The organism is Citrobacter sp. Igbk 16, assembly GCF_028069755.1.
In the GTDB taxonomy this organism is placed as follows: Bacteria; Pseudomonadota; Gammaproteobacteria; order Enterobacterales; family Enterobacteriaceae; genus Citrobacter.
In genome coordinates, this window is record NZ_JANEWJ010000032.1 from 1 (window position 1) to 51,436 (window position 51,436).

A 51,436-nucleotide genomic window follows, 5' to 3' on the forward strand; every position below is an offset into this window, starting at 1 on the left:
GAACAATAAGCAATACGTTTTTTATAATAATAAGTATTAGCGTGCTTATTTAATTCAGTATGAATAATCACATCTCAATCTTGGTACGCCATCTAAACAGCGTATTGTCGGTTGCATCGATGTATCGGGTCTGTTCATTTACCGTACTTCAATCTTATTCCCCGCCACTTGCATAGTTCGTCACCTTTTGTCGTTCACCTATTTTATCAATTTGAGTTGTTATCAAAGCGTTACATTTTGTTTGTGTTATCTTTAATACTAACCCTGAGGAGAGTCAGGGGATCCAACCCTGTCATTTAAGGAGGAGCTATGTCGTCTACCCTACGAGAAGCCAGTAAGGACACATTGCAGGTTAAAGATAAAACCTACCGCTACTACAGTTTGCCCCTGGCTGCCAAATCACTGGGTGATATCACCCGTTTACCTAAATCACTAAAAGTATTGCTGGAAAACCTGCTGCGTTGGCAGGACGGTGACTCTGTTACCGAAGAAGATATTCATGCTCTGGCGCAATGGCTGAAAACGGCTCATGCCGATCGCGAAATTGCCTACCGACCCGCTCGCGTTCTCATGCAGGACTTCACCGGCGTTCCGGCGGTGGTTGACCTGGCTGCCATGCGCGAAGCGGTTAAACGTCTTGGCGGGGATACCGCAAAAGTGAACCCGCTGTCACCTGTTGATCTGGTTATTGATCACTCCGTTACGGTCGATCGTTTTGGTGACGATGATGCTTTTGAAGAAAACGTTCGCCTGGAAATGGAGCGCAACCATGAGCGCTATGTATTTCTGAAATGGGGGCAGCAGGCGTTTAGCCGATTCAGTGTTGTTCCACCGGGAACAGGAATTTGCCACCAGGTAAACCTCGAATACCTGGGCAAAGCGGTATGGAGTGAGTTGCAAAACGGCGAGTGGGTAGCATACCCCGACACGCTGGTCGGCACCGATTCCCATACCACAATGATTAATGGTCTCGGCGTGCTGGGCTGGGGTGTAGGAGGGATTGAAGCTGAGGCCGCCATGCTGGGGCAACCGGTTTCAATGCTGATTCCGGATGTCGTGGGCTTCAAACTCGTTGGTAAACTTCGTGAAGGGATCACCGCGACCGATCTGGTACTGACCGTCACTCAGATGCTGCGTAAACACGGTGTGGTTGGTAAGTTTGTTGAGTTCTATGGCGATGGGCTGGACAGCCTGCCGCTCGCTGACCGGGCGACCATTGCAAACATGTCGCCGGAATACGGCGCAACCTGTGGCTTTTTCCCAATTGACGGGGTAACTCTTGAGTACATGCGTCTGAGCGGGCGCAGTGAAGAGCAGGTTGAATTAGTCGGCGCTTATGCTAAAGCACAGGGGATGTGGCGTAACCCAGGTGATGAGCCTGTGTTTACCAGTTCACTGGAGCTGGACATGGGCACTGTGGAAGCCAGCCTGGCCGGACCGAAGCGTCCGCAGGATCGTGTTGCATTGGGTGATGTACCGAAAGCATTCGCCGCGAGTAATGAACTGGAAGTGAATAGCTCGCAAAAAGATCGCCAGCCGGTCGACTATGCAATGAGCGGTCATCAATATCAGCTACCGGATGGTGCTGTAGTGATTGCAGCGATCACGTCATGTACCAACACGTCCAATCCCAGCGTTCTGATGGCGGCTGGATTGCTGGCGAAAAAAGCGGTCACGCTTGGTCTGAAGCGCCAGCCGTGGGTGAAAGCGTCGCTGGCACCTGGGTCAAAAGTCGTTTCTGATTACCTGGCGCAGGCAAAACTGACCCCGTACCTTGATGAGTTGGGTTTTAACCTTGTTGGTTATGGCTGTACTACCTGTATAGGCAACTCTGGCCCGTTACCTGACCCGATTGAAACGGCGATTAAAAAAGGTGATCTGACGGTAGGGGCGGTGCTTTCCGGCAACCGTAACTTTGAAGGGCGTATCCATCCGCTGGTGAAGACAAACTGGCTGGCTTCTCCACCGCTGGTGGTGGCTTATGCGCTGGCCGGGAATATGAATATTGATCTGACGAAAGATCCGCTTGGCCATGACAGAAAAGGCGATCCTGTCTATCTGAAAGATATCTGGCCGGGTGCGCAGGAAATCGCCCGTGCTGTGGAACAGGTTTCTACTGAGATGTTCCATAAAGAGTATGCCGAGGTGTTCGAAGGCACGCCGGAATGGAAGTCGATTAATGTTGATCGTGCAGATACCTATGGCTGGCAGTCGGATTCAACCTATATCCGGTTATCACCGTTTTTTGATGGTATGCAGGCGAAGCCGGACCCTGTGCAGGATATCCATGGTGCACGTATCCTGGCGATGCTGGGCGACTCCGTCACCACCGATCATATTTCTCCTGCGGGGAGCATCAAGCCAGACAGCCCAGCCGGGCGTTATCTGCAAAACCACGGTGTTGAGCGTAAAGATTTTAACTCCTACGGTTCTCGCCGCGGAAACCACGAAGTAATGATGCGTGGTACGTTTGCCAATATCCGTATCCGTAACGAAATGGTACCGGGTGTAGAAGGGGGAATGACGCGTCATTTGCCAGGTGCAGAAGTGATGGCTATCTATGACGCCGCCATGCAATACCAGCAAGAGAAGACCCCGCTGGCCATTGTTGCCGGTAAGGAGTATGGGTCGGGTTCCAGTCGGGACTGGGCTGCGAAAGGCCCGCGTTTGTTGGGTATTCGCGTCGTGATCGCCGAGTCCTTTGAGCGTATTCACCGTTCAAATCTCATTGGTATGGGGATTCTGCCTCTGGAATTTCCACAGGGAGTTACACGTAAAACCCTGGGGTTAACCGGGGAGGAGGTCATTGATATTACGGACTTACAAAATATTAAACCTGGAGCGATCATTCCGGTGAATATGGTTCGTGCGGATGGTAGCAAAGAGGTGATTTCATGTCGCTGCCGTATTGATACCGCGACAGAGCTGACCTATTACCAAAACGATGGCATTTTGCACTATGTTATTCGTAATATGTTGAATTAAATTATAAAAAAGCCTGCGAAAGCAGGCTTTTTGTATCGTCAGCAAGCGAGAATGTCACTCGCTTAGCAGATGTCCCATTTTAGCGGCTTTGGTATCCAGATAGTGTTCATTCTTCGGGTTACGGCCAACAATTAGTGGCACACGCTCCACAATATTGATCCCAGCTTCTGTCAGAATTTCCACTTTCTTCGGGTTATTGGTTAGCAGACGGACTTCATCCACACCCAATAATTTGAACATATCGGCACACAAGGTGAAGTCTCGCTCGTCCGCCGCAAAGCCTAACTGATGGTTGGCTTCGACGGTGTCATAGCCCTGATCCTGCAACGCATAGGCACGGATCTTATTCAGCAGGCCGATGTTACGTCCTTCCTGACGATGGTAGAGCAGAATACCGCGTCCTTCTTCAGCGATATGCGTAAGTGCCGCTTCCAGCTGGAAGCCACAATCACAACGCAGACTGAACAGCGCATCGCCGGTCAGACATTCGGAATGAACACGTGCCAGGACAGGCGTCTGGCCTGAAATATCGCCAAAAACCAGTGCGACATGATCGTGTCCGGTTGCCAGTTCTTCAAATCCCACCATCAGGAAATCACCCCAGGGGGTTGGCAGTTTGGCTTCTGCCACACGTTTAAGCTGCATGTAATTCTCCAGATTATGCTGGCACTGTGCGTGCCGTCGCCTGTTGGCTTCTGTATTGCACTATTTTGCCATAAGGCAAGGGTGTTCACCTAATTGCAGCAACGCATTCATTTTCGAATGGCACAAAATTGTCAATTTTCCCGGTGTGTGGATTTTTCAGTTATGATTGTGGGACTTATCGACGAAAGGAGACGCAATGCTGTCTATTGCCAAGCGAACCACTGTAGGCGCAGGGTTGTTACTGATTATGCCGGTTTCTGTATGGATATCCGGCTGGAGCTGGCAGCCTGGGCAGAATGTCTGGTGGTTAAAATCCTTATACTGGGTAACTGAAACGGTGACGCAGCCCTGGGGGATTATCACCCATGTTGTTCTCTGTGCGTGGTTTTTGTGGTGCCTGCGATTTCGTCTGAAGGCAGCGGTTATGCTATTTGCGATCCTGGCGGCGGCTATCTTAATTGGCCAGGGTGTGAAATCCTGGGTTAAAGAGAGGGTGCAGGAGCCCCGACCATTTGTTCTGTGGCTGGAAAAAACGCACCATGTTCCGGTAGATGAGTTCTACACTTTAAAACGTAAAGACCGCGGGTACTTAGTTAAAGATCAGTTGTCCGGGCAGCAGGATATTCCACCTTTTTTACGTAAGCACTGGCAAAAAGAGACTGGTTTTGCTTTTCCTTCAGGGCATACGATGTTTGCTGCCAGTTGGGCGTTACTGGGTGTCGGGTTGTTATGGCCACGCAGGCGCACGCTGACGATTGTGTTCTTACTCGTCTGGGCAACCGGTGTAATGGGCAGTCGTTTGCTTCTTGGCATGCACTGGCCGCGGGATCTGGTTGTTGCGACGCTGATTTCGTGGCTGCTGGTTACGCTGGCAACATGGCTTGCACAGCGAGTATGTGGACCTCTAACACCTCCCGTCCAGGAGACGAAGGAAATAGCGCAGCGTGAGCAATAACGCAGACCGTGATTGATTTTTCAAATTTAGCCCTCAAATCATACAGCGTAAGGCGCTTTTCCGTTTCGCACTCGTCGTGAAAATGGTAATTTAAAGGGCTTAACGCGGTAAGTTGTACACGATTTATTCGCTCAAACCACATAACGGGAAGTAATGTGAAATATTTACTCATTTTCTTACTGGTGTTGGCGATTTTTGTTATTTCGGTGACATTGGGTGCGCAAAACGATCAACAGGTTACGTTTAATTACCTGCTAGCTCAGGGTGAGTATCGTATCTCCACGCTGCTTGCTGTATTGTTTGCTGCAGGTTTTGCGATTGGTTGGTTAATTTGCGGCCTCTTCTGGCTGAAGGTTCGTGTGTCTCTCGCACGTGCCGAACGTAAAATTAAACGCCTGGAAAACCAGCTTGCGCCTGCGACCGACGTTGCGGTAACTGCCGACTCGTCGGTTGTGAAGGAATAATTATTTATGTTGGAGTTGTTGTTTCTGCTTTTACCTGTAGCCGCTGCCTATGGGTGGTATATGGGTCGCAGAAGTGCGCAACAAACAAAGCAGGATGAAGCTAACCGTCTTTCGCGCGACTATGTCGCCGGGGTTAACTTCCTCTTGAGCAACCAACAAGATAAAGCGGTGGATCTGTTCCTCGATATGTTGAAAGAGGATACCGGCACCGTTGAGGCTCATCTCACCCTCGGAAACCTGTTCCGCTCACGCGGTGAAGTTGACCGTGCTATCCGTATCCACCAAACCCTCATGGAAAGTGCTTCGCTGACATATGAGCAGCGTTTGTTGGCTGTACAGCAGTTGGGACGTGACTACATGGCTGCCGGATTGTATGACCGTGCGGAAGACATGTTCAATCAGTTGACTGATGAAACGGATTTCCGTGTGGGGGCATTGCAACAACTGTTGCAAATCTATCAGGCAACCAGTGAATGGCAAAAAGCTATTGATGTTGCAGAACGTCTGGTGAAACTCGGCAAAGATAATCAGCGCATTGAAATTGCGCATTTTTACTGTGAACTGGCCTTGCAGCAAATGGGCAGCGACGATGTGGATCGCGCCATGGCATTGCTGAAAAAGGGAGCCGCTGCAGACAAAAACAGTGCTCGTGTCTCGATTATGATGGGGCGCGTTTATATGCTGAAGGGAGATTACGCGAAGGCCGTTGAATGCCTGCAACGCGTGATCTCCCAGGATAAAGAGTTGGTCAGTGAAACGCTGGAAATGCTGCAGAGCTGCTATCAACAACTGGGTAAAAACGATGAGTGGGCGGAGTTTTTACGCCGTGCGGTCGAAGAAAACACCGGTGCTGCCGCGGAGTTGATGCTGGCTGATATTCTTGAGGCGCGTGAGGGGACTGATACTGCGCAGGTTTATATCACCCGTCAGTTGCAACGCCACCCGACGATGCGCGTGTTCCATAAACTGATGGATTACCATCTTAATGAAGCGGAAGAAGGGCGCGCAAAAGAGAGTCTGATGGTTTTGCGCGATATGGTTGGCGAGCAAGTGCGTAGCAAGCCACGCTATCGTTGCCAAAAGTGCGGGTTTACTGCTTATTCGCTGTACTGGCATTGCCCATCGTGCCGCTCCTGGTCAACCATCAAGCCAATTCGTGGTCTGGATGGGCTCTAATTTTTAAAAAAAACTCATTTTAGTTACAACATACTACTTTGTTTTTCTTCATCCAACACTCAGGCTCCTGCGCCACATCGCTTCGCAGAAATGTAAACGCGCCTGTTAATTTCCTATTACCACAGGTAGAATGCACGCCGTTTACCCATTTTGCGCCGTTCGTGCGCCCATCATCAAGAAGGTCTGGTCATGACGTTTACTGCTTCATCTTCTTCCCGTACTGCTACTGATTCTCCCGTCGTTGTCGCGTTGGATTATTCAAATCGTGATAAGGCATTAGCTTTTGTCGACAGAATTGATCCTCGTGATTGCCGTTTGAAAGTGGGCAAAGAGATGTTCACACTTTTTGGACCTCAGTTGGTACGGGATCTGCAACAGCGCGGCTTCGACGTCTTTCTGGATTTGAAGTTTCATGATATTCCCAACACCACGGCGCATGCCGTCGCGGCGGCAGCTGACCTTGGTGTCTGGATGGTAAACGTTCATGCTTCCGGTGGGGCTCGAATGATGACCGCTGCCCGTGAAGCATTGCTGCCTTTTGGTAAAGATGCGCCACTGTTAATTGCGGTGACGGTCCTGACCAGTATGGAAGCCGGCGACCTTGTCGATCTTGGAGTGACGTTGTCACCTGCGGAGTATGCTGAAAAGTTGGCGCGTTTGACGCAAAATTGTGGGTTGGACGGGGTAGTATGCTCAGCGCATGAAGCGGTGAGGTTCAAGCAGGCGTTTGGTCAGGCATTTAAGCTGGTGACGCCTGGCATTCGTCCGGAAGGCAGTGAGGCGGGTGACCAGCGCCGTATTATGACGCCACAGCAGGCGCTGGCCGCTGGTGTGGATTACATGGTGATTGGTCGTCCAGTCACGCAGTCGGAAGATCCGGCGCAAACGCTGAAGATGATCAACGCCTCTCTGAATCGAGGTGCATAAATGAGCGACTCAAACTCTCGACTGGTTTATTCAACTGAGTCCGGGCGAATTGATGAGCCCAGAGTGGTAGCAGAGCGTCCGAAGGGCGATGGCATTGTTCGCATTCAGCGTCAGACCAGCGGTCGTAAAGGTAAGGGCGTTTGCCTGATTACCGGTATTGATCAAGATGACGCTGCACTGGTCAAATTAGCCGCAGAACTGAAGAAAAAATGTGGCTGTGGTGGTGCAGTGAAGGACGGCGTAATTGAAATTCAGGGTGATAAACGCGACCTGATAAAATCGCTGCTGGAAGCCAAAGGAATGAAAGTTAAACTGGCAGGCGGCTAATAAAAAAAGCCACGGATACACACCGTGGCTTTTCTAATAATACAAACCTGAAAAAGTAAACGTATTATTATATCGAGCCGTTCAACCGTAAATTATTTACCCACCTGGTGGCCGATAATACCACCTACTGCAGCACCACCCAGCGTACCCAGCGTGCTGCCGTCAGTCAGGACTGCACCGCCTATCGCACCTGCACCTGCACCGATTGCAGTGTTACGGTCACGTTTGGACCAGTTAGAGCAGGCACTCAAAGACATTGCTAGTGTAATCGCCAGAATGGCAGCGGTCATTTTTTTGCTCGTTACTAACATAATACTTTCTCCTGAATTATTGAATCACGGAATCCAGTTCACTTTAATGATAGCGCCAAAATAGGACGACTAAAGATATTTCCGCGAAACCGTTTAGCGCAGGGCATTACAATCAAATCTTGAGGTGATTGTTCGCTCCTGTTATATCGCTAACATTAATTCTACGACTTTATCCTGTTAACGACAGGTAAAAAGTCTTAATTGGACCGTCGGATAAGTCTCAGAGAGAAGATGATCTGCCCGCAGACAAATCATCTGTTGAAGTATTATGCGTGGGCATCAATGATATTGACGGTTAAACCCGAGTGTTCAAGTTGCATTTGCACACTGGCGCTGAGTCTGGAGTCTGTGACTACGCGACTGAATCTGTCCAACGGACCCAGTGTGTAGGGATGAATGGCCTCAAATTTAGAGCTATCGGTGAGTACAATCACCTCTGCGCCTTTTTCCAGAACCGCATTAACCACATCAGAGCGCATCATATCACGCCCGGTGAAGCCGGTGTCGGCCTGCCAGCCATCAATACCGATAAAGGCTTTACTGAAATGTACCTGCTGAATAAATTGGCGAGTCAACGGTCCGACCATGCTCTCGCTTTTTTTCTGATAGATCCCACCGAGGAGAATGACTTCACACGGTGTTTCTTTGAGCAGGTGCGCGATGTAGCTACTGACCGTGATGATGGTGACATCTTTTTGTTCCGCCAGCGTTCTGGCCAGCAGCGCATTGCTGCTGCCATTTTCAATAAAGACGGATTCACCTGGATTGACCAGCGACGCCGCAAATTCAGCCAGTTCACGTTTAAGGGTGAAATTGGTCATCATGCGCGTTTCGACATCATCACTGTTCAGTGACACCGCAAAACCGTGCGCACGGCGCAAGTAACTCTGTTTTTCCAGTGTGTTCAGATCCTGTCGAATCGTCACTTCGGATACACCAGTGATTTTAGCCAGGTCGGCCACGCTCATCTGACCTTTATCAATCACCATCTGCAAAATAGATTGTTGTCGGGAATTCATAGTATTAATTTTTATAGCGATATCGTATCGGAAATTAAACGGTAGCTGCGTTATCTGAAATCTGATGGCTACAGCGACATAACGTGAGTGAGGTCATCAGATCTCCCACGGGGCCTTCGGTTTGTTTGACACAGACGCAGCATCTTCTTTGGCCGTATCTAACAGTTCAGCCTTGAGAATTTCGAGGTTATGGATAGCTGAGTGGTAATCGCCTGCAACGAGAATATCCAGCACGGTATCAATGCGCTCGGCCAGACGTTGTGCGTCGATATCAGACATGGTCATCATCCTAATGTCAAAAAGGTTTGAATTTCATGATGCAGAAATTCATGCCAAAAGAGAAGGGAAAAATAGTATTAACATGAATGATTGGAGAATATTATATATTCTGTGATTACATACAGATATGATCATCACACTGTGTCCACTTTTGGCTATTTTTCACGTTTATCCCTTCCACTTTTCTTGTTGCGTTACCGCATTTTTTTATTCAGATGACGTTTATACCAACGCTCAAACGCAGCGGCTGGCATTGGCTTGGCGAACAAAAAACCCTGACGTTCATTGACGCCATTTTTGGTTAAAAAGGCATCCTCTTTCGTACTTTCAACGCCTTCAGCTATCACCTGCAGGTTAAGCGCTTGCGCCACCGCGACAATGGCGCGCACCAGCGACTGTGAAATGGGTTGCTTATGAATATCCCTGACGAACGCCTGGTCCAGCTTAATGGCATCAAGTGGGAAGCGGGCAAGTTGAGACAACGATGAATAACCCGTCCCGAAATCATCTAAATGGATCTGTGCCCCAAGCTGGCTAAATTGCTGAATAACGGACAGTGCCAGTTGCTCGTTTTCAATTAAACTGCTCTCGGTCAATTCGACATCGATAGGGCAATATTCAAAATTGAGGTCGTGAAGCACCTGTTTCAGGTCGGTAAACAGCGTCTGATCGGCAAGCTGGCGAGCAGAAACGTTCACGGCCACTCGCAGATTAATCCCTTTATCGCGCCACTTTGCGACCTGACGAACAACGTCGAGAATAACCCAGCGCCCCAGCGGCACAATCAAGCCTGATTCTTCAGCGTAGGAGATAAACTCCAGCGGAGGAATGAGGCCGCGTTCAGGGGACTGCCAGCGCACCAGCGCCTCCAGACTACGTACTTCACCACGCCATGTTATTTTCGGCTGGTAATGAATCAACAATTGATCGTTTTCCAGCGCCTTACGTAAGTTGGTATCCAGCCAAAGATACTCAAATACTCGCTGGTTCATTTCCGGAGAGAAAACGCAGAATTGTCCACGTCCGCCTTCCTTGGCGGTATACATGGCGGTATCGGCATTGCGAATAACGCTCTCGCAGTCGTGTCCATGCTGTGGTGCAAGGGATATTCCAATCGAACAACCGGTATAAACCTCAATCAGGCCAATTCGGAAGGGCTGGCGCAAACGGGTCAAAATACGTGATGCCGTGGCTTCCAGCGCCACTTGAGATGTTTCAGTCGCGAGGACAATAAACTCATCGCCACCAAAGCGGGCCAGTAACTGGTTATCATCAAGACAGCTGAGAATCGCCAGTGATACGCTTTGCAACAGTTGATCGCCGAACATATGTCCGTAGGCATCGTTTACTTTTTTGAAATTATCCAGATCGAGGTACACAATACCAACCTGAGTATCTCCTGCATTCTCAATGGCTTCAGTAATCAGCTCATGAATCGCATTCCGATTAGGTAATCCGGTAATGGAGTCGGTATTTGCCAGAACTCTCAGGCGCTCCTGAGCACGCCGTTCTTCGGTGATATCGGTACCTGAGCAGATCAGAAATATTTCGTTTTTACCGCTACCGTTGTGCACAAATTTATTGCGAAACAGAAACAGTCGCTGACCTTTACAGGTCTTCACCCAACGTTCGACTTCATATGAGTTGCCTTCGCGAAAGAAAACATCGATGTTGCGTCTGGAGGCCGCGGCTTCGCGTCGACTCATAAACAGCGTGAAGACACTTTGACCAATCACTTCGCGTTCTTTGAGTCCGGTATATTCTTCACACAGGCGATTGAAACGCTGAATGTTGCCCATGCGGTCAAGGATGACAATAACGGAGTTGGCTTCAGAGACCACCTGTTCGGCAAAAGAAAGGCCTTGTGCCAAATCACGGGCGACCGAGGGGGTATCATCCCAGGCGGATGCACTTCCGGCCCATTCGCGTTTATTGATTTTCCGCCCAACCAGGTGAACAGGGATATCGTCGTCTTCAATCGACAGTGTCATTAACAGGCTTGACGTGATGACCGTCATCTCCCGAATGCGGTCGGCTTGCTCAGGTGATAATTCGATGTTCTGGTTCGTTTCTGCCGCTTCATCAATAGAGAAATGCAGGATGTTGCAATCCTCTGACAAACGCCAGTAAGGGTTATGGGTGCCCACATAGCTATACAACGTAGCCAGCTCCCGAACGTCTTTCATGATGTGTACTATCCCGTTTAAAGCGCATAGAGCCTCAAAAGTAAGGGTAGCCATAATTCAAAGGGTGATGATGGCTGAACGTATTGTTTTATTTATATATTTATGTGTAATCCAGATTCAGGAAAAAGCAAAGCTGGCGAACGGAAAATAGTAAAAAATAAATATGACCGGATGAAAGAAGTGTAGTGCGTGGCAGGCAATTGGGCGGGGAAAAAGAAAACGACCTTTCACAAAAGAGAAAGGTCGTTGAGTTAATGCGTATTATACGGCAGGGCGCGCGATGACGCTGCGGGTTTCCATCCGCACTTCGGCGATGGTGACATCAATGACATCGGTAACTTTGTAAACCACTTCACCTTTGATCTGGACCGTTCCACTTTCCTGGCTACACACCAGTTCATCACGAACCGCGTGCAGGAAGGGGGCCGGAATAAAGGCTACCGCGCCGTTATCAATTAAACGTACACGCATACCACCACGACTGATATCAATAATCTCGGCCGCAAAGCGGGTGTCGGTACCGGCTTTGTCATTCAGAAAACGTGCATACAGCCAGTCACCCACATCACGTTCAGCCATGCGGTTCAGGCGGCGACGTTCAGCCATCTGCAGAGTCGTATCATCCTGCGGGCGGGAAATGGTCTCACCTTTGATGACGGCCTTCAGCAGGCGATGGTTAATCATGTCGCCATACTTACGGATAGGCGAGGTCCAGGTGGCATAAGCTTCCAGGCCCAGACCAAAATGCGGACCTGGCTCGGTGCTGATCTCAGCGTAAGACTGGAATCGGCGGATGCGGCTGTCGAGGAAACCGGAAGGCTGCGCATCCAGTTCACGACGCAGTTTACAGAAGCCTTCCAGCGTCAGGACCTCTTCAGCATCAACGTGCATACCATGGGTTTTCAGGAGGGCAGCCAGTGCTTCTGCGTTCGCCGGATCGAATCCCATATGCACGTTATAAATACCGAAACCCAGCTTGTCGCGCAGTACGCGGGCTGCACAAATGTTCGCCGCAATCATGGACTCTTCCACAATGCGGTTCGCGATGCGGCGCGGCTCAGCGACGATGTCCAGTACTTCACCTTTTTCACCGAGAACGAAACGGTAATCCGGGCGATCTTTAAATACCAGAGCATGATTATGGCGCCACTCACCACGGCTCAGACAAATGCGGTGCAGCAGGCGGATCTGCTGTGCAATTGCGTCATTCTCTGGTTGCCAGTCACCCGTGCCTTCAAGCCAGTCAGAGACGTTGTCGTAGGCCAGCTTCGCTTTCGATTCAATCGTTGCTGCGAAGAAAGTGATATTGTCTTCGATCGTGCCGTCAGCAGTGATGCTCATGCGGCAGGCCAGAACCGGGCGAATTTCGTTAGCGCGCAGAGAACACAGATCGTCCGAAAGCTCGCGCGGCAACATTGGGATGTTGAACCCCGGCAGGTAGTTGGTAAATGCACGAATTTTTGCAATGTTATCCAGCTTACTGCCTTCAGCAATCCAGGTGGTAGGATCGGCAATCGCGACGGTTAGCTGTAATTTGCCATCCGTTTGTTCTTCGGCGTAAAGCGCGTCATCCATGTCCTGCGTACTGGCGCTGTCGATGGTGACGAAGTTAAGTGCGGTTAAGTCCTCACGCACCAGGCCCTCATCCAGCATCTCAGTGGCGACACCATCGGGTGCTTCTTTTTCCAGATTATGGCGAGCCAGTGTAACCCACCACGGAACGAAGTGATCGTCAGCGAAGGTAATAAATTGGGTTAACTCGGCGTAGAAGGTGCGGTCGCCTTTTAGCGGGTGGCGGCGCATTTCTGCTACAGCCCAGTCACCTTCTTTAAATTCATGTTCAACGCCACGCGCGGCGCGGCAGGGAATCGCATCTTTCAGCAGCGGATGATCCGGCACAATGGACAGGCGGTCATTCTTACCCTGAACTTTGCCCACGAAGCGCGTCAGGAACGGCTCGATCAGTTCTTCCGGTTCGGCAGATTCGCGATCTTTTTCCGTATGGATAACCGCCACAATGCGGTCGCCATGCATCACTTTTTTCATCTGCGGCGGTGGAATGAAATAGCTTTTTTGTGCATCGACTTCCAGGAAGCCAAAGCCTTTTTCCGTGGCTTTTACCACCCCTTCAGCACGTGGCGTCTGGGAATGTAGTTGCTGTTTAAGCTGCGCTAGCAGCGGGTTGTCCTGAAGCATAATTGTCTATTTTCGTGGCTGAAAGAGCGGCTGACAGTTTTACGCGAATCTGTCAGTCGCAGCAAGCGCTCTTTCAGCAAGTGGATCGGTTAATACGTCTCGCCCAACGCGATCTTCAAACGATTTAGCCATCCGCACAATCCGCTCCAGGCCAGCACGTTAATTGCCTGTTCTGAGGATATACCCTGATCGAGCAATGGGGTAAGCAGTGCGGCGCTAAAGCGATCGGGCGCCCGGGTTAACCATTGTACCGCCTGCAGGGTGACGCGCTCAACCGGATGTCGTTGCTCCCAGCGCTGTATTTGACGCTCATCCTGGCGAAGTACGGTGATAATCTCAGTGAGCTCAGTGGCTGAGAGGGCGTACTCATTGAAGCAGGATACGCTACCGTTGATCCGCGATGTGAGCAGCGTTGCCAGAGAAAATGTCCGTGATTGCACATCGCTGTGTAATGTGCTGGTAAAAAGCGCTTTAAATAACGCCAGTTCGTCAGGTGAGTGTTGCAGTAATGGCCTCAGCGTTTGCAATACAGTGGGAGTATGGCTGACATGTGTTTCTGCGCTGGGAAGATGTTTTTCAATCGGCAGGTCGGCGGTGTGCCACTGGGCGTCTTCTGCACTAAAGGGGGATGCCTCGGCAAATTGTTGAATATCGAGGCCAGGAATGCGGCGCACAGGATGGCCAAACCAGGCCTGAAACAACGCAACGACACGGGCCTGAAAGCCGACAAAGCCAACGATTTGATTCATCAGAACACTGTCGCTGGTCGTGAGTCCAACCGCCACCAGATGCTGGCGATCCCGTGAGCCGATGACGGCCGGAGAGCTGGCGAGCTGGCGAGCATATTGGGTGATTTGCGCCAGCCGATGGTTGCTTTCCCTGGATGAATTAGGGCCAGGAAGGGGAGTCAGACGTGCAGCATAATGATTACATAAACGCTGCACGCCACAAACCTGAGCGACGGTTAAGGCGGTACTCATACGTTCATAGGCGCTGAACGTGTGCATTGAGTCCAGAGCAACATGTACAGGGAAGAGAAGGTGAGCAAGTTTACGGGCAGGTTCTAACCAGGACTGAAAGGGTAAAAGCGCAACGGCAGGTATCGTCAGATCCAGCAAAAATCGGTCCTCGACGTGTGCGGCTTCTGGCACCAACGGTAGAACATCTTGCGGATATGTACTGGATTGTGTCTCATGATACCAGTGGCTTTTGCCTTCAATTCGGCGTTGTTCCATGGGCGTTCCTTGGTCTAAAAAGTGGCGACCCGGATACGTCGTCATAGCTGTACGCCGGATCGTTTGCGCTGCGATATCCTGACGTAAGCGAATGAGGTGATGAAAGATTGTTAAGTGATAATAAATATCAGAAAAGCATATATAGCGACGGGCGAGGGGGAAGGGAGAGGAAAATAATGGGCGACGGAGCGTCGCCCATAGAGGAAGTCTGAAAGATTATTTCAGTTCCAGTTCGTTCATTGCGGCGATGCTGAAGCCGCCGTCAACGTGAACGACTTCACCGGAGATACCGGCGGACAGGTCTGAGCACAGGAATGCCGCAGAGTTGCCCACATCTTCAATGGTAACGGTACGACGAATCGGCGTAACCGCTTCGCAATGCGCCAGCATTTTACGGAAATCTTTGATACCGGAAGCAGCCAGAGTACGGATTGGACCCGCTGAGATTGCGTTCACACGTACGCCTTCAGGACCCATCGCGTTAGCCATATAACGAACGTTAGCTTCCAGAGAGGCTTTTGCCAGACCCATTACGTTGTAGTTCGGGATTGCGCGCTCTGCACCCAGGTAGGACAGCGTCAGCAGTGCAGAACCAGGGTTCAGCATGGAACGGCATGCTTTTGCCATTGCAACAAAGCTGTATGCGCTGATGTCATGAGCAATTTTAAAGCCTTCGCGGGTGACCGCATTCACGTAGTCGCCATCCAACTGGTCAGCAGGTGCGAAACCGATGGAGTGTACGAAACCGTCGAATTTCGGCCAGACTTTGCCCAGTTCAGCGAACATGGTGTCGATGCTGGCGTCTTCAGCCACATCACACTGCAGTACGATGTTGGAACCCAGCTGAGCGGCAAATTCTTCCACGCGGCCTTTCAGTTTGTCGTTCTGGTAGGTGAACGCCAGTTCAGCGCCTTCGCGGTGCATCGCCTGAGCGATACCATAGGCGATGGACAATTTACTGGCAAGACCGGTTACCAGAATGCGCTTACCGGAAAGAAAACCCATAGCTTTAATCCTTATAGTCATTACTTATTTTTTTAGCAATCAATGAGTTATGATTGCAATTTCAAGGTCACTCGAAATTGGTGTGAAATTATATCCCACTCTTTGCCCCTTGTGTCACGATCTTTCTCTGCTATTCACCCGTCGGGGAGCAGCAGTAAACGGCATTTCAAAGGGCAGGGAATTGTTGTCAGCACCCGGTGGCCTGTCACTATTCATTGCACGTGAGGAGTATATCACTCCCCCCTGGTTCTGCCTCATCCAACCAGAGAAGAGCAGGGGGATAAGGTGAAAATACAAGGCGTCAGAGGGTTAAAATGGTATGATCTGGCCTCTAGTCGATGTTTTAACGTATATCAATGTAAGAAGATTCTTAAAACAAAAAATATGACCATATTCATTTAGTTATGATATATTGTTTTTATCGATCAATATCGATTCATTGATCGATATTATTGATTGATTCTGATTAGAAGTGCATTATCAGGACGTTATGATCAATTGGAGTGGTCTTATGCACTATCATTTCATCGCGGAACCGATGAGAGACACAACAGATAAGTTGCTGGGTGTTGAGATGCTCGCCCGCTTCGCTTCTGAGACGGTTCATCCGTTGCATGCAGATTCCATTATTTCGGCATGGAGTAGCGAACAAAAACGTAATTTCATGCTTGAGCAAATTCGGTTAATTGCAGAAAAGCGTGATTGGTTCGAGAACAATAATCTGCTCTGTACGCTAAGCCTTGTTGATGAAATGGCGCTATTAGCAATCGGTGATCCTGTCATTAAGTCGGCCTTACATTCCATGCCTTTTATTGCGCTGGAACTCTCAGAACGCTTTCTGTCGAATACAGTTTGCCTGAACAATCTGCTCATTAATTCGCTGAGTGATGGCCCAAACGCCTTGTGGCTGGGCGATCTCGGCTCTGGCAGTATCGGCGCGAGTCCGCTGGTGTGCGGCCGTTTTGACGTTGTGAAAATGGATCGCGACTTCTTCCTGTCACAGGTAGAAAAAACAATATTCCCGGTGTTGATTAAAAATATCAGGGGGTATTGCGACCGCGTTGTGGTTGAGGGGGTAGATACGACCCATCTTATCGAGGCGGTCTGCACCGCCGGCGTTTGGGCTATGCAGGGAGAGATTTTCCCGTCAGTCACCTTCTCTGAGGTTGACGCGCTACTCTTGCCCCGGTTTTGTCACTGATGACTGAACGGATAGCCCTCCCGTCCTGGTGGGCTATTATTTCATTAACGGTCTTTCCGCCAGGCATCAGCGGTAAGCGCCTCGCCAAAATGTCCTGCAATAAGACGACGAGTCAGTTCATGTAGCGGTGAGGCCAGCACATCCGCCGTACTGCCGCGCTCGACAACTTCGCCCTGATGCATGACTAACACCTGGTCGCTGATGTGTTTCATCATCCCAATGTGTTGGGTCACATAGATATAGGAAATCCCCTGTTTTTCCTGTAACTCGAGCATCAGGTTGATGAGCTGCGATCGCATCGACATATCCAGAGAGGCTAGTGCTTCGTCGGCGATAATCACTTTTGGGCGCAAAATCAGCGCACGGGCAAGGCCCAGGCGTTGTTTTTGCCCTGGCGCGAGCATATGCGGATAGTAGCTAACATGATCGGGTAGCAGACCCACCATACGCATGGTTTCCACAATCTGTTTGCGGCGCTGTTCAGGCTCCAGATCGGTATTCAGGCGTAACGGAAAATCGAGGATCTGCGAAATACGTTGGCGCGGATTAAGCGACGTGGACGGATCCTGGAAAATCATGCGAATACGCTGACTACGAAATGAATAATCGCCATATTTTAGCGGATGATCGTCAATCAGCAGCTCGCCGCTGCTCGGTTCAACCATCCCAGCCAGCATTTTTGCCAGCGTGGACTTGCCTGAGCCGTTCTCGCCAATAATGGCGAGCGTTTGACGTTCACGCAGCGTAAAGCTCAGCGGTTTAACAGCTTCGACGGTCTGGCGGCGAAATAATCCCGTCCGGTAGCGAAAGGTTTTGCTCAGATTGCGAACTTCGAGCAGGGTTTCTACCATCTCACTCTCTCTCCATGTTCAGGGGGAAATGACAGGCGTAGAGATGATTCTTTGCTCCGGTCAGTCTTGGGGTTTCAATGCATTCGCGCTGCGCATAAGGGCAACGTGGCCCCAGACGACAGCCGATAGGCAACTGTTCTAACAACGGAATTGCTCCTGGCATGGTATTCAGGCGGCTTTTATGCGGCATTGCGCTACCAAAATCAGGAATAGCGCGAATCAACGCTTGCGTATAAGGGTGATGGGGTATCGTCACCAAATCTTTACTGGGTGCGGTTTCCACCGTTTGTCCGCAGTACATTACGTTGATTTTGTCTGCCCATTGGCTGAGCATTTGCAGGTCATGGCTGATCAACAAAATGGTGGTATTGCTGTTTTGATTCAGTCGGGTCAGCAGACGAAAAATTTGCGCCTGTGTGGTGGGTTCCATCGCGTTGGTGGGTTCATCTGCAATCAGCAGACGAGGTTGGTTTGCCAGTGCGATGGCGATCATTACCTTCTGGCACTCGCCGTCGGTCAGCTCATAAGGGAAACTGCGCATTGCATCTTTATGGTCTTTTATCCCGACGCGGTGCAGCAGTTCAATCGCGCGACGTTTGCGCCAGCCAATACGTTGCCACCAGCGCCCCTTGTATGTCCAGGCGGGAATGTTTTGCATCAGTTGGCGTCCAATACGTTCGGACGGATCCAGACAAGACTGTGGCTCCTGAAAGATCATGGACACATTATGGCCGACGAGCTTACGTCGCTCGCGGGCGGAAAGACGCAGCAGGTCGATATCATCAAAACGCATGCGGTCCGCGGTCACGCGCCAGTTATCTTTGGCGACACCACAGATGGCCTTAGCGATCAAGCTTTTACCTGAACCCGATTCACCGACCAGTCCACGGATCTCACCTTCGTTTAGCGTCATGCTGACGCGGTCAACCGCTTTCACCCAGTCTTCACCGGTCCTGAACTCGATAGTCAGGTTGCGGATATCCAGTAATGGCATTATTCCACCCCCGCAATAATCGCGCGACGCACGCCGTCACCTAGCAGGTTTACCAGCAGCACACTTATCATAATTGCCGCTCCGGGCAGCATGACTGTCCATGGTGCAACATAGATCAACTCCAGCGCATCGCCGAGCATGGCTCCCCATTCTGGGGATGGGAGTTGTGCGCCGAGATCTAGGAAGCCTAGGGCGGCGATATCCAGAATCGCCATTGACAGTGCTCGGGTGATTTCAGTGATAAGGCCGGCAGTAATATTCGGCAGAATCGCAAACCACAGAATATTGAGCGTGCTCGCGCCATCCAGACGAGCGGCAATGACATACTCTTTTTCCAGCTCGTCATGCACCATGCTGTAGACGGAGCGCACCATACGCGGCAGTAAAGCCAGCCAGACGGCGAACATCGCATGCGTCAGATGTGGCCCGGCAAAAGCCACCACAATAATGGCCAGCAGTAGCGATGGGATTGACAGCAGGGTATCCAGAATATGGTTCAGCACCGCTGAGCGTAGTCCGTGCGTTGCCCCGGCAACCACGCCCAGCAACAGACCGCAGAGTGTGGCGGCGAGGGTAACGACAAACGCACCACCTACAGTAGGGGCCGCGCCACTGAGCAGACGGCTTAATACGTCGCGACCCAGATCGTCGGTTCCGAGGAAGAATGACACTTCGCCATAGCGTGACCAGGACGGTGGCAACAGTTGGTAGCCGAGAAATTGCTGATCGATGCCGTAAGGGGCAAACCAGCCACCAAACACGCACAGAATGACCAGTCCCGCACAACCGTATAGACCCACCATCGCAGAAGCATCGCCATAAAAATTACGCCATGCGGTGCGTAGCGTACCGGGCGGGCGCTTTTCGCTATATACGCTATCGTAGGGCATACCATTCCTTATGTTTCAGAGGGTTAGCCATAGCACCCAAAATATCAGAGATAACGTTAACGATAATAACCAGGGAGCCAATCACCATCACACCCGCCGAAATAGCGGCGTAGTCTTGCTGGCGAATCGCGTTAATCAACCAACGCCCCAGCCCTGGCCAGCTAAAGACCATCTCGGTGATCATCGCCAGCGTCAGCATGGTGGAAAACTGTAATCCAAGACGAGGAATGACCGGCGGAAGGGCGTTGTGCAATACGTGGCGACGCAGAATGGTGAAGCGTGACAAACCGCGCGTGGCTGCCGCTTTAACATAGTTCTGATCGAAGACCTCAATGGTGCTGATCCGCATCAGGCGGATGACCTCCGTCGTGGGCGCGACGGAAAGCGTCAATACCGGAAGCACCATATGACGGATTGCGCTGACCAACATTTCGTCGCGCCAGGGGGAGTCAGAGATCCACGCATCAATAATGGCGAAACCGGTCACCGGTTTTACTTCGTAAAGCAAATCGAAACGTCCCGAAACGGGTAACCAGCCGAGAGTCAGTGAGAAGAGGAGCGTCAGCAGCAGCGCCAGCCAAAAAACGGGAATGGAAAACCCCATCAGAGCCAATGCGCTGATGCAGCGATCCTGCCATTTATTACGTGTGATGCCGGCCAGCATGCCGATAGGGATCCCGACCATCAGCGCAAACCCAAAGGCAAGAATACACAGCTCCATCGTGGCTGGGAAAACCTCTTTCAGCTGTTCTGAGATTAACTGACCGTTAATACTGGAAACGCCAAAATCCCAGTGAATCAGACCGTTGAACCAGAATATCCAGGCGTTCCATAGCGATGCACCTTGTAACGGCGCATGGGGGGTGAAGTAGCTCAGACTGAACCCAATGAATGTCAGGAAGAACAGGGTGACCAGCAGCAATAAGAAGCGGCGTAGGGTGAAGATAATCATGGTTTTTTCACCTCATCAGTCTTTTCCCTGGAAACCCCGGCAAAGGAAGCATTCCCGAACGGACTTAGCACCAGACCTTTGATGTCATAGCGGTAAGCCTGTAGGCGCAATGATGAGGCCAACGGCAGGATCGGCAACTCTTGCGCCAGGATATTTTGTGCTTCGTCATAGGCGTCAATACGTGAGGAGAGCTGCTGCGAAGACAATGCCTTGCGCAGTATGCTGTCGAACTGCGGATTACACCAGTGCGCGAAGTTGGTCTGTGAGTTGATGGCGGCACAACTGAGCAGCGGTCGGAAAAAGCTGTCAGGATCGTTACTGTCTGTCGCCCAACCGGACAACGTCAGATCATGGTTCATATCCATTAATCGCGCCTCCTGAAAACGACCTTCAACCGGGATGATCTTCACTTTCACACCCACCTGCGCCATATCAGCCTGGATCAGTTCCGCTGTTTTCAGCGGACTCGGGTTCCAGGCCTGAGAGCTGGTCGGGACCCACAGTTGCAACGTCAGGTTCTCCAGTCCCAGCGCTTTTAACTGCTCACGGGATTTAGCCGGGTTGTATTCAGTAATCTTAGCTTCGTTGTCATAAGCCCACGAGGCGCGGGGCAAAATAGATGCTGCAGTTTCTGCCGTACCGTAGTAGATAGACTGCATCAGACGCTGGTTGTTAATGGCCAGCGCCAGAGCATGTCGTACTGCAGGGTTATCCAGCGGCGGCTTATTGGTGTTGAATGCCAGATAGGCAATGTTCATTCCAGGGCGCAGCGTCAGGCGCAGACGTGGGTCATCACGTAAAATGGTGAGCTGACTGGCCGCGGGCCAGGCCAGAACGTCGCACTCCCCGGTCAGGAGTTTTGATAACCGTCCGGTTCCGCCTGAACCGAGATCCACAACAACCTGTGGCATCAGAGGCGTGCCGCGCCAGAATTTTTCGTGGCGTTGTAGCCGAATATATTGTCCCGCGCGGTTTTCTGAAAGCAGGAACGGTCCGGTGCCGACGGGCTGCCTGTCGAGTAATTCCTGGCGATCCTGTTTGGCCAGTTGTGTGGCATATTCAGCCGACATTACGGAGGCATAGTGTGTCGCCAGATGCCACAGGAAGGAGGCATCTGGCTGAGTCAGACGAAATTCGACCGTGTTGTTATCCAGCTTGCGCACGCTTTGCACGTTGTCAGCGAATTGCAGGCTATCGAAGTAGGGAAAGCTGCTGCCATTGACGTTGTGCCACGGATGGTGGCGGTCAAAGATGCGCTCGAAGGTAAACACCACATCATCTGCATTTAGCTTACGGGTAGGCGTAAACCAGGCCGTCTTTTGAAACGAGACGTCGCGGCGCAAGTGGAAACGGTAGGTTGCGCCGTTGTCCAGCACTTCCCAGCTCTCAGCCAGTTCTGGCACCAGTCGGTAGGTGTACGGGTCCACATCAAGCAGCCGGTCATAGAGTTGGGCGGCCAGGGTGTCGACAATCAGGCCGCTGCTCGCTTTCTGTGGGTTGAATGTATTGACTTGCCCGCTGACGCAATAGACAAAGCCGCTGTCACGAATATCAGCGTGCGTGGTCTGCAGAGGCGCGGCAACAGCCTGACCACTCAGAAGTCCAGCCATCACGATCAGAGTTGATAAAACCAGGCGCATAATTTTAAGGGACTATGAATAAAGAAGCTATCTTACTAATATTTAATGACATTCGCCATTACCGTTTGAGTTTGGGCGCAACCATACCGTTAGTTGCAAATCCAACGTTGTGGTCTGCTCAATATTCATACCAGCGATCCACTTTGAATATAACTCATAAACTATCTTAGCATTTTCATGCCCCATCTGACCCGTAATAAACGAAGCGCGAGCCTCGTGAGAGTATAGCTATGCCAAATTTATGTGCTGTGGTGGCGCAAGAGCCGAAACTTAAGGAAGGGATAGCGTTAAAGGGAACCTGGAAGAGGTACAGAAATCATATGAATGCTGAACTATAATCATTCAGGTAGTGGTTTATGTTAAATACAGAACAATAAAGCAAAAATATCTATTTATTTCATCATATTACTTACCCATCTTTCTTCTGGCGTCTTTATTTTCTACACCCGGCGTATGTTAATGGTTTCTATTGGTTATTACAGGTGAGTTGACTATCCGGTTATCAATGACCTTCTCGCGGCCATCTAACCATTAATGGAATGATTACTATGAAGAAATTACTTGGTTTTGCTGTTTCACTGATCCTTTTATCGGGCCCCGTTTTTGCGACTCCGGCTCCAGAGTGTGTGAAGGTGGACAAAGCACAAATCGAAGCGCTATTCGACAAGTGGAATGAATCACTGAAAACGGGTAATGCGAAGACGGTCTCCGAAAATTATCTTAGTGATGCCGTATTACTTCCCACGGTATCGAATAAAGCCCGGTTAACAGATGCTGAACGTGAGGATTATTTTGAACATTTCCTGGCGAAGAAACCGACCGGGAAAATTGACAGTCGAACTATTCGCCTTGGCTGTAATAAGGCGATTGATGCTGGTACTTATACCTTCACCTTCGCAGATAAATCGACCGTTTCGGCCCGTTATACGTTTACTTACGCGTGGGATGGGAAGGCGTGGAAAATTTCCACCCACCATTCTTCAGCAATGCCTGAGGGGTAACAGAACAGATACACAGGGGCGGGGATTCACCGCTCCCTGGTGTATTGCGGGCTTGCTTAGCCTGGGCTAACCGATAATGGCAATCCCAAGACGTTCCATGATTAAAGAGGCCTGGTAGCTATCTATCTTAACGCCTTGTAAATCGACGCCCCGAACATCTAAATCACCCAATTCAGAATTGGTCAGATCGCAATGCGTGAAGTTCGCAGCTCGCCAGTCGAACGACGTAAACTCACCACCAGAGAGATCGGAGCCGCTAAATGTTGCGCCGAGTATCTGCGTGCCAATCCAGCGGTTTTCCCATAGCTCACACTTTTCTAACACGACTTTTGAAAAATTGGCGTAGCTCAGGTTAGTGTTGGTGATATATGCGCTGCAGAACCAGGTGCGCGTGGTTATCATATTCATAAAACTTGCGCCGCGAAAATCCGCACCTTGAGCGCGGCATCCACGGATTTCAACACCCAATGCGCTGACATTCCTGAAGTCTGCCATTGATAAATCACAGCTTTTAAAGATGGCATCCTTCAGGATGGCCCGGCTGAAATGACACCCTTTTTGGCTCTCACGGTCGTAAAACTGACAACCGATAAATTCAGTGCCACTAAGGTCGGTGCCAGAAAAGTCGCAGTTAAAAAACGTGCTGTTTTCAATTTTCGCCCCGGTAAAGCGGCTCCTGTCAATTTTTTCGCCTACTAACGCTAGAGTCATAATGCTAATCCTGTTTTTTTATACAGTATTTGCATCATGGTAAACTGATTACCGTCCTCGCGTCAAACGGCCAACTTATTCGCCGATAGCGTTAGCCTGACGGGCGTACAGGTAGGCGGTTGCTCTGGACACGCCCAGATGCTGCGCCACCGTATCCATGGATTTTCGTACGTTCAGTAAACCTTCTTTACGCAATTGTTGAATCAGTACCTTTCTGTCTTCTGTCTTCAGCGCTCGCGCCGTTGTTGCACGTTTAGCCGCAAAGTCATCAATACGCTGGCGAATCACTTCATTACTGCCAGGATCGAGGTGTTCGCTGACAGGTGAGCACTCGGTTTCAGTAAACCGTGCCAGTGCACTCTGCATCCCGCGAAATAGCGTCATATCAACATTCAGGCAAAGCGCCGCGACGTATTTGCCTTGTTCGTCCTTGATGCCGATAGAGGTACTTTTTACCGGGCGACCATCCGCAAACTGATTGCTGTAGTTGGCAACGATGTTGGGAAAATCAGCTGATTCGATCCGCGCCAGCCCAAGCTCTGTTGCGGGCTGACCCGGTTTGCGACCGGACAGATTATTGTGTATGGACAAGATCGCATGCTCAGGGTTCTTGAGGTCATGAACCACAACCTCGCAAAACGGAGAGAAGGTGTCGCTCAGTCCTTTGGCGATAATATCAATTTGATTGAGTAGCGAGTTATCGTCGGTTTTTGGCATGCCAGTCTCCTGCAGTGATGCCTGTTGCCATTATGGCGGCCAGTTTACAGCGTCCTGGGGCTTCTTTTCCAGACTGGAACAGGCGCATAGCGATAAGGTATCCGCACCGCAGATACCTTAATGAGATTACCCGGCAAGGAAATCACTGTAGCGGCTGATATCAACATTGCCACCACTGATGATAATGCCGATTTTCTTTCCTCTAAGGTCCGCTTTTCGCGCTCTTGCGGCGGCAAAACCAAGGCAGCCCGTTGGCTCCACGACCATTTTCATTCGCTCCGCGATAAATTTCATTGCGGCAATTAATTCATCATCTGAAACCGTCAGAATATCGTTAACATGCTTCTGGATCAGTGGAAAGGTATGCTGTCCAAGATGTTGGGTTTGCGCGCCATCAGCAATGGTTTTCGGCGTATCGATATGCACAATTTTGCCACTGCGAAACGACTGTTGACCGTCGTTGCCTGCCTCAGGCTCTACACCATAGATAAGACAATCAGGGGACAAGTGTCGCGCGGCCAGTGCGGAACCCGATAGAAGACCGCCACCGCCCAGACAAACAAAAAGGGCATCCAGAGCACCAACTTCTTCAATCAGTTCTTTCGTTGCGGTACCCTGGCCTGCAATAACGTGCGGGTGATCGTAAGGTGGGATCAGCGTCAGTCCTTGTTTTTCTGCCAGATCCCGGCCAATTTTTTCACGATCTTCAGTGTAACGGTCGTACATCACGACATGTCCGCCATATCCTTTCGTGGCAGCAACTTTAGCGGCTGGCGCGTCGTGCGGCATGATAATTGTCGCCGGAATACCCAGCAATTTTGCGGACAGGGCGATTGCCTGAGCATGGTTTCCGGATGAAAAAGCCACGACGCCGGCTGCTCGCTGCTGTGGCGTAAACTGGCGCAGAGCATTCATCGCGCCGCGAAACTTAAATGCACCCATCCGCTGGAAGTTTTCACATTTAAAAAAAACGTCAGCGCCAAACTCTTCATTCACCGTTCGTGATGTCATAACCGGTGTCTTGTTAGCATAACCTACGATGCGCTCAGCGGCCGCGGCAACATCGTGGTAATCAGGTTGTGTCATTTCAGTCATTGTTGTTCACCTGTAGCAGTTAAAAGTCACACTTGTTGTGCTAACGCAATGGCTTCAATTTCTACGGCAAAGCCATAATGAAGCTCTGCAACGCCAGCGACAGCACGGGCTGGACGGGAATCACCGATCCATTCGCCGTAGATCCGATTAAACGTCGGCCACTGGTTAATGTCCGTGACATAGACGCGTACCGATACCAGTTGCTGGCGAGAAACGCCGGCCCCCGCCAGACAAGCATCAACATTTTGTAGAGCCAGTCTGGTCTGTTCTTCAAAAGAAGCATCCGCTTTTCTTTCGCCATTAGTCGTGACAGGTAGCTGTCCGGAAATGAAAACGAATCCCCCGGCAGTCACACTATGTGAGTAATGGCCTGCTGGTGGGAAGCTATCCGTCGTGGTGTTCAGGGTAATATTGGTGGGCATGGTTTAATCTCCAGCTTAAGTAATAATGATTCATTTAGTATAAAATAATACTATTTGTATTATTTTATACACCATCGTCATCCATGCTTCCAGTCTCTTTTTCCGCGACGCTGTCTCTGTAAACGGCGTAAAACGTTCGGCATATCAGCTGAGATATTTGTATGGCATTACGGTGTGTGGCTGTAAGAGCGGATAGAAATGATGAGATCGCAGAAATGTTTTTTTTGCTTTTACGCGTGGTCGGGATCTCAGGTGCAACTCATCATCAACTGTATAAATTGATACGTTATGTATTGATTATGTTGATGTCCGCAATACCCACTTCTGGCGCGAAGTGGGCAGGGGAAAGATCAGAAAGCAGGCGAGGGAAGTATTTTATTTGAGCAACTTTGACATTAAATCAGGGAACGCAGGTACATCTGTGGCCAATGAGAACGCAGGGTTAATAGCCTTACGGGCAATCAGCCCGTCAATAAATGCAAACAGAATGATGGTGATCGCTTCCGGGTCAATATCCCGACGAAACTCTCCTGCGGCGATACCTTGCGCAATTATTCCCGCAATGCTTTGCCGCATGATGTTATCACTGGCGATAAACGCTTCCCTGAGCTCCGGGTTGCGTGCCGATTCGGCCATGATTTCTACCCAAAGGTGGTGCGTGACAGGGTAACCGACATCGCTTATGCAAGAAACGACCTGCTTGCAAAGACGATCAAAAAACGATCCGCCACAGGGCTCATTATGGGCAGCCAGGGCAGTGTTTTGCTCTTCCAGAACGATTGCCCGTATAAGCTCATCCTTACTTTTGAAGTAAGTATACATAGCCCCCTGACTGATACCTGCACGCGTGGAAATTTCGCGCACGCTGGTAGCACTGAATCCCTTCTCAGCAAAACAGGCTGCGGCAGCGGTAATAAGCTTATGGTAGGTTTCAGTATTCTTTAGCATATCGACCTTTATCTTTGAATCTATGGCGAAACTTTACCGCGCTTTAAGGCCTGGAACCAGCGATGAGATTTATCGATATCTTGCGTTACTTCATGAGAGGTAATGCACTGAGCATATTCTTGAGGTTTACCATATCCCACGGCAGATGTTCAGCAATGGTAAGCCCGACGGCCTCCGCGTGTACGGTGGCAAGATTAACCAGTTTAAGCACCTCTTCAATAGTCAGTTTACCTTCGGCCACATCGCCAAAATCATGTTCACCTCTGCCTGGTTGGGCGAACAAAACAGAACGGAAAAGTGACGGGTCCAGAACATCCAGATCAATATGAATCGCCAGATATTCGATGTGCTCGCGGGCAATCCACGCCATAACCTCGTTGGCACCGTTTTTGACATCATCAGGGCCAGTCGTCGCAATACTGTGATGGGTCAGATAGTCGCTTTCGTATATCAGTGGATTGTGAATGCCGGCAATCATAATTTTTGACGCAGAAACCTTGTGTGTGACGTGGTCCACTAAATCTTTATCGCCCGTGCCGATCAGCGCGCCAAGAACATGGGCATGCGCATTTGGATACTGTTCAGCCGTCTGCACGTCGGGGTGAGAGTCGATCCAAAGCACGCCCAGCTTATCACCGTACTTATGCAGCAGATGCGCGAAGGGCACCAAAGAAACCAGGCAGTCACCGCCCAATACGACAATCGCGTCGGGATCGTGTTTTTCAATACGCGTCGCGGCATCGCTCAACTGTTTAAGAATCTGTGGCTTACCAGTAATGCCATCTATTACAACCAGCGGCTCGCTTTCTGGTAAAGCAACGGGAACATCCTCGACGGGGCCTTTCGCTTCGGGCGAGAGAAAAGACAAGAGAAGTGATCCGAGATGATAGGGGGGATTGTTGCCTCCCTGCCACTGGGGGAAGGAAAGTCGAAGCGTTTTTTTTGCCATAATTTACCTGCTGTTAGTTTCTAAGGAGGAACGCCAAGGCGTATCCGTGTTGGTCGTCTTGTGAATACGCAGTGAATGAACGTTCATTCATTATGAGGGCGGTATAAAGATTATGCAAGAATGATGATAGGCGGGAATCGTTAAACGGTACTATTTTCATGTGCGTTGTGGAGGGCTTTGCACATGAAGGCGCTTAACGGTCGGTAATGCATCACTAAATCTGGTGTTTTTTAAGCAACGCGCGCAGCTGATGGTACGTCAGCCCAAGCAGTTCGGCGGCCTTTTTCTGGTTGAATTTTGCCTGTTGTAAGCTGGTTTGCAGAAACGTCTTTTCTTGCTGTTGCTGGAATGCACGGAGATCCAGCGGTAACGTTGCCACTGTAGAGTGGGTTTCCTGCTGCTGAACGTCTGTGGCGTGGCGCTTAAACGGATCTATCACTACCTCGTCCAGTGGATATTCGCTGGTACCATGTCGATATACCGAGCGTTCAACAACGTTTTTCAATTCACGGATATTGCCCGGCCAACGATAGTGGAGAAGTGTTTCTCTGGCTTGTGCGCTAAAACCGGGAAATAGTGGCAATCCAATCTCGCGGCACATTTGAATCGCAAAATGTTCGGCCATCAACATGATGTCGCTTTTACGCTCCCGTAAAGGTGGAAGTTGCACGACATCAAAGGCCAGTCTATCCAACAGGTCTGCGCGGAAAGTACCTTCGCTGACCATTCTCGGTAAGTCGGCATTGGTAGCACAGACAAGTCGTACGTTAACCTGCAGCGGCTGGCTTCCGCCTACGCGCTCGAGTTCTCCATACTCAATAACGCGCAGTAATTTCTCCTGTACCAGCATCGGTGCGGTTGCCAGTTCATCAAGAAAAAGTGTGCCACCGTCGGCGCGCTCGAAGCGACCCGGATGGCGTTTTTGCGCCCCGGTAAAAGCGCCAGCTTCGTGGCCGAAGAGTTCGGAATCGAGTAAATTTTCGTTGAGCGCCGCACAATTAAGAGAAATAAACGGTCCTTGCCAGCGCGTGGAAAGGTAGTGCAGACGGTTGGCGATTAACTCTTTTCCGGTGCCACGCTCACCGATAACCAGCACGGGTTTTTCCAGGGGAGCCAGATGGGAGACTTGTTCCAGCACTTCAATGAAGCTGTTTGCTTCTCCCAGAAGAGTATCTTTGTATCCTGCCATGATGAAATTCACCATTTGTTAGTGTTATTCACCAATTTACCCTAATTATCTCATCAGGTAAAATTAGATATTATCTTTAAAATCAATAAAATAAAAAGTTGGCACGACAAGTGCATTATGGAAGCAGCAGGGCATTGCCCGATATCAGAACAGTAAGTGAGGATTACATTATGGGTATTTTTTCTCGTTTTGCCGACATCGTGAACGCCAATATTAATGCGTTGCTGGAAAAGGCCGAAGATCCGCAGAAACTGGTGCGGTTGATGATTCAGGAAATGGAAGACACGCTGGTTGAGGTCCGATCTAACTCAGCGCGTGCTCTGGCAGAAAAGAAACAGCTGTCCCGCCGGATTGAACAGGCCAGTGCGCAGCAGGCGGAGTGGCAGGAAAAAGCGGAGCTGGCGCTGCGTAAAGAGAAAGAAGATCTGGCGCGTTCTGCATTAATTGAAAAGCAGAAACTGACCGATTTAATTGCCTCTCTGGAACATGAAGTGACGCTGGTTGACGATACGCTGGCGCGGATGAAAAAAGAGATTGGTGAGCTGGAAAATAAACTCAGTGAAACCCGGGCTCGCCAGCAGGCATTGATGTTGCGTCATCAGGCGGCGAGTTCTTCCCGCGATGTCCGTCGTCAGTTGGATAGCGGCAAACTGGATGAAGCAATGGCCCGCTTTGAATCTTTTGAGCGCCGCATTGATCAGATGGAAGCGGAAGCCGAAAGCAATAACTTCGGTAAGCAAAAATCTCTGGATCAGCAATTTGCTGACCTGAAAGCAGATGATGAAATCAGCGAGCAGCTGGCGCAGCTTAAAGCCAAAATGCAGCAAGACAAGCAATAATAACAACTGGCGGCGCCCGAACGCGCCGCCGCTCATCACCTGTAAGGAGTACTCATGAGCGCGCTATTTCTGGCCATTCCGTTAACTATCTTTGTGCTGTTCGTTTTGCCGATCTGGCTGTGGTTGCATTACAGCAACCGTTCCAGCCGTGGTGAACTCTCGCAAAGCGATCAGCAACGTCTGGTGGAACTCAACAATGATGCACAGCGTATGCGTGAACGTATTCAGGCGCTGGAAGATATCCTTGATGCCGAACATCCAAACTGGAGGGACCGCTAATGGGGGGCGTTAACCTGAACAAAAAGCTGTGGCGTATCCCACAGCAGGGCATGGTAAAAGGGGTCTGTGCCGGTATTGCGCACTATCTCGATGTCCCCGTGAAACTGGTAAGGATCCTGGTGGTACTGTCAGTCTTTTTTGGTCTGGCCTTTTTCACCGTAGTTGCCTACATCGTGCTGACGTTTGTGCTGGACCCAATGCCGGACAACGTCGCATCCGGCGAGCAACAGCCATCGAGCGGAGAATTGTTAGATTCCGTCGATCGTGAACTGGCCGCGAGCGAAAAGCGTTTGCGTGAAATGGAGCGTTATGTGACATCGGATACCTTCACATTACGCAGTCGTTTCCGTCAATTGTGAGGATTGAAATGAATAATCGCTGGCAACGTGCCGGGCAAAGGGTCAAGCCGGGCTTTAAAATAGCAGGCAAGCTGGTGCTTCTTACTGCGCTTCGCTACGGCCCTGCGGGCGTTGCGGGGTGGGCGGTGAAATCCGTAGCCCGCCGTCCGTTAAAAATGTTGCTGGTGTTGGTACTGGAGCCATTATTGAGCAAGGTTGCCAGGAAAATTTCCCAACGCTATGGCCAGTGATAGTACGCTCGCAATATTTCCTTAAGATCAAGTATATAGTGTTAGGTGACTTTCCATCATTTAACGGAACGATACTATGTTGAAAAAAAGCGTATTCGCGCTGGCGCTGGTCATCGGCATGCCGGTGTTTGCGGCCGAGCACTGGATTGATGTTCGTGTTCCTGAACAATATCAGCAGGAACACGTTCAGGGGGCCATCAACATCCCTTTAAAGGATTTGCAGGCTCGAATTGCGGCAGAAGTCCCTGATAAGACCGACACCGTGAAGTTGTATTGCAACTCAGGTCGTCAATCCGGGATGGCAAAAGATATGCTGACCGGGATGGGCTATACACAGGTCACCAACGAAGGCGGTATCAGCGGGATTAATCTTCCTAAAGTAGAGAATAAATAATCCGCATGCTTTCTTTTGGCTAAAGGCGACATGAATGATGTCGCCTGATTTCTTTCAGGGAGTTGATAACCCAGTATTAAACCTTATGTTTACTCCCTGTTTGTTATAATTTCTTCGGTTCCTTCAGCATAACGGGATGGCGATGAAGCGACTTAAAAATGAACTCAACTCGCTGGTTAATCGCGGCGTAGATCGGCATCTGCGCCTGGCTGTCACCGGACTTAGCCGCAGCGGTAAAACAGCGTTTATTACCGCAATGGTAAACCAGTTACTCAATATTCATGCCGGTGCTCGTCTGCCGTTGCTCAGCTGTGTGCGTGAAGAGCGTCTGCTTGGCGTAAAACGGGTTCCTCAGCGCGATTTTGGTATTCCGCGCTTTACCTATGACGAGGGACTGGCCCAGCTTTATGGTTCTCCGCCAACCTGGCCGACGCCGACGCGTGGCGTCAGTGAAATTCGCCTGGCGTTGCGCTACAAATCCAACGATTCTTTGCTGCGTCACTTTAAAGATACGTCCACGTTGTACCTGGAGATCGTCGATTATCCGGGGGAATGGCTGCTTGATTTACCAATGCTGGCCCAGGATTACCTTGGCTGGTCACGGCAAATGACCGGATTATTGCAGGGGCAGCGAGGTGAATGGTCGGCCAGATGGCGGCAGCTATGCGAGGGGCTTGATCCACTGGCGCCTGCTGACGAAAACCGTCTGGCGGAAATCGCCGCGGCGTGGACAGATTATCTGCATCAGTGCAAACAGCAGGGATTGCATTTTATTCAGCCCGGGCGCTTTGTGCTGCCGGGGGACATGGCTGGCGCACCTGCGCTGCAATTTTTCCCGTGGCCGGATGTTGATGCCTTTGGTGAGTCAAAACTGGCACAAGCAGATAAACACACCAATGCGGGCATGTTGCGCGACAGGTTTAATTACTACTGTGAAAAGGTCGTGAAAGGGTTCTACAAGAATCACTTTCTGCGCTTTGACCGCCAAATTGTGTTGGTTGATTGCCTGCAACCGCTTAACAGCGGACCACAGGCGTTTAACGATATGCGTCTGGCACTGACACAACTGATGCAAAGCTTTCATTATGGTCAGCGCACGTTGTTCCGGCGGTTGTTCTCGCCGGTAATCGATAAGTTGCTGTTCGCTGCCACCAAGGCCGACCACGTCACGGTCGATCAGCATGCCAATATGGTGTCGTTGTTGCAGCAATTGATTCAGGACGCCTGGCAAAATGCCGCGTTTGAAGGCATCAGTATGGACTGTCTGGGACTGGCATCGGTGCAGGCAACCACCAGCGGGCTGATTGATGTGAAGGGCGAGAAGATCCCCGCGCTGCGCGGCAATCGTCTGAGCGACGGCGAGCCGTTGACCGTCTATCCGGGAGAGGTCCCTGCGCGTTTACCGGGCCAGGCTTTTTGGGATCGCCAGGGTTTCCAGTTTGAAGCCTTTCGCCCGCAGGTCATGGATGTGGATAAACCCTTACCGCATATTCGCCTGGATGCCGCGCTGGAGTTTTTAATAGGAGATAAATTGCGATGAGCGAGCCGTTAAAACCGCGTATCGATTTCTCAGGTCCACTGGAAGTGGAACCAAACACGGCATTTAAAGCACAGCAAATGTTCACCGATACCGAAGCGCAGACTTTTTCTCCGGCGACAGTGGATGAACAGCTGGAAGACGAAGGTCAGGCTGAAGCCGTTATTGATGCCGCATTACGTCCTAAACGCAGCCTGTGGCGCAAAATGGTGATGGGCGGGCTGGCACTGTTTGGCATCAGTGTGGTTGCTCAGGGCGTGCAGTGGACGATGAACGCCTGGCAGACTCAGGACTGGGTTGCGCTGGGGGGCTGTGCTGCGGGTGCGCTGATTATTGGCGCAGGCGTGGGGTCGGTGGCAACCGAGTGGCGTCGGCTGTGGCGTTTACGTCAACGCGCACACGAGCGTGATGAAGCGCGTGATTTGTTACACAGTCACGGAACCGGAAAAGGCCGCGCATTTTGTGAAAAGTTGGCACAACAGGCAGGTATCGATCAGTCTCACCCTGCGCTACAACGCTGGTATGCCTCTATCCATGAAACGCAAAATGATCGGGAAGTTGTGAGCCTGTATGCCCATCTGGTGCAGCCAGTACTGGATGCGCAAGCACGACGTGAGATCAGTCGTTCTGCGGCGGAATCCACGCTGATGATTGCCGTCAGCCCGTTAGCGTTGGTGGATATGGCGTTTATTGCCTGGCGAAATCTGCGGTTGATTAACCGTATAGCGACGCTGTATGGCATCGAACTCGGCTATTACAGCCGCCTGCGCCTGTTTCGTCTGGTACTGTTAAATATTGCTTTTGCCGGGGCCAGCGAGCTGGTGCGGGAAGTGGGGATGGACTGGATGTCGCAGGATTTAGCGGCCCGGCTATCCACGCGTGCCGCGCAGGGTATTGGCGCGGGCCTGTTAACCGCGCGTCTGGGGATTAAAGCGATGGAGCTGTGCCGTCCATTACCGTGGATTGATGATGATAAACCGCGACTGGGGGATTTCCGCCGTCAGTTGATCGGTCAGGTGAAAGAGACCTTACAAAAGAACAAATCTCCGCGTGAAAGTTGAGTAAAAACGGGCGCCGATCGTATAACTTTACGCCCCGGCGCCCAATTTTCCAGCGTGCTGTCAATATTTGTTGACAGAGTCCTTCCTGCTAACCCAATACTGGCTTATCATCTAACACATGATCCCTTGTTTAGGTGAAGGTTCCCATGCGTCTGGAAGTCTTTTGTGAAGACCGTCTTGGTCTGACCCGCGAATTGCTCGATTTACTGGTGCTGAGAAGCATTGATTTACGCGGTATCGAGATTGACCCCATCGGGCGAATCTACCTTAATTTTGCGGAACTGGAGTTCACTAACTTCAGCAGCCTGATGGCTGAAATCCGCCGCATCGCAGGGGTAACGGACGTCCGCACCGTGCCCTGGATGCCTTCCGAACGCGAACATCTGGCGCTTAGCGCGTTGCTTGAAGCATTGCCTGAACCCGTTCTTTCTCTGGATATGAAAAGCAAAGTGGAGATGGCAAACCCGGCAAGTTGCCAGCTTTTTGCCCACCCCCAGGAGCGGATGCGCAACCACACGGCTGCACAGCTCATCAATGGGTTTAACTTCCAGCGCTGGCTGGAAAGTAATCCGCAGGATTCCCATAGTGAACATGTTGTGATTAACGGGCAAAACTTCCTGATGGAGATTACGCCAGTCCATTTGCAGGGTGAAAACCAGGAGCAGATGCTAACCGGTGCCGTGGTGATGTTACGTTCTACCCTCCGCATGGGCCGTCAATTGCAAAACATGACCACCCAGGATCTGAGCGCATTCAGCCAGATTATTGCCGTCAGCGCCAAAATGAAACACGTTGTTGAACAGGCGCGCAAGCTGGCGACGCTGAGTGCGCCGCTGCTGATCACCGGAAATACCGGTACGGGCAAAGATCTCTTTGCGCATGCCTGCCACCTGGCGAGCCCACGTGCGTCAAAACCCTATCTGGCGCTGAACTGCGCGTCTATTCCTGAAGATGCGGTAGAAAGCGAACTGTTTGGCCACGCCCCGGAAGGTAAAAAAGGGTTCTTTGAGCAGGCGAATGGCGGTTCAGTGCTGTTGGATGAGATTGGCGAAATGTCGCCGCGCATGCAAACGAAATTGCTGCGCTTCCTCAATGACGGGACGTTCCGTCGCGTGGGCGAAGATCATGAAGTTCATGTTGATGTTCGCGTAATCTGCGCGACGCAAAAGAACCTGGTGGAACTGGTGCAGAAAGGTCTTTTCCGTGAGGACCTCTATTATCGTCTGAATGTCCTGACGCTTAATCTGCCGCCGCTACGCGATTGCCCACAAGATATTATGCCGCTCACCGAGCTGTTTGTGGCGCGTTTTGCCGACGAGCAGGGCGTACCGCGTCCGAAGTTGTCTGCCGATCTCAGCACGGTGCTAACCCGCTACGGCTGGCCGGGTAATGTGCGTCAGCTTAAAAATGCTATCTATCGGGCGCTAACTCAGCTTGAAGGCTATGAACTGCGCCCGCAGGATATCTTATTGCCGGATTATGATGCAGCAACAGTTGCCGTCGGAGAAGAGGTGATGGAAGGGTCGCTGGATGAAATCACCAGCCGCTTTGAACGTTCTGTGTTAACGCAGCTTTATATGAATTATCCCAGCACGCGTAAACTGGCTAAACGCCTGGGGGTTTCACATACCGCGATTGCCAATAAGTTACGCGAGTATGGTCTGAGCCAGCAGAAAAAAAGCGAAGAGTAATGATGTAAATAAAAATGCCTCCATCCGGAGGCATTTTTGTATTCAGGGCAACTTAGGCTTTCAGCACGGCCAACGCTGCATCATAGTCAGGCTCGTTGGTAATTTCATTTACCAGTTGGCTGAACACGATGTTGTCATTTTCGTCAATAACGACAACGGCACGAGCAGCCAGACCTTTCAGCGGACCTTCGGCAATTTCAACACCGTAGTTTTTCAGGAATTCTGCGTTACGCAGGGTGGACAGCGTGATAACGTTGCTCAGACCTTCCGCGCCGCAAAAACGAGAGTGGGCGAATGGCAGGTCGGCCGAAATACACAGTACGACGGTATTGTCGATTTCTGTCGCCAGTTGGTTAAACTTACGTACCGATGCCGCGCAAACGCCAGTATCGATGCTTGGGAAAATATTCAGCACTTTGCGCTTGCCTGCAAACTGGCCCAGCGTAACGTCAGACAGGTCTTTAGCCACAAGGGTAAAAGCCTGAGCTTTGCTTCCAGCCTGAGGAATGGAGCCGGCAACTGCAACCGGGTTGCCCTGGAAATGAACGGTTTGTGACATGGTTATCTTCCTGTTTACATATAGTTAACGTCAAGGCTAGTTTATGCCATCAGCAGTTAACACGGCAAACGCTATTTGCGGATATCCGCTTCAGGGACTGCATTAAGGAAAACAAATGAGATCAGTTAAGGTGTTTGAGGAAGCCTGGCCGTTACACACTCCCTTTGTGATTGCCCGCGGGAGCAGGACCGAAGCGCATGTGGTGGTGGTTGAACTGGAAGAGAATGGTGTAAAAGGGATTGGAGAATGTACGCCTTATCCTCGCTATGGCGAAAGCGATGCGTCGGTACTGGCTCAAATCATGAGTGTTGTGCCGCAACTGGAGCACGGTTTGACGCGTGAAGCGCTGCAGGCATTGCTGCCCGCGGGGGCGGCGCGTAATGCCGTTGACTGTGCACTTTGGGATCTCAATGCACGTCAGCAACAACAGTCTCTGGTCGACTACGTTGGTACTGAACTGGATGCAACAGTAACGACCGCGCAAACCGTCGTGATCGGCACGCCGGAGCAGATGGCGGCGAGCGCGACCGCGCTCTGGGATAACGGTGCCAGATTGCTGAAAGTCAAACTGGATGCACACTTAATCAGCGAAAGGATGGTTGCGATCCGGGCGGCTGTGCCTGAGGCGACAATCATTGTCGATGCTAATGAGTCCTGGCGTGCTGAAGGGCTGGCTGCACGCTGCCAGTTAATGGCGGATTTAGGCGTTGCGATGCTGGAGCAGCCTCTGCCGGCTAATGATGATGCCGCGCTGGAGAATTTCGTGCATCCGCTGCCTGTCTGTGCTGATGAAAGCTGCCATACCCGCAGCAGTCTGAAAGCGCTGCATGGCCGCTATGAAATGGTGAATATTAAACTGGATAAGACAGGCGGACTGACGGAGGCGCTGGCGCTGGCGGCCGAAGCTCGCGAGCAGGGATTTGCGTTGATGCTTGGCTGTATGTTGTGTACATCCAGGGCGATCGGCGCTGCATTGCCGCTTACACCACAGGTCAGCTTTGCCGATCTGGATGGACCAACCTGGCTGGCCCGAGACGCCGAGCCTGCCTTGCATTTTACAACCGGACAGCTTCATCTCAAGGATGCCAGCGCAAAAGATTAGACATTGCCAGCAGGTATTTTTCGCTCGCTTCATCCGATGAAATGGGCGGAAATTCTGCAGTAATGCAATGTAGGTTTAGATCGGCGCACCAGCTACCAAAAGAACCTGGCGTTTCATAACCGACGCTGGTTACCAGCGGCAATTCGAACGACCGCGCCAGCCACGCGCCTAATTCGCTGTGTCTGGGATCTTCAATACAGGCCAGCGGATCGTGGAAAGAAACTACCCATGCAGGATGAATGTGGTGAATAAGTTGGCATAGTGCCTGGGTCTCAGGCTCTGATCCCGGATGATCGCCGGTTAATAACACCACATCACGCTCTTCTGCGCTGCTGTTCCAACGATATACCGTTTCACCGGATTTCCAGTTTGCCGCCGGAAAGTTACGGTTAAGATCTACGCCGTTTGCATTTGCACGCAGACCCAATTGGCAACCGTCAGGGTTAACGGCCAGCACGACATGATGACGACGCAGGGAAGGGTTCAGCGTACGTAAGGCACAGGACAGGGTGACGACTGATGAGTTTTCATCACCGTGAGTACCAGCCAGTATCAAACCGCTTTCACGATCGGCTGCCGGTGCCGGGAACCAGATTAGCGGTGCGCCCAATAGTGAACGTCCGTAATGTTCAGTTCCTGGCGGAAATGCGCCACGCTCGGCACGGGGACGGGTAACGGTCATAATCATCTCTGAATGCATGTATTGTTACTCGCAGTGTTGTGCAAAATTTATGGATAATCAAATCGTTTTCACACACTTATCTTTTCAGGTGTAATATCACTTTCCTGTCGGAAGTTAATTGCATTTCCTGCTGGCGATACAAATAATTACTCATTCACTTAGTGGCCAGATTTGAGGGTATTTTATGAGGCATTCTGTTTCAGTAACCTGTTGTGCGCTGTTGGTTAGCAGCATTTCTTTATCCTATGCTGCGGATGTTCCCAGCGGGACGGTACTGGCAGAAAAGCAAGAATTGGTGCGTCATATAAAAGATGAGCCAGCGTCACTCGATCCGGCAAAAGCCGTTGGGCTTCCAGAAATTCAGGTTATTCGCGATTTATTTGAAGGGTTGGTCAACCAGAATGACAAGGGTGAGATTATTCCCGGTGTTGCCACACAGTGGAAGAGTAATGATAACCGCATCTGGACGTTTACGTTGCGCGATAATGCACAATGGGCCGATGGTACGCCGGTAACAGCACAGGACTTTGTCTACAGTTGGCAGCGTCTGGTGGACCCGAAAACACTATCGCCGTTTGCCTGGTTTGCCGCGCTTGCTGGGATCAACAATGCCCAGGCGATCATCGATGGCAAAGCCACGCCCGATAAGTTGGGTGTCAGCGCGGTGGATGCGCATACCTTCAAAGTGCAGTTGGACAAACCACTACCCTGGTTTGCCAACCTGACAGCGAGCTTTGCGTTTTATCCCGTGCAAAAAGCCAATGTCGAAAGCGGTAAAGAGTGGACGAAACCAGGCAACCTTATCGGTAACGGTGCCTATGTGCTGAAAGACCGTGTGGTTAATGAGAAACTGGAAGTTGTGCCGAACACACATTATTGGGACAACGCCAAAACAGTGCTGCAAAAAGTGACTTTCCTGCCGATTAACCAGGAGTCTGCTGCGACCAAACGCTATCTTGCTGGCGATATTGATATCACTGAGTCCTTCCCGAAAAACATGTATCAGAAGCTATTGAAGGATATTCCTGGGCAGGTTTATACGCCACCGCAGCTTGGTACGTATTACTATGCGTTTAACACGCAAAAAGGGCCGACTGCCGATTCACGCGTGCGTCTGGCGCTTAGTATGACTATCGATCGCCGTCTTATGGCGGAGAAAGTATTAGGGACTGGAGAAAAACCCGCATGGCATTTTACGCCGGATGTGACGGCAGGATTTATCCCGGAACCTTCTCCGTTTGAACAAATGAGTCAGGAAGAGCTTAACGCTCAGGCGAAAACGCTACTGCGTGCAGCCGGTTATGGTCCGCAGAAACCACTGAAATTGACGCTGTTGTATAACACGTCTGAAAATCATCAGAAGATTGCTATTGCTGTGGCTTCCATGTGGAAGAAAAATCTTGGTGTGGATGTGAAATTACAGAACCAGGAATGGAAAACGTACATTGATAGCCGTAATACCGGTAATTTTGATGTGATCCGCGCATCCTGGGTGGGAGATTACAACGAGCCATCCACATTCCTGTCGTTATTAACCTCGACCCATACGGGCAATATTTCCCGCTTTAACAATCCGGCATACGATAAAGTGTTGACTCAGGCGACGCTGGAAAATACAGAGAAAGCACGCAACGCCGATTATAACGCAGCAGAAAAAATTCTGATGGAACAGGCACCTATTGCGCCGATTTATCAGTACACCAACGGGCGTTTAATTAAACCGTGGCTGAAAGGGTATCCGATTACCAACCCGGAAGATGTGGCATACAGTCGCACTATGTATATTGTTAAACACTAGTTGCGTTCGTTCTCCTGTTAACCTTCGTTAACCTCGTTAAACCCAGAACTGGCGCTGACTTCAGCGCCAGCATCTCCAGATAACCAGTATTAACCTCATTAGAAATAATAATAAGAACATATCTAATGGATTATTCATACTGCAGACTTTGATTTACACTGTCATTTAAATTTGATGAGATGGCATCTTTCAATAAAAGACACTGTTAGTGCTTATCGAAACTGAGTTCAATAATTAGAATAGTGGTACAAAACATGGAGCATAGCTGAAAACATCGGGGCACCTCGCTTGTTCATAGTGGATGCATATAATATTGTCGAAACCCGACAAAGAATGCCCGGGTATATTAGCATTCATAATCTGATGTTATATTTGAAGGGAAAAGAGGTCGTGCAGGAACTCCAATTTTAACTGCCGGGTGTCGTTTTCGGAGATCGCGCAGGTAGCGATTATCTACGGTGTTAATGTTTCAACGATGTATAAAAATTACCTACAGGGTGAGCATAAACACCATAGTGAGTCATCTATATTTCTTGAGCAGTGTTTCATCTGGTTATCTGACGCAATTTAGTTTGGCTTCCTAATTTTTACACTCTTGCCTGTACATGTTGCGTCCTGTCATAGTAATTTGCGGCTGGCACGCAACCATTGTCTGCAATGTCCCTGGCTTCTTTCCCTCCAACATCCGGCCTCATCTATTCGCGAGTGGCCTCTGGTGACAGCACCATAGGTCACGGTGAGTGGGGCTTAGTTGAATACCTGCCGCTGTTTACCTTCGTTAACAACATCAAAAAACAAAGCTGGCGTGGATTACTCCAACAGTATCTCCTGGCCTGCTGCACATCCACCGTTGCTTTGCTTCAGTACGTCACTACGAAAGTTGTTTATTGGGTGAATACGCTATTTGTTTAACAACCATTGAAATAGATAGATACACAATATTTTTTGGCTGAGACAACTCTTCGTTGAGGCAACTCCATTTCACGTAGGGTAAAAATAAAAAACATTATGAAGCAATTACTTATATTGAAGGATGAAGACTTACTGGCACGAGGTAACGATCGCTACGTCTTCCAGCATCCACAGGATAGTAAACTGCTGGTTAAAATCGTGATTCCAGGCATTGCGAAATATAAAAGCAAGCTACGTGAGGTCTTCCGGGACATCAAAGAATGCAAGTTGAGTCACCACACCGACGCATTTTATATGCAAAAAATTGAAGGGCTGGTTGAAACAAACAAAGGAATAGGGCAACTCACGGTGAAGGAGTGTGATGAGCATGGCCATATCGCTCAAACTCTTTATCAGCTTGCCCTGAACAAAGAACTTGATGCCAGCAAATTGCAGAAGTTGAATGTTTTTTTAGCGTGGTTTGTCAGTACCGGTGTCATTATTAACTCCCTGCATTGTAAAAACATCGTCTACGCCTGGGATGCCGCGCGCCAGGAGTATTGTTTCAAAGTCATTGATGGTTTTGGTGACAAAACGTTTTTTCAGCTCAGTAAGTTTTCAGCGGCAATACGCGATAAAAATAAAGTCAAATGTCTCAAGCGGATGCTACGGGATCTGAACCACCTGCAACATACGTAATCCGCAGAAAATGTTGACGATATGGCGTGGGAGCGCGGCTACCGTGATATCGACGCGTCAAATGCCTGGAGCGAGTGGTTATCCTGGAAAGCGGCAATCCGACCACCTTGAAGATATTACAACAGCGAAGATCATACGTCCGGGGGCTGATGCTCCCGACAAATTAACGTCGAATCATCCTCACTCAACGGTTCTTTCGTTAAATTACAAAAACCTCGACCGTTTACTTTTTGGTGAAACCGGCAGCTCTGGCACAGACCAAATCCCGGCACATTACTGGTGCGCTGAATGCCTCTCAGCAGTTCGAAAAGTAGCTCCTTGAGTAAACCCGCGCGTTCACCCATCGCAGATTCACCCGTTACCAAAAATGAGGGGGGAAGCAGGGCATCCAGCAGATTTTTGGCCGACTCGGTGAGCAGCAGATGAACGCTACGCTTATCCCTGACATCCTGCGTGCGTACCACCAGTCCTTTTGATTCCAACAATTTTAGCGATTGTGACACCGTTCCTTTGGTGAGGCCGAGGTAGTCCGTCACGGCGAGAGGCGTATTGGAGTAGCGGTTACAGCGTGCGAGATACATCAACGCACTGAGTTGTACTGGCTGTAGATCCGCGAGTAAAGGATGTTGGCGAAACCACATCCGCGTCAGACCAGACAGCCGGTCCAGTACGTCAAAAAGCGACATGTCATGCATAACAAAATCCTCCTCGACATATAGTATCGACTAAAAACTATATTGACAAAGTATAAAACTGGCGTAGCATAAATTATAGTATCGAATCGATACTATAATTTAAAGGAGAGGTATCATGACCAAAGCCCGTTTTTATCATGCTGGTTGCCCGGTTTGCGTTTCCGCAGAAGAAACACTGCTGCAGCATCTGTCCCCCGATGTGGAAATCGACGTTATTCATTTGGGAGAACAACCTGATCGAGTTGCAGAGGCGGAGCGAATCGGAGTGAAGTCTGTTCCTGCACTGGTGATCGACGGCAATGTGCTGCATATCAACTTTGGCGCACCGATTGAAGCGTTGAAATAGCGTCGCATGTTCGGGAAGTTGCGAGAGCAATTTCCCGAACCTGCGTGGACATGGGGAAGGGGGCATTTATGTGTGCTACAGAAAAGTACCATCCTGTCGATTGCGATCTGCATGACTATCTGGAGATTGCCTGTCTTTATCACTATTTGCTGCGCATTGAACTGACCACTGGGGAACACTTTGATGGCAGGGCCGTGACGACGTGTACTACAGCAGACAAAGAGGAATTCTTGCTTGTGGAGTGCCATGAACACCATCATAGAATTCGCCTGGATTATCTGTCAGCCATTACCCCATTGACGGCTGGTGCCACTTTTAGCACCGTGGTATTCCGTTGAATCTGTACGTAAAAAGACTGCGCCACTGTTATACGGTGTAAATGCGGATGTCATGCGCCTGAAAAGCGGTGCCGTACTGTTTGCTGATGTTTTCCTCCACGACAATGACATCAATGTTACCGCTGGCGGTGACAACATAACGTGCGACGGCAGGGATCTTATCTGCCGTCAGTGCGACGATAGTTTCGTTACACTGCTTAATTACCGCTTTTTTAAACTCACAATCGGCGTAATCAAACCCGGTTAATCCGGACTCCGGTGCCATCGCACAACCACCAATAAAACCTTGATCAAATAAAATATCCTGTACCTGGGCAATGGCTGTCGGACCTACGCACCCTCCGGACGATCGCTGCACTGGCCCACCTAACATGATGACCTCGAATAGCGGTTTTTTCAGCAGTACGGCGGCAATATCAGGTGAATTTGTCACGACGGTTAATGCCAACTCAGCGGGAAGGGCTTCAGCCATTGCCAGATTGGTCGTTCCTGTGTCGATAAAAATACAGCTACCGGACTTCACTAGCCGGGCGCATCTTTGCGCGATGCTGCTCTTTTTCGCTGTATTAATATTCTTGCGTACTGCGATGTCAGCTGACTCTGGTAGTGAAATGACAGCCCCGCCGTAGACTTTCTTGCAAACACCTTCTTTGCACAACTCATGTAAATCACGGCGAATCGTATGTTCTGACACTCCCAAACGGGTGGCCAGTTCAGTACAGATCACTCTGCCGTTTTCCTGCAGGATCTGATAGATAAGTGCCTGGCGTTGATCCGGGAATGCAGCGTAATCGAGCATGATAACTCCATAAAAATAAACATCGAGCAATAACGTGCATGATCGTGCATTATATTGCAGGATGTCAATATCCCTTAGCGGGGGCATACCGTTCAGAATAAAACGATAAGAGGATCGCGATGAAAATTGCACATATGGCTTTATGGACCCGGGATCTTGAGCGACAAGCCCGGTTCTGGGTGTCGTTTTTTGATGGTGTGATAAACGAAAAATACTGCAGCAAAACCAATCCTGGGTTTGAATCTTATTTCGTCAGGATTGGTGAGGACATTGCGATTGAGCTAATGACAAAACCGGGACTGACCCACCCGGTACCTGACAATAACACTTCAGGGTGGGTGCATCTTGCTCTCTCTGTGGGTGGCGCGGGGCATGTTGATGCACTGGCGATACGCGCAAAAGAACAGGGCATCCTGGTCTCCGGACCACGAACCACCGGTGACGGATATTACGAGGCCGTCATTCAGGACCCCGACGGTAATTTAATCGAGATTGTAGCGTAATACGTAAATCAGGCCGGATGACAAAATTGCCCGCGCAGGATCTGTGTTAGAAGTTCAAATACCAGCCTTACTCTGGCCGGTAGCAGCGGGAGATGTGGCCGAAAAATATAGAGTTGCCAGGGCTGATAGTTAAGTTCTGGCAGCAGGTTTACCAGTTCACCGTTTTGCAAATAAGGCCGAACAGAGATATCTGCCAGTTGCCCAACCGCTCTTCCCGCCAGGGCGGCGGCCAGTTCGCTCTCAATATCGGAAGCGATAAACACCGGGTTTGCCGGAAAGAAACTGTTGCCATCGGCAAACTGCCATGGCCAGACGCGCCCTGAATTACTGTTGGTCAGGGCACTGAGCGGGTAGTTATGTTGCAAATCCTGGCGGTTTTTTGGCTTGCCCATTTTTTCAACTAAGTGGGGAGACGCAACGATATTGACACCTACCGGGCAGATTGTTTTAACGATATAACGGTTATCCGGGACGGTGCCAATACGAATACCCATGTCGATCTGCTCGTCAATAATATTCAGATGTCTGCCGGTATTGTGCCACTCGATGCTGATTTCTGGATAACCAGCAAGGCCGTGCAGCAACTGGCGAATAATCTCACGGTTTTCGAATAGCGGGGGTAGTGTAATGCGTACTTTGCCTGCTATTTCCTGCGGGTTGTGACGTTTACCTTCTGAGAATAGCGCTTCGCTTTCAGCCAGCAGACGCTCTGCTTTTGGCCAGAACAGCTGACCGAAAGGCGTCAGCTTCATCTGCCGTGTATTGCGCAGAAACAACATTTCGCCAAGGCTTTGTTCCAGTTCAGCAATACCTCGAGTGATTTGTTGGGGGGCCAGACCGAGTGTTGCGGCAGCCTCTCTGAACTTCAGCGTTTCGGCTGCCGTACAAAATATCTTTAATGCGTCGAGTTTATCCAGCATACCGGGTGCACTTTTACGGGAAGATTATTCCTTCATTATATCAATATCTGGAATTCTGAAAGCATAAACGATTCATATACGAGTGATAATTATGACGTAATAATCATGCTCATTGAGATTCGGGTGGCGTAATACCCCGGATGCGTAACACTTAAAACAATGAACAGGAGGGAGTATGGTGCAACGTACATGGCTAATCACCGGTGTCAGCAGTGGGTTCGGTCGCGAAATGGCGCAGCAACTTCTTGAACGCGGTGAACGCGTGGTGGGGACCGTACGCGATCGCGCTAAAGTTAGCGATCTCCTGAGTCGCTGGCCCGTGACATTTGATGCACCGCAAGTAGATGTGACGGATAGCGCTGCACTGCGTCACACAGTAGATAGTGCCTGGCAGCGCTATGGGCGAGTTGATGTGGTCATCAGTAATGCGGGGTACGGCTTGTTTGGTGCTGCGGAAGAGTTGAGTGACGAGCAAGTCCGCCAGATGCTGGAGACAAATTTGTTGGGGTCCATTCAGTTAATCCGCTGCGCGTTGCCACATATGCGAAAACAAGGTGGTGGACGTATCATCCAGATCTCCTCTTATGGCGGACAGGTCGCATTTGCCGGAAACTCCCTGTATCACGCGACTAAATGGGGTATTGAAGGATTTGTCGAGTCGGTTGCCCAGGAAGTTGCTGCGTTTGATATCGGAATGACGATTGTTGAACCCGGCGGTGCACGGACTGAATTCCGTTATGGTAGTGCCCAGATTGCCACACTGATGCCGGAATATGACGCGACACCCGCGCACAGTTTTCTGAAAATGCTTGATCCTGTGAATGGGCTTGCGCCTGGCGATCCGGTGCGTATGGCTTCGCAAATCATTGCCAGTGCCGACCTCGTTCCTGCGCCATTGCGTATGGTACTCGGTTCGCAGGCGCTGCAAAGTACGCTCTCGGTGCTGCGTCAACGTGTCGCTGACTTTGAGACCCAGCATGCACTTGCGGCATCAACGGATTTCCCTGCTGGCGAGTAGCACCTGTCCAGCGCCATTCATGACTTGTCTTCATAAGTTTGTCCTTATTTAACCCTCTAATCGTCGATACGCTGAGCCTCTATAATTTTGTCGTTTTCAGCATTCGGCGGCAGAGACTGTCGCCTGCCCGGAGAATCGAACATGTCAAATCATTTGAATGCCAGACAGCTGGCAGTCGTCCCCATTGCAGCATTCACTGCCACAGGACAGCCAGATAAGCTGGAGGCAGCGCTTAATGCAGGGTTAGATGCAGGGCTAACCCTGAATGAAGTGAAAGAGATTTTACAGCAGCTTTACGCATACTGTGGTTTTCCCCGCAGTCTGAATGGCCTGTCGTGCCTGATGTCGGTAGTGAAAGACCGCAAAGAAAAAGGGATTGTGGACCCAGAAGGGAAATCCGCTTCGCCGCAACCTGCTGACTGGAACAGCCTGCTGGCGGGAAGCCAAACGCAAACCCAACTGGTTGGACAGCCGGTTAGCGGCCCGCTGTTTGATTTTGCCCCTGCCATTGATACCTGGCTTAAAGCACATCTGTTTGGCGATATTTTTCAGCGCGATGTGCTGGACTGGCCGACCCGGGAACTGGCAACCGTCTCTGCGTTAGCCGTACTGGGCGGCGTGAACGGCCAACTGAAAAGTCACTTTGCGATCAGCCTGAATGTTGGGCTTCGCCCTGAGCAACTTATCGCGTTTACTGCGCTTCTTAAGCAGCACTGTGGTGCTGAGATTGCGGAAAATGCCCGTGCAGTTCTTGATGAATGTATGTCAGGAATACCGTCAGCTACTACCCCTACGGGAGTCATGATGAACGAACAATTTGATGGTAACAGCGTCTTTCCCCGGGGAGAGAAAAATGAAGCCTATGCGAAGTACTTCACCGGGACCAGCTATCTGACCATGCTTTCAATGGAAGGTGTGGTGATTGGTAACGTGGCATTTGAACCTGGCTGCCGTAATTTTTGGCATATTCACCATCAGGGCGGTCAAATTCTGCTGGTGACTGGCGGCAGAGGCTGGTACCAGGCCTGGAATCAACCCGCGCGAGAACTGAAAACGGGTGATGTGGTTCACATTCCGGCGGGAATGAAACACTGGCACGGTGCTGCGCGTGATAGCTGGTTTGCCCATATTGCGGTGGAAATCCCGGCAGCAGGCGCATCGAATGAATGGCTGGAGCCGGTCGCTGACGCCGAGTACAACCTGTTGCCCTGAGCTATGCTGTTTGAGGTGCACTTTATCCCTGAGGAGATCTAAATGGTCATGAATGTGAAGGGTTATGCCGCGTTGGCGGTAAAAGAAGATCTGGTCCCGCACAGTTTTGTTCGTCGGGATCCGCGTGAAGATGATGTCGTCATTGAAATATTATTCAGTGGGGTGTGTCACTCCGACATCCACAGTGCCTACAATGACTGGGGCGGCGCTACGTATCCGATGGTTCCCGGCCACGAAATAATAGGCCGTGTAGTGCATGTTGGGAAATCGGTAACAAAATTCGCGGTCGGCGATCTGGCCGGCGTGGGGTGTATGGTTGATTCATGCCAGCACTGTAGCGCCTGCGAACAGGGTCTTGAGCAATATTGCGAAGAGGGGAACACCCTTACGTATAACGATACAGACCGTCATGACGGCCTGCCTACTTTCGGCGGCTATTCTGACAAGATTGTCGTGACCGAGAAGTTCGTCGTGAAGGTGCCGGAAGGAATCGACTTACGTGGTGCTGCACCGTTGTTGTGCGCCGGTATCACCACATGGTCGCCGTTGCGTCACTGGCAGGTTGGGCAGGGGAGTAAAGTCGCTGTTGTTGGGTTGGGTGGCCTGGGACACATGGCGATCAAGCTTGCTAAAGCATTGGGGGCTGATGTTACGTTGTTCACGCGGTCGCCAGGCAAAGAAGCTGATGCCAGACGCCTGGGAGCCAGTCATGTTGTGCTTTCAACAGACAGCGAACAGATGAAAGCCGCGGCGAATCAGTTTGACCTGATTATTGATACCGTTCCATACGTGCATGATCTGAACCCGTATATTCCAACGCTGGCGCTTAGCGGAACGTTGGTGCTGGTGGGATATCTGGGGCCGTTGGATCCGTTCCTGAATACGGTTCCGCTGATCCTCGGTAGAAGAGCCGTTGCGGGTTCGGTGATTGGGGGGATTGCGGAAACTCAGGAGATGATGGATTTCTGCGGTCAGCATGGCATTACGGCCGATGTTGAGGTTATCAATATTCAGGATATTAATACCGCGTGGCAACGGATGTTGAAAAGCGACGTGAAATACCGCTTTGTCATTGATATCGCGTCACTGAAATAAAGGCAAAAAAGACGCGGATATCCGCGTCTTGGTTTTGGTTAGTGGGCAGAAGGTTGTGCCTCGGCGTTATCCATATACAACGTCTGACTGGGGAACGCAAAGTCAGCTCCGTTTTCCTGAACTATTGTAATAATTTTCAAGTACACATCTTGTTGTACAGCAAGCCATTCCTGCCACACGGTGGTTTTCGTGAAGCAATACACCATGATATTCAGCGATGAATCGGCAAACTCATTAAAATAGACCAGCAGGGTTTGCTTTTGATCTATTCCGGGATGACTTTGCAGCATTTTTCTGACCGACTCGACAACTGCGCCAATTTTATCTGCATCTTCATAACGTAACCCGATCACCGTTTTGATTCGTCGATTACTCATCCGCCCCGGGTTTTCTACACTGATGGAAGAGAAAATTGAGTTCGGCACATATAACGGACGGTGGTCGAAGGTGTTTATTTTGGTCATTCTCCAGCCAATTTCAGTCACCGTACCTTCGATATTTCGGTCCGGAGAACGGATCCAGTCACCGATGCTAAACGGTCTGTCGAAGTAGAGCATAATGCCAGAGAAAAAATTACTCAGGATATCTTTGCCTGCCATACCGACAGCGATACCGCCGATGCCGCCGAACGTTAACAGCCCTGACAAGCTCATGCCGAAATGCTCGCCATACAGCAAAATGATGGCGACGACGATCGTAATCTTAATGATGCGCGACATGATCCTCGCACTGGTGATATCTCTGCCCTTGTTAATCTGCGTTTTTTCAAACTGGTTGATGACCAGAAAGAGTTTTATCGTCAGGATCAACGCAATCAACGAGGTACAGATAAAGTCGACCACGCTTGGAGAGATAAATTTCAGCTTATAACTATCGATGACGTTATTCGCAATAGTGCCAAATGTACCAATGATAATGGCATAAACAAAAAACTGTGCCGCATGGAATATGAATCCTTTGCAGTGTTTTTCACTACGATGAAACCAGACGCTCATCAGGACTAACGCTGCACAGCTGCTGAGAATTACCGTTAAATTAAACGCATTATTTATAAACAGTTCAGCGATCATGATTCTCCCAGGTCACTCCGTGTTAGCTAAATATCATCTGACATCCTTCATCAGCGGATATTTTACCCAGTTCAGGCTGTCAGATCATTAATCAAAAGGAGAGAGAAATAATACAATCAGCGTTATTTTCAGGCGAATAGTGCGCATGTCAAGTCTGAGTGTGGTGTATGTAGCAGACAGTGAGTTTATGTCATGGTATTGTTGCTGCAAAGTAACACGGTTTTCATCTGCAAAAGGACAGTACTATGATCATGGCTAAGCTGAAGACAGCGAAGGGACGGAAGTTTCTGTTATGTCTGCTTGGGGTATTTATCATTGCGGCATCGGTTGTGACGCGCGCGACGATTGGTGGTGTCATTGAACAGTATGACATTCCGCTTTCCGACTGGACAGCCTCGATGTATGCCATTCAATCCGCAATGATTTGCGTCTACAGTATGGTTTTTACTATTTTGCTGGCTATTCCGCTTGGTATCTATTTCCTCGGAGGCGAGGAGAAGCACTAGGTACATGTCATGCCGGATGACATCGCCATCCGGCATTGTGCTGCAGGATTAATCGTCTTCTTCGTCGTCCAGTTCAACCGGGGTCTGGTACTGATCCGGTTTGATAACCAGCAGGTCGCAACGCAGATGGTCGATAACCTGTTCTGCGGTATTCCCCAAAAACGCGGCTGATATACCGGTGCGCCCAACGGTGCCGAGAACCACGATACCCGCCTGTAAATGCTCAGCTAAATCCGGGATGACTTCTTCAGGCAATCCTTTTTCAACGTGTGTAACTTTTTCATCAATACTGAATTTTTGGCGTAACGCCTTCATGGCCAGCAGATGTTGTCCACGGATGGCGTCGTTGTACACGCTGGGATCAAATTCAGGTAGCTCAATCGCAATGTTGATAGGCGTTACAGGATAGGCGCCCACCAGGTGTACTTCGGTATGGTTAACCTGTTCTGCAAGCTGCAACGTTTCTTTGACCAGTTTTTCGTTGAGTGCATTGTGATATGCCTCTTCACTGGCGAGGTTCACCGCCACCAGCGCTTTACCCCCTTCCGGCCACGGCTGGTCTTTGACCATCCACACCGGGCTTGGACATTTACGCAATAAATGCCAGTCGGTTGGTGTGAAAATCACGGCTTCAAGGCGGTCGTGTTGGTGTGCCATTTTGAGCACCAGATCATGCTTAGCGCTGATCACTTCCTGGATGATGGCTTCGAAGGGACGGTTGTGCCAGACCACTTTAATATCAAGCGGGATCCCTGCTTCGATATAGTATTTCGCTTGTTCACGTATCCATGCTGTTCGCTGGCTGATGACCCCCTGACGCATTGCCGTACGCTCGTCCGGCGACAGCAGGGTGGTCATTTCGTAGGAAAAGTCATAGATCGGCAAAAAGGCTTTAATTTTGCCACCAATCCGTTGATGCAAATAAACAGCTCGCCGTAATGCTGGTTGATCGTCCTGGTTTGGATCGATGACTACCAGCATGTTTTGATACATAGCCATACAGGGTCTCCTTACAACTGTCACCGCAGTTCGTATTTAAAAGAGTAACCCAATAATGTGGATTGAAACAGGGGAGAACCTTCTGTCAGATCAATAAATGGAGGGAATCTGTGGTTTCAGCCCACATCCAACTCAATGTAAATCGCTTTTTCTCAGGATATGACTCCCGCCGGGAGCAACATTGCTTTCAGCACATCATTTGTTTCTCCTGGTAGCCGTTATTTACACAGGTGAAGAGTAGGGTTATCCCTGATTTAGCAACAGGCTGTGAATAATGAAGACTGGAATGGTTAGATATTTATAAGGAACAAAAATGCAAAATCCTATTCCCCTTGAAGAAGGGCGCACCTTGTTTGGCCGGAACACTGAGATCTACCAGGAGGGCAGGCCTGATTATCCTGAACGGGTATATGATTTTGTAGTGGTCAAGTAATACTGGCCACGGTTTTACAGTAAAAATGGTACCTGTTCTCGGACTCTTCCGGTGTCAACCCACCGTTATAATGGTGAGGTCTGACACTGTTGTAGTAGTTCAATATGTAAT

53 protein-coding genes and 2 pseudogenes are annotated in these 51,436 nt (G+C 50.2%); 27 read left to right on the top strand and 28 right to left on the bottom strand.

The window, feature by feature from the left end:
• The first annotated feature begins 309 nt into the window (after nt 1–309).
• Nucleotides 310–2,985 (top strand): aconitate hydratase AcnA, encoded by a 2,676-nt coding sequence (acnA, locus tag NNO03_RS18235; protein WP_271450174.1) that lies wholly within the window; start codon nt 310–312, stop codon nt 2,983–2,985.
• A gap of 54 nt (nt 2,986–3,039) precedes the next feature.
• Here the strand turns inward: acnA and ribA are convergent, their stop codons facing one another.
• Entirely contained in the window at nt 3,040–3,630 is a 591-nt protein-coding gene (gene ribA, locus NNO03_RS18240; RefSeq protein WP_005126450.1) for a GTP cyclohydrolase II, read from the bottom strand.
• Between the two features lie 196 nt (nt 3,631–3,826).
• Between ribA and pgpB the strand changes: the two genes are divergently transcribed.
• The 5 genes from pgpB to yciH all read left to right on the top strand — a co-directional run bounded on the left by pgpB (nt 3,827) and on the right by yciH (nt 7,479).
• A complete protein-coding gene (gene pgpB / locus NNO03_RS18245) occupies nt 3,827–4,585 on the top strand; it encodes a phosphatidylglycerophosphatase B (RefSeq protein WP_271450175.1) in 759 nt (252 codons plus the stop codon).
• A 155-nt stretch (nt 4,586–4,740) separates the two neighbouring features.
• Nucleotides 4,741–5,049, top strand: coding sequence for a LapA family protein (locus NNO03_RS18250; RefSeq protein WP_005126452.1), 309 nt, complete (start codon nt 4,741–4,743; stop codon nt 5,047–5,049).
• 6 nt (nt 5,050–5,055) lie between these two features.
• Nucleotides 5,056–6,225: a lipopolysaccharide assembly protein LapB gene (gene lapB, locus NNO03_RS18255; protein ID WP_271442725.1), complete on the top strand. Its 1,170-nt coding sequence runs from the start codon at nt 5,056–5,058 to the stop codon at nt 6,223–6,225.
• 189 nt (nt 6,226–6,414) lie between these two features.
• Nucleotides 6,415–7,152: an orotidine-5'-phosphate decarboxylase gene (gene pyrF / locus NNO03_RS18260; protein WP_271450176.1), complete on the top strand. Its 738-nt coding sequence runs from the start codon at nt 6,415–6,417 to the stop codon at nt 7,150–7,152.
• A complete protein-coding gene (yciH, locus tag NNO03_RS18265; protein ID WP_048211503.1) occupies nt 7,153–7,479 on the top strand; it encodes a stress response translation initiation inhibitor YciH in 327 nt (108 codons plus the stop codon).
• Between the two features lie 92 nt (nt 7,480–7,571).
• Here the strand turns inward: yciH and osmB are convergent, their stop codons facing one another.
• From osmB to fabI, 7 genes are all read right to left on the bottom strand, one after another.
• On the bottom strand, nt 7,572–7,790 hold the full coding sequence (osmB, locus tag NNO03_RS18270) for an osmotically-inducible lipoprotein OsmB (RefSeq protein WP_003020583.1): 219 nt from the start codon (nt 7,788–7,790) through the stop codon (nt 7,572–7,574).
• 266 nt (nt 7,791–8,056) lie between these two features.
• Entirely contained in the window at nt 8,057–8,809 is a 753-nt protein-coding gene (locus NNO03_RS18275; RefSeq protein ID WP_048211504.1) for a DNA-binding transcriptional regulator YciT, read from the bottom strand.
• Nucleotides 8,810–8,905: 96 nt separating this feature from the next.
• A complete protein-coding gene (locus NNO03_RS18280) occupies nt 8,906–9,088 on the bottom strand; it encodes a hypothetical protein (RefSeq protein WP_271450177.1) in 183 nt (60 codons plus the stop codon).
• Nucleotides 9,089–9,282: 194 nt separating this feature from the next.
• The gene (gene pdeR, locus NNO03_RS18285; protein WP_271450178.1) at nt 9,283–11,274 is read right to left on the bottom strand and encodes a cyclic di-GMP phosphodiesterase; all 1,992 of its coding nucleotides are present in this window, start codon (nt 11,272–11,274) and stop codon (nt 9,283–9,285) included.
• Between the two features lie 261 nt (nt 11,275–11,535).
• A complete protein-coding gene (locus NNO03_RS18290) occupies nt 11,536–13,470 on the bottom strand; it encodes an exoribonuclease II (RefSeq protein ID WP_271450179.1) in 1,935 nt (644 codons plus the stop codon).
• A gap of 89 nt (nt 13,471–13,559) precedes the next feature.
• Complete coding sequence (locus NNO03_RS18295; protein ID WP_271450180.1) at nt 13,560–14,705, bottom strand: carboxymuconolactone decarboxylase family protein; 1,146 nt, start codon at nt 14,703–14,705, stop codon at nt 13,560–13,562.
• 216 nt (nt 14,706–14,921) lie between these two features.
• The gene (gene fabI, locus NNO03_RS18300) at nt 14,922–15,710 is read right to left on the bottom strand and encodes an enoyl-ACP reductase FabI (RefSeq protein ID WP_005126472.1); all 789 of its coding nucleotides are present in this window, start codon (nt 15,708–15,710) and stop codon (nt 14,922–14,924) included.
• 511 nt (nt 15,711–16,221) lie between these two features.
• On the opposite strand from fabI, the gene NNO03_RS18305 reads away from it, so the two are divergent.
• A complete protein-coding gene (locus NNO03_RS18305) occupies nt 16,222–16,911 on the top strand; it encodes an EAL domain-containing protein (RefSeq protein WP_271450195.1) in 690 nt (229 codons plus the stop codon).
• A gap of 44 nt (nt 16,912–16,955) precedes the next feature.
• On the opposite strand, the gene sapF is transcribed toward NNO03_RS18305, so the two are convergent.
• Genes sapF through sapA form a run of 5 tightly spaced genes read right to left on the bottom strand, consistent with a single transcriptional unit; the run spans nt 16,956 to nt 22,238 of the window.
• Nucleotides 16,956–17,762: a peptide ABC transporter ATP-binding protein SapF gene (sapF, locus tag NNO03_RS18310; protein ID WP_005126478.1), complete on the bottom strand. Its 807-nt coding sequence runs from the start codon at nt 17,760–17,762 to the stop codon at nt 16,956–16,958.
• Between the two features lies 1 nt (nt 17,763).
• Entirely contained in the window at nt 17,764–18,756 is a 993-nt protein-coding gene (sapD, locus tag NNO03_RS18315; RefSeq protein WP_103770737.1) for a peptide ABC transporter ATP-binding protein SapD, read from the bottom strand.
• Entirely contained in the window at nt 18,756–19,646 is an 891-nt protein-coding gene (gene sapC, locus NNO03_RS18320; protein ID WP_005126480.1) for a peptide ABC transporter permease SapC, read from the bottom strand. Before sapC ends, sapD begins: the two co-directional genes overlap by 1 nt.
• The gene (sapB, locus tag NNO03_RS18325; protein ID WP_005126482.1) at nt 19,633–20,598 is read right to left on the bottom strand and encodes a peptide ABC transporter permease SapB; all 966 of its coding nucleotides are present in this window, start codon (nt 20,596–20,598) and stop codon (nt 19,633–19,635) included. Before sapB ends, sapC begins: the two co-directional genes overlap by 14 nt.
• Complete coding sequence (sapA, locus tag NNO03_RS18330) at nt 20,595–22,238, bottom strand: ABC transporter substrate-binding protein SapA (protein ID WP_202038530.1); 1,644 nt, start codon at nt 22,236–22,238, stop codon at nt 20,595–20,597. Before sapA ends, sapB begins: the two co-directional genes overlap by 4 nt.
• 548 nt (nt 22,239–22,786) lie before the next feature.
• On the opposite strand from sapA, the gene NNO03_RS18335 reads away from it, so the two are divergent.
• Complete coding sequence (locus NNO03_RS18335) at nt 22,787–23,239, top strand: SgcJ/EcaC family oxidoreductase (RefSeq protein ID WP_202038531.1); 453 nt, start codon at nt 22,787–22,789, stop codon at nt 23,237–23,239.
• A 66-nt stretch (nt 23,240–23,305) separates the two neighbouring features.
• On the opposite strand, the gene NNO03_RS18340 is transcribed toward NNO03_RS18335, so the two are convergent.
• From NNO03_RS18340 to pspF, 7 genes are all read right to left on the bottom strand, one after another.
• On the bottom strand, nt 23,306–23,950 hold the full coding sequence (locus NNO03_RS18340; protein ID WP_271442674.1) for a QnrB family quinolone resistance pentapeptide repeat protein: 645 nt from the start codon (nt 23,948–23,950) through the stop codon (nt 23,306–23,308).
• Nucleotides 23,951–24,025: 75 nt separating this feature from the next.
• On the bottom strand, nt 24,026–24,667 hold the full coding sequence (locus NNO03_RS18345; protein ID WP_271442673.1) for a transcriptional regulator: 642 nt from the start codon (nt 24,665–24,667) through the stop codon (nt 24,026–24,028).
• A gap of 126 nt (nt 24,668–24,793) precedes the next feature.
• A complete protein-coding gene (locus tag NNO03_RS18350; protein ID WP_271450181.1) occupies nt 24,794–25,762 on the bottom strand; it encodes a threo-3-hydroxy-L-aspartate ammonia-lyase in 969 nt (322 codons plus the stop codon).
• Nucleotides 25,763–25,788: 26 nt separating this feature from the next.
• Entirely contained in the window at nt 25,789–26,184 is a 396-nt protein-coding gene (locus NNO03_RS18355) for a RidA family protein (protein ID WP_271442671.1), read from the bottom strand.
• A gap of 375 nt (nt 26,185–26,559) precedes the next feature.
• Complete coding sequence (locus tag NNO03_RS18360) at nt 26,560–27,132, bottom strand: TetR/AcrR family transcriptional regulator (RefSeq protein WP_271450182.1); 573 nt, start codon at nt 27,130–27,132, stop codon at nt 26,560–26,562.
• An 85-nt stretch (nt 27,133–27,217) separates the two neighbouring features.
• Nucleotides 27,218–28,081 carry an arginase family protein gene (locus tag NNO03_RS18365; RefSeq protein ID WP_271450183.1) on the bottom strand — a complete coding sequence of 288 codons (864 nt, stop codon included), beginning with the start codon at nt 28,079–28,081 and terminating at the stop codon, nt 27,218–27,220.
• Between the two features lie 214 nt (nt 28,082–28,295).
• Nucleotides 28,296–29,285 carry a phage shock protein operon transcriptional activator gene (gene pspF, locus NNO03_RS18370; protein ID WP_271450184.1) on the bottom strand — a complete coding sequence of 330 codons (990 nt, stop codon included), beginning with the start codon at nt 29,283–29,285 and terminating at the stop codon, nt 28,296–28,298.
• Nucleotides 29,286–29,440: 155 nt separating this feature from the next.
• Between pspF and pspA the strand changes: the two genes are divergently transcribed.
• The 8 genes from pspA to tyrR all read left to right on the top strand — a co-directional run bounded on the left by pspA (nt 29,441) and on the right by tyrR (nt 35,660).
• A complete protein-coding gene (gene pspA, locus NNO03_RS18375) occupies nt 29,441–30,109 on the top strand; it encodes a phage shock protein PspA (protein WP_271450185.1) in 669 nt (222 codons plus the stop codon).
• Nucleotides 30,110–30,163: 54 nt separating this feature from the next.
• A complete protein-coding gene (gene pspB / locus NNO03_RS18380) occupies nt 30,164–30,388 on the top strand; it encodes an envelope stress response membrane protein PspB (protein WP_048211519.1) in 225 nt (74 codons plus the stop codon).
• A complete protein-coding gene (gene pspC / locus NNO03_RS18385; RefSeq protein ID WP_137381742.1) occupies nt 30,388–30,747 on the top strand; it encodes an envelope stress response membrane protein PspC in 360 nt (119 codons plus the stop codon). Before pspB ends, pspC begins: the two co-directional genes overlap by 1 nt.
• Before the next feature lie 8 nt (nt 30,748–30,755).
• Nucleotides 30,756–30,977, top strand: a complete 222-nt coding sequence (pspD, locus tag NNO03_RS18390; protein WP_040230893.1) for a phage shock protein PspD — start codon at nt 30,756–30,758, stop codon at nt 30,975–30,977.
• 76 nt (nt 30,978–31,053) lie between these two features.
• Complete coding sequence (gene pspE, locus NNO03_RS18395) at nt 31,054–31,371, top strand: thiosulfate sulfurtransferase PspE (RefSeq protein WP_271450186.1); 318 nt, start codon at nt 31,054–31,056, stop codon at nt 31,369–31,371.
• Nucleotides 31,372–31,513: 142 nt separating this feature from the next.
• A complete protein-coding gene (locus NNO03_RS18400) occupies nt 31,514–32,911 on the top strand; it encodes a YcjX family protein (protein WP_048212579.1) in 1,398 nt (465 codons plus the stop codon).
• On the top strand, nt 32,908–33,969 hold the full coding sequence (locus NNO03_RS18405) for a YcjF family protein (RefSeq protein ID WP_271450187.1): 1,062 nt from the start codon (nt 32,908–32,910) through the stop codon (nt 33,967–33,969). Before NNO03_RS18400 ends, NNO03_RS18405 begins: the two co-directional genes overlap by 4 nt.
• Before the next feature lie 146 nt (nt 33,970–34,115).
• Nucleotides 34,116–35,660: a transcriptional regulator TyrR gene (tyrR, locus tag NNO03_RS18410; protein WP_199973940.1), complete on the top strand. Its 1,545-nt coding sequence runs from the start codon at nt 34,116–34,118 to the stop codon at nt 35,658–35,660.
• A gap of 52 nt (nt 35,661–35,712) precedes the next feature.
• Here the strand turns inward: tyrR and tpx are convergent, their stop codons facing one another.
• Nucleotides 35,713–36,219, bottom strand: a complete 507-nt coding sequence (gene tpx / locus NNO03_RS18415) for a thiol peroxidase (RefSeq protein ID WP_040230898.1) — start codon at nt 36,217–36,219, stop codon at nt 35,713–35,715.
• Nucleotides 36,220–36,334: 115 nt separating this feature from the next.
• Between tpx and ycjG the strand changes: the two genes are divergently transcribed.
• Nucleotides 36,335–37,321: an L-Ala-D/L-Glu epimerase gene (gene ycjG / locus NNO03_RS18420; protein ID WP_271450188.1), complete on the top strand. Its 987-nt coding sequence runs from the start codon at nt 36,335–36,337 to the stop codon at nt 37,319–37,321.
• Here ycjG and mpaA read toward each other — a convergent pair.
• Nucleotides 37,296–38,003: a murein tripeptide amidase MpaA gene (gene mpaA / locus NNO03_RS18425; protein WP_271441962.1), complete on the bottom strand. Its 708-nt coding sequence runs from the start codon at nt 38,001–38,003 to the stop codon at nt 37,296–37,298. The two genes, ycjG and mpaA, sit on opposite strands and share 26 nt — an antisense overlap.
• 184 nt (nt 38,004–38,187) lie before the next feature.
• On the opposite strand from mpaA, the gene mppA reads away from it, so the two are divergent.
• Nucleotides 38,188–39,801, top strand: a complete 1,614-nt coding sequence (gene mppA / locus NNO03_RS18430) for a murein tripeptide ABC transporter substrate-binding protein MppA (protein ID WP_271450189.1) — start codon at nt 38,188–38,190, stop codon at nt 39,799–39,801.
• A 632-nt stretch (nt 39,802–40,433) separates the two neighbouring features.
• Here the strand turns inward: mppA and NNO03_RS18435 are convergent.
• A pseudogene (locus NNO03_RS18435) lies at nt 40,434–40,532 on the bottom strand (SOS response-associated peptidase); the annotation flags it as partial.
• Between the two features lie 277 nt (nt 40,533–40,809).
• On the opposite strand from NNO03_RS18435, the gene NNO03_RS18440 reads away from it, so the two are divergent.
• On the top strand, nt 40,810–41,391 hold the full coding sequence (locus tag NNO03_RS18440; RefSeq protein WP_271441964.1) for a YrbL family protein: 582 nt from the start codon (nt 40,810–40,812) through the stop codon (nt 41,389–41,391).
• A 131-nt stretch (nt 41,392–41,522) separates the two neighbouring features.
• Here NNO03_RS18440 and NNO03_RS18445 read toward each other — a convergent pair whose 3' ends face one another.
• Nucleotides 41,523–42,086, bottom strand: coding sequence for a MarR family winged helix-turn-helix transcriptional regulator (locus NNO03_RS18445; RefSeq protein ID WP_271450190.1), 564 nt, complete (start codon nt 42,084–42,086; stop codon nt 41,523–41,525).
• Nucleotides 42,087–42,201: 115 nt separating this feature from the next.
• Here NNO03_RS18445 and NNO03_RS18450 point away from each other — a divergent pair, with 115 nt between their 5' ends.
• Both NNO03_RS18450 and NNO03_RS18455 read left to right on the top strand, forming a co-directional pair.
• Entirely contained in the window at nt 42,202–42,432 is a 231-nt protein-coding gene (locus NNO03_RS18450; protein ID WP_271441966.1) for a glutaredoxin domain-containing protein, read from the top strand.
• Between the two features lie 68 nt (nt 42,433–42,500).
• The gene (locus NNO03_RS18455; RefSeq protein WP_271450191.1) at nt 42,501–42,770 is read left to right on the top strand and encodes a Rho-binding antiterminator; all 270 of its coding nucleotides are present in this window, start codon (nt 42,501–42,503) and stop codon (nt 42,768–42,770) included.
• Between the two features lie 28 nt (nt 42,771–42,798).
• Here NNO03_RS18455 and NNO03_RS18460 read toward each other — a convergent pair whose 3' ends face one another.
• On the bottom strand, nt 42,799–43,569 hold the full coding sequence (locus NNO03_RS18460; protein ID WP_271441968.1) for a DeoR/GlpR family DNA-binding transcription regulator: 771 nt from the start codon (nt 43,567–43,569) through the stop codon (nt 42,799–42,801).
• A gap of 119 nt (nt 43,570–43,688) precedes the next feature.
• Here NNO03_RS18460 and NNO03_RS18465 point away from each other — a divergent pair, with 119 nt between their 5' ends.
• Entirely contained in the window at nt 43,689–44,072 is a 384-nt protein-coding gene (locus NNO03_RS18465; RefSeq protein WP_271450192.1) for a VOC family protein, read from the top strand.
• A gap of 8 nt (nt 44,073–44,080) precedes the next feature.
• Here the strand turns inward: NNO03_RS18465 and NNO03_RS18470 are convergent, their stop codons facing one another.
• The gene (locus tag NNO03_RS18470; protein ID WP_271450193.1) at nt 44,081–44,992 is read right to left on the bottom strand and encodes a LysR family transcriptional regulator; all 912 of its coding nucleotides are present in this window, start codon (nt 44,990–44,992) and stop codon (nt 44,081–44,083) included.
• A 175-nt stretch (nt 44,993–45,167) separates the two neighbouring features.
• On the opposite strand from NNO03_RS18470, the gene NNO03_RS18475 reads away from it, so the two are divergent.
• The 4 genes and pseudogenes from NNO03_RS18475 (at nt 45,168) to NNO03_RS18490 (ending at nt 48,317) form a co-directional block, all read left to right on the top strand.
• Nucleotides 45,168–46,010: an SDR family oxidoreductase gene (locus NNO03_RS18475; RefSeq protein ID WP_271450194.1), complete on the top strand. Its 843-nt coding sequence runs from the start codon at nt 45,168–45,170 to the stop codon at nt 46,008–46,010.
• A 141-nt stretch (nt 46,011–46,151) separates the two neighbouring features.
• Nucleotides 46,152–46,775 (top strand): annotated as a pseudogene (locus NNO03_RS18480) (carboxymuconolactone decarboxylase family protein); the annotation flags it as partial.
• A 39-nt stretch (nt 46,776–46,814) separates the two neighbouring features.
• Nucleotides 46,815–47,222, top strand: coding sequence for a cupin domain-containing protein (locus tag NNO03_RS18485; protein WP_249357525.1), 408 nt, complete (start codon nt 46,815–46,817; stop codon nt 47,220–47,222).
• 42 nt (nt 47,223–47,264) lie between these two features.
• Nucleotides 47,265–48,317, top strand: coding sequence for an NAD(P)-dependent alcohol dehydrogenase (locus tag NNO03_RS18490; protein ID WP_137381758.1), 1,053 nt, complete (start codon nt 47,265–47,267; stop codon nt 48,315–48,317).
• Nucleotides 48,318–48,355: 38 nt separating this feature from the next.
• Here NNO03_RS18490 and NNO03_RS18495 read toward each other — a convergent pair whose 3' ends face one another.
• Complete coding sequence (locus NNO03_RS18495; RefSeq protein WP_271441973.1) at nt 48,356–49,387, bottom strand: mechanosensitive ion channel family protein; 1,032 nt, start codon at nt 49,385–49,387, stop codon at nt 48,356–48,358.
• Nucleotides 49,388–49,632: 245 nt separating this feature from the next.
• Between NNO03_RS18495 and NNO03_RS18500 the strand changes: the two genes are divergently transcribed.
• Nucleotides 49,633–49,893 (top strand): DUF2534 family protein, encoded by a 261-nt coding sequence (locus tag NNO03_RS18500; protein WP_048211538.1) that lies wholly within the window; start codon nt 49,633–49,635, stop codon nt 49,891–49,893.
• A gap of 48 nt (nt 49,894–49,941) precedes the next feature.
• Here the strand turns inward: NNO03_RS18500 and uspE are convergent, their stop codons facing one another.
• Nucleotides 49,942–50,892: a universal stress protein UspE gene (uspE, locus tag NNO03_RS18505; protein ID WP_005126626.1), complete on the bottom strand. Its 951-nt coding sequence runs from the start codon at nt 50,890–50,892 to the stop codon at nt 49,942–49,944.
• Nucleotides 50,893–51,436: the final 544 nt, after the last annotated feature.

Bases quoted from the DNA above. Each gene is read 5' to 3' on its own strand.
- sapF (WP_005126478.1), bottom strand. From the start codon at position 17,762: ATGGTAGAAACCCTGCTCGAAGTTCGCAATCTGAGCAAAACCTTTCGC.
- NNO03_RS18485 (WP_249357525.1), top strand. From the start codon at position 46,815: ATGAACGAACAATTTGATGGTAACAGCGTCTTTCCCCGGGGAGAGAAA.
- fabI (WP_005126472.1), bottom strand. From the start codon at position 15,710: ATGGGTTTTCTTTCCGGTAAGCGCATTCTGGTAACCGGTCTTGCCAGT.
- NNO03_RS18465 (WP_271450192.1), top strand. From the start codon at position 43,689: ATGAAAATTGCACATATGGCTTTATGGACCCGGGATCTTGAGCGACAA.
- NNO03_RS18490 (WP_137381758.1), top strand. From the start codon at position 47,265: ATGGTCATGAATGTGAAGGGTTATGCCGCGTTGGCGGTAAAAGAAGAT.
- sapB (WP_005126482.1), bottom strand. From the start codon at position 20,598: ATGATTATCTTCACCCTACGCCGCTTCTTATTGCTGCTGGTCACCCTG.
- NNO03_RS18445 (WP_271450190.1), bottom strand. From the start codon at position 42,086: ATGCATGACATGTCGCTTTTTGACGTACTGGACCGGCTGTCTGGTCTG.
- NNO03_RS18450 (WP_271441966.1), top strand. From the start codon at position 42,202: ATGACCAAAGCCCGTTTTTATCATGCTGGTTGCCCGGTTTGCGTTTCC.
- pspB (WP_048211519.1), top strand. From the start codon at position 30,164: ATGAGCGCGCTATTTCTGGCCATTCCGTTAACTATCTTTGTGCTGTTC.
- NNO03_RS18275 (WP_048211504.1), bottom strand. From the start codon at position 8,809: ATGAATTCCCGACAACAATCTATTTTGCAGATGGTGATTGATAAAGGT.
- sapC (WP_005126480.1), bottom strand. From the start codon at position 19,646: ATGCCCTACGATAGCGTATATAGCGAAAAGCGCCCGCCCGGTACGCTA.
- NNO03_RS18495 (WP_271441973.1), bottom strand. From the start codon at position 49,387: ATGATCGCTGAACTGTTTATAAATAATGCGTTTAATTTAACGGTAATT.
- pspC (WP_137381742.1), top strand. From the start codon at position 30,388: ATGGGGGGCGTTAACCTGAACAAAAAGCTGTGGCGTATCCCACAGCAG.
- acnA (WP_271450174.1), top strand. From the start codon at position 310: ATGTCGTCTACCCTACGAGAAGCCAGTAAGGACACATTGCAGGTTAAA.
- yciH (WP_048211503.1), top strand. From the start codon at position 7,153: ATGAGCGACTCAAACTCTCGACTGGTTTATTCAACTGAGTCCGGGCGA.
- NNO03_RS18455 (WP_271450191.1), top strand. From the start codon at position 42,501: ATGTGTGCTACAGAAAAGTACCATCCTGTCGATTGCGATCTGCATGAC.
- uspE (WP_005126626.1), bottom strand. From the start codon at position 50,892: ATGGCTATGTATCAAAACATGCTGGTAGTCATCGATCCAAACCAGGAC.
- NNO03_RS18440 (WP_271441964.1), top strand. From the start codon at position 40,810: ATGAAGCAATTACTTATATTGAAGGATGAAGACTTACTGGCACGAGGT.
- NNO03_RS18460 (WP_271441968.1), bottom strand. From the start codon at position 43,569: ATGCTCGATTACGCTGCATTCCCGGATCAACGCCAGGCACTTATCTAT.
- NNO03_RS18405 (WP_271450187.1), top strand. From the start codon at position 32,908: ATGAGCGAGCCGTTAAAACCGCGTATCGATTTCTCAGGTCCACTGGAA.
- ycjG (WP_271450188.1), top strand. From the start codon at position 36,335: ATGAGATCAGTTAAGGTGTTTGAGGAAGCCTGGCCGTTACACACTCCC.
- pyrF (WP_271450176.1), top strand. From the start codon at position 6,415: ATGACGTTTACTGCTTCATCTTCTTCCCGTACTGCTACTGATTCTCCC.
- NNO03_RS18355 (WP_271442671.1), bottom strand. From the start codon at position 26,184: ATGCCCACCAATATTACCCTGAACACCACGACGGATAGCTTCCCACCA.
- NNO03_RS18345 (WP_271442673.1), bottom strand. From the start codon at position 24,667: ATGCCAAAAACCGACGATAACTCGCTACTCAATCAAATTGATATTATC.
- sapA (WP_202038530.1), bottom strand. From the start codon at position 22,238: ATGCGCCTGGTTTTATCAACTCTGATCGTGATGGCTGGACTTCTGAGT.
- NNO03_RS18290 (WP_271450179.1), bottom strand. From the start codon at position 13,470: ATGCTTCAGGACAACCCGCTGCTAGCGCAGCTTAAACAGCAACTACAT.
- NNO03_RS18360 (WP_271450182.1), bottom strand. From the start codon at position 27,132: ATGCTAAAGAATACTGAAACCTACCATAAGCTTATTACCGCTGCCGCA.
- NNO03_RS18340 (WP_271442674.1), bottom strand. From the start codon at position 23,950: ATGACTCTAGCGTTAGTAGGCGAAAAAATTGACAGGAGCCGCTTTACC.
- tpx (WP_040230898.1), bottom strand. From the start codon at position 36,219: ATGTCACAAACCGTTCATTTCCAGGGCAACCCGGTTGCAGTTGCCGGC.
- lapB (WP_271442725.1), top strand. From the start codon at position 5,056: ATGTTGGAGTTGTTGTTTCTGCTTTTACCTGTAGCCGCTGCCTATGGG.
- mpaA (WP_271441962.1), bottom strand. From the start codon at position 38,003: ATGACCGTTACCCGTCCCCGTGCCGAGCGTGGCGCATTTCCGCCAGGA.
- pspD (WP_040230893.1), top strand. From the start codon at position 30,756: ATGAATAATCGCTGGCAACGTGCCGGGCAAAGGGTCAAGCCGGGCTTT.
- NNO03_RS18500 (WP_048211538.1), top strand. From the start codon at position 49,633: ATGATCATGGCTAAGCTGAAGACAGCGAAGGGACGGAAGTTTCTGTTA.
- ribA (WP_005126450.1), bottom strand. From the start codon at position 3,630: ATGCAGCTTAAACGTGTGGCAGAAGCCAAACTGCCAACCCCCTGGGGT.
- NNO03_RS18335 (WP_202038531.1), top strand. From the start codon at position 22,787: ATGAAGAAATTACTTGGTTTTGCTGTTTCACTGATCCTTTTATCGGGC.
- NNO03_RS18280 (WP_271450177.1), bottom strand. From the start codon at position 9,088: ATGTCTGATATCGACGCACAACGTCTGGCCGAGCGCATTGATACCGTG.
- pgpB (WP_271450175.1), top strand. From the start codon at position 3,827: ATGCTGTCTATTGCCAAGCGAACCACTGTAGGCGCAGGGTTGTTACTG.
- NNO03_RS18350 (WP_271450181.1), bottom strand. From the start codon at position 25,762: ATGACTGAAATGACACAACCTGATTACCACGATGTTGCCGCGGCCGCT.
- NNO03_RS18470 (WP_271450193.1), bottom strand. From the start codon at position 44,992: ATGCTGGATAAACTCGACGCATTAAAGATATTTTGTACGGCAGCCGAA.
- mppA (WP_271450189.1), top strand. From the start codon at position 38,188: ATGAGGCATTCTGTTTCAGTAACCTGTTGTGCGCTGTTGGTTAGCAGC.
- NNO03_RS18305 (WP_271450195.1), top strand. From the start codon at position 16,222: ATGCACTATCATTTCATCGCGGAACCGATGAGAGACACAACAGATAAG.
- pdeR (WP_271450178.1), bottom strand. From the start codon at position 11,274: ATGAAAGACGTTCGGGAGCTGGCTACGTTGTATAGCTATGTGGGCACC.
- pspA (WP_271450185.1), top strand. From the start codon at position 29,441: ATGGGTATTTTTTCTCGTTTTGCCGACATCGTGAACGCCAATATTAAT.
- pspF (WP_271450184.1), bottom strand. From the start codon at position 29,285: ATGGTGAATTTCATCATGGCAGGATACAAAGATACTCTTCTGGGAGAA.
- NNO03_RS18475 (WP_271450194.1), top strand. From the start codon at position 45,168: ATGGTGCAACGTACATGGCTAATCACCGGTGTCAGCAGTGGGTTCGGT.
- NNO03_RS18365 (WP_271450183.1), bottom strand. From the start codon at position 28,081: ATGGCAAAAAAAACGCTTCGACTTTCCTTCCCCCAGTGGCAGGGAGGC.
- NNO03_RS18295 (WP_271450180.1), bottom strand. From the start codon at position 14,705: ATGGAACAACGCCGAATTGAAGGCAAAAGCCACTGGTATCATGAGACA.
- sapD (WP_103770737.1), bottom strand. From the start codon at position 18,756: ATGCCATTACTGGATATCCGCAACCTGACTATCGAGTTCAGGACCGGT.
- osmB (WP_003020583.1), bottom strand. From the start codon at position 7,790: ATGTTAGTAACGAGCAAAAAAATGACCGCTGCCATTCTGGCGATTACA.
- NNO03_RS18400 (WP_048212579.1), top strand. From the start codon at position 31,514: ATGAAGCGACTTAAAAATGAACTCAACTCGCTGGTTAATCGCGGCGTA.
- tyrR (WP_199973940.1), top strand. From the start codon at position 34,116: ATGCGTCTGGAAGTCTTTTGTGAAGACCGTCTTGGTCTGACCCGCGAA.
- pspE (WP_271450186.1), top strand. From the start codon at position 31,054: ATGTTGAAAAAAAGCGTATTCGCGCTGGCGCTGGTCATCGGCATGCCG.